The 57,671-nt window shown below is 43.4% G+C and carries 47 protein-coding genes (2 of these 47 running past the window's edge); 30 read left to right on the forward strand and 17 right to left on the reverse strand.

Features of this window, described 5'->3' with window-relative positions:
• On the reverse strand, positions 1-406 hold the 5' portion of the coding sequence (gene ampD / locus J8M00_RS14625; protein WP_211011243.1) for a 1,6-anhydro-N-acetylmuramyl-L-alanine amidase AmpD. It extends 158 nt beyond the left edge of the window; 406 of the gene's 564 nt are visible here — the first part of the coding sequence; its start codon is at positions 404-406; its stop codon lies off the left edge, out of view.
• A 165-nt stretch (positions 407-571) separates the two neighbouring features.
• Between ampD and nadC the strand changes: the two genes are divergently transcribed.
• The 7 genes from nadC (at position 572) to yacG (ending at position 7,081) form a co-directional block, all read left to right on the forward strand.
• Entirely contained in the window at positions 572-1,411 is an 840-nt protein-coding gene (gene nadC / locus J8M00_RS14630) for a carboxylating nicotinate-nucleotide diphosphorylase (RefSeq protein ID WP_211011245.1), read from the forward strand.
• 253 nt (positions 1,412-1,664) lie between these two features.
• Positions 1,665-2,120: a pilin gene (locus J8M00_RS14635; RefSeq protein WP_211011246.1), complete on the forward strand. Its 456-nt coding sequence runs from the start codon at positions 1,665-1,667 to the stop codon at positions 2,118-2,120.
• Between the two features lie 75 nt (positions 2,121-2,195).
• Positions 2,196-3,431: a type II secretion system F family protein gene (locus J8M00_RS14640; protein WP_211011248.1), complete on the forward strand. Its 1,236-nt coding sequence runs from the start codon at positions 2,196-2,198 to the stop codon at positions 3,429-3,431.
• A gap of 34 nt (positions 3,432-3,465) precedes the next feature.
• Positions 3,466-4,350 carry a prepilin peptidase gene (locus J8M00_RS14645; RefSeq protein ID WP_211011250.1) on the forward strand — a complete coding sequence of 295 codons (885 nt, stop codon included), beginning with the start codon at positions 3,466-3,468 and terminating at the stop codon, positions 4,348-4,350.
• A 1-nt stretch (position 4,351) separates the two neighbouring features.
• On the forward strand, positions 4,352-4,957 hold the full coding sequence (gene coaE / locus J8M00_RS14650) for a dephospho-CoA kinase (RefSeq protein ID WP_211011251.1): 606 nt from the start codon (positions 4,352-4,354) through the stop codon (positions 4,955-4,957).
• A 128-nt stretch (positions 4,958-5,085) separates the two neighbouring features.
• Positions 5,086-6,762, forward strand: coding sequence for a type IV-A pilus assembly ATPase PilB (gene pilB / locus J8M00_RS14655; RefSeq protein ID WP_211011252.1), 1,677 nt, complete (start codon positions 5,086-5,088; stop codon positions 6,760-6,762).
• A 79-nt stretch (positions 6,763-6,841) separates the two neighbouring features.
• Positions 6,842-7,081 (forward strand): DNA gyrase inhibitor YacG, encoded by a 240-nt coding sequence (yacG, locus tag J8M00_RS14660; RefSeq protein WP_023399712.1) that lies wholly within the window; start codon positions 6,842-6,844, stop codon positions 7,079-7,081.
• A 1-nt stretch (position 7,082) separates the two neighbouring features.
• Here yacG and J8M00_RS14665 read toward each other — a convergent pair whose 3' ends face one another.
• On the reverse strand, positions 7,083-7,973 hold the full coding sequence (locus tag J8M00_RS14665; RefSeq protein ID WP_211011253.1) for a LysR family transcriptional regulator: 891 nt from the start codon (positions 7,971-7,973) through the stop codon (positions 7,083-7,085).
• Positions 7,974-8,061: 88 nt separating this feature from the next.
• Here J8M00_RS14665 and J8M00_RS14670 point away from each other — a divergent pair, with 88 nt between their 5' ends.
• The 6 genes from J8M00_RS14670 to J8M00_RS14695 all read left to right on the forward strand — a co-directional run bounded on the left by J8M00_RS14670 (position 8,062) and on the right by J8M00_RS14695 (position 18,626).
• The gene (locus J8M00_RS14670; protein WP_211011254.1) at positions 8,062-9,114 is read left to right on the forward strand and encodes an alpha/beta hydrolase-fold protein; all 1,053 of its coding nucleotides are present in this window, start codon (positions 8,062-8,064) and stop codon (positions 9,112-9,114) included.
• Between the two features lie 140 nt (positions 9,115-9,254).
• Entirely contained in the window at positions 9,255-10,130 is an 876-nt protein-coding gene (locus tag J8M00_RS14675; protein ID WP_247687391.1) for an AraC family transcriptional regulator, read from the forward strand.
• Positions 10,131-10,430: 300 nt separating this feature from the next.
• Positions 10,431-14,957 (forward strand): alpha-2-macroglobulin family protein, encoded by a 4,527-nt coding sequence (locus tag J8M00_RS14680; protein WP_211011255.1) that lies wholly within the window; start codon positions 10,431-10,433, stop codon positions 14,955-14,957.
• Between the two features lie 45 nt (positions 14,958-15,002).
• Positions 15,003-17,177, forward strand: coding sequence for a penicillin-binding protein 1C (pbpC, locus tag J8M00_RS14685; RefSeq protein ID WP_247687392.1), 2,175 nt, complete (start codon positions 15,003-15,005; stop codon positions 17,175-17,177).
• Between the two features lie 159 nt (positions 17,178-17,336).
• On the forward strand, positions 17,337-17,966 hold the full coding sequence (locus J8M00_RS14690) for a hypothetical protein (RefSeq protein ID WP_211011256.1): 630 nt from the start codon (positions 17,337-17,339) through the stop codon (positions 17,964-17,966).
• A 303-nt stretch (positions 17,967-18,269) separates the two neighbouring features.
• On the forward strand, positions 18,270-18,626 hold the full coding sequence (locus tag J8M00_RS14695) for a RidA family protein (RefSeq protein ID WP_211011257.1): 357 nt from the start codon (positions 18,270-18,272) through the stop codon (positions 18,624-18,626).
• Between the two features lie 37 nt (positions 18,627-18,663).
• Here the strand turns inward: J8M00_RS14695 and J8M00_RS14700 are convergent, their stop codons facing one another.
• On the reverse strand, positions 18,664-20,049 hold the full coding sequence (locus J8M00_RS14700; protein WP_211011258.1) for a PLP-dependent aminotransferase family protein: 1,386 nt from the start codon (positions 20,047-20,049) through the stop codon (positions 18,664-18,666).
• A 105-nt stretch (positions 20,050-20,154) separates the two neighbouring features.
• Between J8M00_RS14700 and J8M00_RS14705 the strand changes: the two genes are divergently transcribed.
• Positions 20,155-20,760: a LysE family translocator gene (locus tag J8M00_RS14705; RefSeq protein ID WP_348772557.1), complete on the forward strand. Its 606-nt coding sequence runs from the start codon at positions 20,155-20,157 to the stop codon at positions 20,758-20,760.
• A 17-nt stretch (positions 20,761-20,777) separates the two neighbouring features.
• Positions 20,778-21,203 carry a GNAT family N-acetyltransferase gene (locus tag J8M00_RS14710; protein ID WP_211011261.1) on the forward strand — a complete coding sequence of 142 codons (426 nt, stop codon included), beginning with the start codon at positions 20,778-20,780 and terminating at the stop codon, positions 21,201-21,203.
• A gap of 80 nt (positions 21,204-21,283) precedes the next feature.
• Here J8M00_RS14710 and J8M00_RS14715 read toward each other — a convergent pair whose 3' ends face one another.
• Positions 21,284-21,430, reverse strand: a complete 147-nt coding sequence (locus J8M00_RS14715) for a hypothetical protein (protein WP_155735414.1) — start codon at positions 21,428-21,430, stop codon at positions 21,284-21,286.
• A gap of 397 nt (positions 21,431-21,827) precedes the next feature.
• On the opposite strand from J8M00_RS14715, the gene J8M00_RS14720 reads away from it, so the two are divergent.
• The gene (locus J8M00_RS14720; RefSeq protein WP_211011263.1) at positions 21,828-23,864 is read left to right on the forward strand and encodes a S9 family peptidase; all 2,037 of its coding nucleotides are present in this window, start codon (positions 21,828-21,830) and stop codon (positions 23,862-23,864) included.
• A 103-nt stretch (positions 23,865-23,967) separates the two neighbouring features.
• Here J8M00_RS14720 and J8M00_RS14725 read toward each other — a convergent pair whose 3' ends face one another.
• On the reverse strand, positions 23,968-25,089 hold the full coding sequence (locus tag J8M00_RS14725; RefSeq protein WP_211011265.1) for a LamG-like jellyroll fold domain-containing protein: 1,122 nt from the start codon (positions 25,087-25,089) through the stop codon (positions 23,968-23,970).
• 162 nt (positions 25,090-25,251) lie between these two features.
• On the opposite strand from J8M00_RS14725, the gene J8M00_RS14730 reads away from it, so the two are divergent.
• The gene (locus J8M00_RS14730) at positions 25,252-26,475 is read left to right on the forward strand and encodes a right-handed parallel beta-helix repeat-containing protein (RefSeq protein WP_211011267.1); all 1,224 of its coding nucleotides are present in this window, start codon (positions 25,252-25,254) and stop codon (positions 26,473-26,475) included.
• A 163-nt stretch (positions 26,476-26,638) separates the two neighbouring features.
• Here the strand turns inward: J8M00_RS14730 and J8M00_RS14735 are convergent, their stop codons facing one another.
• Positions 26,639-32,170, reverse strand: a complete 5,532-nt coding sequence (locus tag J8M00_RS14735; RefSeq protein ID WP_211011269.1) for a two-component regulator propeller domain-containing protein — start codon at positions 32,168-32,170, stop codon at positions 26,639-26,641.
• A 241-nt stretch (positions 32,171-32,411) separates the two neighbouring features.
• On the opposite strand from J8M00_RS14735, the gene J8M00_RS14740 reads away from it, so the two are divergent.
• Positions 32,412-33,938: an ATP-binding response regulator gene (locus J8M00_RS14740; protein ID WP_211011271.1), complete on the forward strand. Its 1,527-nt coding sequence runs from the start codon at positions 32,412-32,414 to the stop codon at positions 33,936-33,938.
• A gap of 3 nt (positions 33,939-33,941) precedes the next feature.
• Here J8M00_RS14740 and J8M00_RS14745 read toward each other — a convergent pair whose 3' ends face one another.
• Positions 33,942-35,654, reverse strand: coding sequence for a CocE/NonD family hydrolase (locus tag J8M00_RS14745; RefSeq protein WP_211011273.1), 1,713 nt, complete (start codon positions 35,652-35,654; stop codon positions 33,942-33,944).
• A gap of 217 nt (positions 35,655-35,871) precedes the next feature.
• Between J8M00_RS14745 and J8M00_RS14750 the strand changes: the two genes are divergently transcribed.
• The gene (locus J8M00_RS14750; RefSeq protein WP_211011275.1) at positions 35,872-37,971 is read left to right on the forward strand and encodes an alpha-amylase family glycosyl hydrolase; all 2,100 of its coding nucleotides are present in this window, start codon (positions 35,872-35,874) and stop codon (positions 37,969-37,971) included.
• A gap of 34 nt (positions 37,972-38,005) precedes the next feature.
• On the opposite strand, the gene J8M00_RS14755 is transcribed toward J8M00_RS14750, so the two are convergent.
• Positions 38,006-38,878 carry a LysR family transcriptional regulator gene (locus J8M00_RS14755; RefSeq protein WP_211011277.1) on the reverse strand — a complete coding sequence of 291 codons (873 nt, stop codon included), beginning with the start codon at positions 38,876-38,878 and terminating at the stop codon, positions 38,006-38,008.
• 101 nt (positions 38,879-38,979) lie between these two features.
• Between J8M00_RS14755 and J8M00_RS14760 the strand changes: the two genes are divergently transcribed.
• On the forward strand, positions 38,980-39,357 hold the full coding sequence (locus tag J8M00_RS14760) for a YybH family protein (RefSeq protein ID WP_211011279.1): 378 nt from the start codon (positions 38,980-38,982) through the stop codon (positions 39,355-39,357).
• A gap of 41 nt (positions 39,358-39,398) precedes the next feature.
• Here J8M00_RS14760 and J8M00_RS14765 read toward each other — a convergent pair whose 3' ends face one another.
• Positions 39,399-39,866 carry a CreA family protein gene (locus J8M00_RS14765; RefSeq protein ID WP_211011281.1) on the reverse strand — a complete coding sequence of 156 codons (468 nt, stop codon included), beginning with the start codon at positions 39,864-39,866 and terminating at the stop codon, positions 39,399-39,401.
• Between the two features lie 200 nt (positions 39,867-40,066).
• Here J8M00_RS14765 and J8M00_RS14770 point away from each other — a divergent pair, with 200 nt between their 5' ends.
• Positions 40,067-40,834: a hypothetical protein gene (locus tag J8M00_RS14770; RefSeq protein WP_211011282.1), complete on the forward strand. Its 768-nt coding sequence runs from the start codon at positions 40,067-40,069 to the stop codon at positions 40,832-40,834.
• Here the strand turns inward: J8M00_RS14770 and J8M00_RS14775 are convergent.
• Positions 40,831-42,624 carry an ABC transporter transmembrane domain-containing protein gene (locus J8M00_RS14775; protein WP_211011284.1) on the reverse strand — a complete coding sequence of 598 codons (1,794 nt, stop codon included), beginning with the start codon at positions 42,622-42,624 and terminating at the stop codon, positions 40,831-40,833. The two genes, J8M00_RS14770 and J8M00_RS14775, sit on opposite strands and share 4 nt — an antisense overlap.
• Before the next feature lie 276 nt (positions 42,625-42,900).
• On the opposite strand from J8M00_RS14775, the gene J8M00_RS14780 reads away from it, so the two are divergent.
• Entirely contained in the window at positions 42,901-43,947 is a 1,047-nt protein-coding gene (locus J8M00_RS14780; RefSeq protein WP_211011286.1) for a PLP-dependent cysteine synthase family protein, read from the forward strand.
• Between the two features lie 52 nt (positions 43,948-43,999).
• Here the strand turns inward: J8M00_RS14780 and J8M00_RS14785 are convergent, their stop codons facing one another.
• Entirely contained in the window at positions 44,000-45,406 is a 1,407-nt protein-coding gene (locus J8M00_RS14785) for an alanine/glycine:cation symporter family protein (RefSeq protein WP_211011289.1), read from the reverse strand.
• Between the two features lie 202 nt (positions 45,407-45,608).
• On the opposite strand from J8M00_RS14785, the gene J8M00_RS14790 reads away from it, so the two are divergent.
• Entirely contained in the window at positions 45,609-46,565 is a 957-nt protein-coding gene (locus tag J8M00_RS14790; RefSeq protein WP_211011291.1) for a bile acid:sodium symporter family protein, read from the forward strand.
• On the opposite strand, the gene J8M00_RS14795 is transcribed toward J8M00_RS14790, so the two are convergent.
• Positions 46,562-46,996, reverse strand: coding sequence for a hypothetical protein (locus J8M00_RS14795; RefSeq protein ID WP_211011293.1), 435 nt, complete (start codon positions 46,994-46,996; stop codon positions 46,562-46,564). The two genes, J8M00_RS14790 and J8M00_RS14795, sit on opposite strands and share 4 nt — an antisense overlap.
• A gap of 76 nt (positions 46,997-47,072) precedes the next feature.
• Positions 47,073-47,255 (reverse strand): alternative ribosome-rescue factor A, encoded by a 183-nt coding sequence (locus tag J8M00_RS14800; RefSeq protein ID WP_211011295.1) that lies wholly within the window; start codon positions 47,253-47,255, stop codon positions 47,073-47,075.
• A 198-nt stretch (positions 47,256-47,453) separates the two neighbouring features.
• Between J8M00_RS14800 and J8M00_RS14805 the strand changes: the two genes are divergently transcribed.
• The 6 genes from J8M00_RS14805 to J8M00_RS14830 all read left to right on the forward strand — a co-directional run bounded on the left by J8M00_RS14805 (position 47,454) and on the right by J8M00_RS14830 (position 53,074).
• Entirely contained in the window at positions 47,454-48,410 is a 957-nt protein-coding gene (locus J8M00_RS14805) for an alpha/beta fold hydrolase (protein ID WP_211011296.1), read from the forward strand.
• A gap of 248 nt (positions 48,411-48,658) precedes the next feature.
• Positions 48,659-49,570: a LysR family transcriptional regulator gene (locus J8M00_RS14810; protein WP_211011298.1), complete on the forward strand. Its 912-nt coding sequence runs from the start codon at positions 48,659-48,661 to the stop codon at positions 49,568-49,570.
• A 66-nt stretch (positions 49,571-49,636) separates the two neighbouring features.
• Complete coding sequence (locus J8M00_RS14815; protein ID WP_211011300.1) at positions 49,637-50,425, forward strand: lipoate--protein ligase family protein; 789 nt, start codon at positions 49,637-49,639, stop codon at positions 50,423-50,425.
• A gap of 77 nt (positions 50,426-50,502) precedes the next feature.
• On the forward strand, positions 50,503-51,207 hold the full coding sequence (locus tag J8M00_RS14820; RefSeq protein ID WP_211011302.1) for a hypothetical protein: 705 nt from the start codon (positions 50,503-50,505) through the stop codon (positions 51,205-51,207).
• Positions 51,208-51,426: 219 nt separating this feature from the next.
• The gene (locus J8M00_RS14825; RefSeq protein ID WP_211011304.1) at positions 51,427-52,056 is read left to right on the forward strand and encodes a protocatechuate 3,4-dioxygenase; all 630 of its coding nucleotides are present in this window, start codon (positions 51,427-51,429) and stop codon (positions 52,054-52,056) included.
• Between the two features lie 232 nt (positions 52,057-52,288).
• Entirely contained in the window at positions 52,289-53,074 is a 786-nt protein-coding gene (locus J8M00_RS14830) for an ABC transporter permease (RefSeq protein ID WP_211011306.1), read from the forward strand.
• A 40-nt stretch (positions 53,075-53,114) separates the two neighbouring features.
• Here the strand turns inward: J8M00_RS14830 and J8M00_RS14835 are convergent, their stop codons facing one another.
• Positions 53,115-55,172, reverse strand: a complete 2,058-nt coding sequence (locus tag J8M00_RS14835) for a S9 family peptidase (RefSeq protein WP_211011307.1) — start codon at positions 55,170-55,172, stop codon at positions 53,115-53,117.
• A 317-nt stretch (positions 55,173-55,489) separates the two neighbouring features.
• On the opposite strand from J8M00_RS14835, the gene J8M00_RS14840 reads away from it, so the two are divergent.
• Entirely contained in the window at positions 55,490-55,693 is a 204-nt protein-coding gene (locus tag J8M00_RS14840; RefSeq protein WP_211011309.1) for a hypothetical protein, read from the forward strand.
• Positions 55,694-55,825: 132 nt separating this feature from the next.
• Here the strand turns inward: J8M00_RS14840 and J8M00_RS14845 are convergent, their stop codons facing one another.
• The 3 genes from J8M00_RS14845 to J8M00_RS14855 form a co-directional block, all read right to left on the reverse strand.
• Complete coding sequence (locus tag J8M00_RS14845; RefSeq protein WP_211011311.1) at positions 55,826-56,827, reverse strand: tetratricopeptide repeat protein; 1,002 nt, start codon at positions 56,825-56,827, stop codon at positions 55,826-55,828.
• 92 nt (positions 56,828-56,919) lie between these two features.
• Positions 56,920-57,303 (reverse strand): DoxX-like family protein, encoded by a 384-nt coding sequence (locus J8M00_RS14850; protein WP_211011312.1) that lies wholly within the window; start codon positions 57,301-57,303, stop codon positions 56,920-56,922.
• A gap of 3 nt (positions 57,304-57,306) precedes the next feature.
• Positions 57,307-57,671 carry the 3' portion of a DUF2269 family protein gene (locus J8M00_RS14855; protein WP_247687393.1) on the reverse strand. It continues 112 nt past the right edge of the window, so only the last 365 of its 477 coding nucleotides appear in the window; its start codon lies off the right edge, out of view — the gene reads right to left on this strand; its stop codon occupies positions 57,307-57,309.

Here is a 57,671-nt window from a genome sequence, read left to right on the forward strand (position 1 = left end):
CAGCCACAAGTGCTTCATATTGCGCAGGTGTATATGCGTCATTATCCGTTCCCTCTAATTCAATGCCGATGCTGAAATCGTTACATTTTTCACGTCCACGATAGCTCGATACACCCGCATGCCATGCTCGCTTTGAAAAAGGCACATATTGGATCACTTCACCATCTCGACGAATAAAACAGTGAGCTGACACTCTTACCCCTTGCAAAGATGCAAAGCTTTCATGCGCATGACAATCAATGGTTCCCATAAAAAGGTCATCGACATAACTCGTGCCAAATTGGCCCGCAGGCAAAGAGATATTATGAATGACGAGCAACTCGATATCGCACTCATTAGGTCGTTCATCATGATGGGGTGAAGGTCTGTGTTTGGCAAACTTCAGCCATTGATCTTGATTTTCCATAAAAAATTAGCTTTCAATTGTTACCTCACTACCTTAACAAGAATTACTTCTCAGCACTATTGCAAATTTATTTTAAGAAAGCATACATCCTTTTATGAAAGAAAATTGTTTCATTGCACTAATCACAGTAGAATTTACAGTATAAAAAACAATGATGATTCACCTATGCAACCTGAACTTATTTCGCAACTTGTAAAACTTGCACTCGATGAAGACCTTAACCATCAATCCGCTGCACAAGGTGATATCACCGCAGCCCTGATCCCGGAGCAACAACAGGCGAACGCGTATGTTATTACACGTGAAGACTGTGTATTTTGTGGCAAAGATTTAATCTTAGAGGTCTTTAGACAAGTAGACCCTAGTGTTGAAGTGACAGTATTAGCCAACGATGGAGACAAGCTCAGCGCCAACGCACGTATTTTTACTGCTAAGGGTTCGGCACGAGCAATCCTAACCGCAGAAAGAACCGCTCTGAATTTTGTTCAAACACTTTCCGGTACAGCAACAACAACTGCACACTATGTTCAAGCACTGGATGGCAGTAACACGCAATTACTAGACACACGAAAAACCATTCCTGGCTTGAGAGCACTGCAAAAGTATGCGGTGACTTGTGGTGGTGGTAAAAACCACCGCATTGGCTTATTTGACGCCTTCCTGATTAAGGAAAACCACATTGCTGCGTGCGGCGGGATCGACAAAGCGGTTAAACAAGCAAAAAGTACTCACCCAGACAAGCCTGTCGAAGTGGAAGTTGAGAATTTAGATGAGCTAGAACAAGCGTTGCTTGCGGGCAGTGACATCATCATGCTGGACAATTTTACCGTTGAAGACATTCAAAACGCCGTTAGACTAACCTCAGGTAGAGCTAAGCTCGAAGTCTCGGGTAATATGACATTAGACATTCTGGCACAGTATGCACAAGCGGGCGTCGATTACATTTCAAGCGGTGCGTTAACTAAACACGTACGCAGCATAGATTTATCAATGCGATTTGAATAATGTAGTTTTCCGTGTAATAAAAATGTAACTAAATATTCATTTATTTCGTTGACATTTATTTACAAAGCATATTTAATAAAAAAGAATTAAATTAATGATTTAGATTAATTCTTTACGGTTAAACGTGTTACATACTGCAGTTGGCTATTAGTGTAAATTTAAACATTAATAGACAGCGCCATTACGATAATTTAATAAATCCTGGTGTAAGTATCAACTGCCACCGGGTCTAACATCCCTTAGGAGACACATCATGACGCAACAACGACAGGGTGGTTTTACCCTTATCGAATTAATGATTGTGATTGCAATCATCGGTATTTTGGCAGCAGTAGCACTTCCTGCTTACACTGACTATGTTAACCGCGCTAGAACATCTGAAATGTTCTCATTGGCAAGTATGCCTAAGGCGTGTATTGAAGAAAAAGCGCAGCTTGGTTCTAAAGCAACTGGCTGTATCACTGGCTTCGTAGCGACCGATTATGTGTCAGCAATGACAGCAAGTGATGAAGGCTTGATCACTGTAACAGGTGCTGGCGCCCTAAATGGCATGGTTATGACGTTGACTCCTCTGAATGATCAAGGTGCAGCTATTACTTTAGGTGCTTCAGCTGCTGGTGTTAATATCGTTAAGTGGAAATGTGAAATGACAGTTGGTACGGGACAAGACAACTGGATCCCAAGCACTTGTACTAAGAAAACAACTTAATAGATTAAGTTAATTAACACCGACTAACTTAAAAAGGAACTGGCAATGCCAGTTCCTTTTATGTGAAAAGACTCTATGGCTCTCTCTTCTAAAGACAGTTCAAATAAAGTAGACACTTTTGTGTGGGTTGGCGTCAGTGCACGAGGGAAAAAACTCGAAGGTGAAATGACTGGCACCAGTGTTGCGTTAGTAAAAGCTCAATTGCGAAAGCAAGGTATCACCCCTTCAAAAGTCAAGCGTAAACCAAAGCCTCTATTTGGTTTTAAAAGCGTCCAAAAAATCACCGCAAAAGACATTTCAATTGTCACCAGACAAATAGCAACCATGCTCACCGCTGGTGTGTCACTTGTCCAATCACTCGACATGATTGCCTCTGGTGCAAAAAATAAAAGTGTCAGCAAGCTCATAGGCGCCATTGCAGATGAAGTTAAAGCAGGGCAACCTTTAGCTAAAAGTCTACGCGCGCACCCTCGCTATTTCGATGACTTATATTGCGACCTAATTGAGTCCGGCGAACAGTCTGGCGCACTAGATAGAATTTTTGACCGAGTCGCTTTGTATAAAGAAAAAGCCGAAGCACTCAAATCGAAAATTAAAAAAGCCATGTTTTATCCCATTGCCGTCATTACAGTTGCACTCATTGTGACGTCAATATTACTTATTTTTGTCGTCCCGCAATTTGAAGATATCTTTGCAGGCTTTGGCGCTGAATTACCAGCATTTACCAAACTAGTGATCGCTATTTCTGAGTTTATGCAAGAGTTTTGGTGGATAATACTGCTCTCCATCGGAGGCGGATTGTACACATATAAAGAAATGCTGATCCGCAATCAAAATGTTAAACATGCAAATGATCGGCTTATTTTAAGACTGCCGGTAATTGGTGAAATACTCAGAAAAGCAGCCGTTGCCAGATATGCCCGAACACTTTCAACCACCTTTGCAGCAGGTGTACCGTTAGTGGATGCCCTTGATTCTGCAGCTGGTGCCGCGGGTAATGTAATTTACAAAAATGCGATATTAGATATCAAAGGCGAAGTAAGCTCAGGTAACCAAATGAACTGGGCCATGCGCAATTCAAAAATATTCCCTGATATGGTCGTCCAAATGGTCGCGATTGGTGAAGAATCTGGCGCTTTAGATAGTATGCTTGGCAAAGTCGCGAGTATCTACGAGCAAGAAGTTGACGATGCAGTAGATGGCCTATCGACCTTGTTAGAGCCTCTGATCATGGCTATTTTGGGCGTTTTGGTTGGCGGCTTAATCGTGGCTATGTATCTGCCTATATTCCAACTCGGTTCCGTGATTTAACGGACGATAAATTCAACAATAATAAGAGCACCCTATGCAAGATGTTTGGCATTTAATGCAGCAACAACCTTGGTTTTTTATGTTATCGGTTGGCTTAATCAGCGCCTGTATCGGCAGCTTTTTAAATGTCGTCATTTACCGTCTTCCTGTAATGATGGAAAACGAATGGAAATCAGAGTGTAAAGTTATTCTCGGCCAACAGAGCCCTGACACTGCCACAACTAACACAAGTAAATTCAACCTGATAACACCACGCTCCACATGCCCTAGCTGCAAAACACAAATCAAAGCACACCACAATATTCCAGTCTTGAGTTGGCTTATGCTCAAAGGGCGTTGTGCATACTGTGACAGCAAAATCTCTGTCAGATACCCTAGTATAGAAATGCTCACTGCAATGAGTTCTTTATGGGTGGCCTGGCATTTTGGCGCGACTTCAATCGCCTTGCTTTATATTTTAATAACTTGGGGGCTAGTTGCGCTCATTTTTATCGATATAGATAAAATGCTGCTTCCAGATCAAATCACCCAGCCCATGTTATGGTTGGCACTTTTATCCTCGGCAGCAGGATATACCATCCCCACCGTTGAAGCCTTGTGGGGTGCAGCCATCGGATACTTGATCCTATGGAGTATTTACTGGTTGTTTAAGTTACTGACTGGGAAAGAAGGTATGGGCTATGGCGATTTCAAGCTATTAGCGATTTTTGGCGCGCTACTTGGCTGGCAAGCGCTTATCACCATAATATTATTGTCGAGTGTCGTTGGCGCTGTGATCGGCAGTGCTCAGCTAAGCATACAAGGTAAAGACAAAGCGACACCTATTCCATTTGGTCCATATTTAGCCATCGCGGGTTGGTTATGTTTGTTTTATGGTGATGCGCTGAAAAATTGGTATTTGAATTTATTAGGGGTGTAACATGTCATCTTGGATACTGGGTCTGACTGGTGGCATCGGTGCGGGAAAATCAGCAGCAACAAACTACTTTCAAAGCCTCAACATAGATATTGTAGATGCCGATATCGTTGCCCGAGAAGTCGTAATGCCTGGCACACAAGGGCTAAACAGCATTGTCGCTCATTTTGGAGACGATATTTTATCAGCGGACGGGACGCTTGATAGAACGAAACTACGAAGTATTATTTTTGATAATAAAGAACACAAAGCTTGGCTCAATGCCCTATTGCATCCAATAATAAGAGCGCAAATCTTGACGCAGCTCGCGCAAGCAACAAGCCCCTACTGTATTCTCTGTGCCCCGCTTCTGTTCGAAAATGGTTTAGAGCGTTACTGTCAAAAAACTCTCTTGATAGACGTGCCACTAGACGTGCAAATTGCCCGCACATGCAATCGGGACAACGTACCTCAAGAGCAAGTTAAAAATATCATTGCCGCGCAGATGAGCCGAGAAGATAAGTGCCAAAAAGCAGACTATATTGTCGATAATAATCGGTCTTTAGTAGATGTACATGCAGAATTGGACCACTTGCACAAAAAATTTTTAGATGCGAGCAAGGCCATTTAAACGCTTTATTTCTTGAATTTTATATGATTCTTTAGAATGATTAGATATAGACTAGCTTAGCTAAGGCTGAGCAGGTTTACTGTTTATTTGCTACATTAATGTAAGCTGTTGAAGTATTAAAGGACATTATGGAACATCACTCTCCATTACTGAGAAAATTCATTACCTTAGGTAGGGTTACGCCAGATCAAATTAAGGCGAAGCAAACTGATGCGACCACTACTGCTGAGCTCATTTGCTTATGTAGCGGTATGTCTGGTCAAGAGTTAGCGGAACAATGTCTCGACTTATTTCGTGTACCTTATTTTGATCTCAATGGCTTTGATGTCGCCAATGTGCCCAAAGATCTGATCAAAGAAAAGTTAATTCGTCAGCATTATCTGCTGCCACTGGTGAAAAAAGATCGCAAGTTATTTATCGCAACATCTGATCCCACTGATTATGGCGCATTCGAAAATTTCGAGTTTAGCACCGGCCTTCAATGCGAAATCGTAGTCGTCGATCACAAACTGCTTGAACAGAAGATTGACCAGCTCTTTGACTCAAGTTCAGGACTCTCTCTCAGTGAGGATGAGTTTAAAGAGTTTGCGAGCTTAGACGTTGAAGATGAACCTCAAACTCAGCAGCAAGATGAGGAAAAAGATGATGCCCCTATCATCGTATACATCAATAAAATATTGATGGACGCGATAAAAAAAGGCGCCTCTGATTTACACTTTGAACCGTATGAAAAGAAATACCGAGTGCGTTTTCGTATTGATGGTATTTTGCATGAAATGGCCAGCCCACCTAACACATTGGCAAGCCGCCTCTCGGCACGTATCAAAGTTATGTCGCACCTCGATATTGCCGAGAAGCGAAAACCACAAGATGGTCGCATTAAGCTTAAAATCTCTGAACGTAAAAGTATCGATTTTCGTGTGAGCACCCTCCCAACTATGTGGGGAGAGAAGATAGTAATGCGTATACTCGATTCATCTGCCGCCAAATTGGGCATCGATGTATTGGGTTATGAACCGGAACAAAAAGATCTGTACTTAAATGCACTAGAGCAGCCACAAGGGATGATATTAGTCACGGGCCCAACAGGCTCTGGTAAAACCGTGTCGCTTTATACTGGTCTTAATATTTTAAATAAGCCAGAGAGAAACATCAGTACAGCAGAAGATCCGGTAGAAATTAACCTTGAAGGGATCAACCAAGTACAGATAAACACGAAAGCCGATATGACTTTTGCCAATGCACTAAAAGCATTTTTAAGACAAGATCCGGATGTTGTCATGGTTGGTGAGATCCGTGATTTAGAAACCGCAGAAATTTCAATAAAAGCGGCACAAACAGGCCACTTGGTAATGAGTACATTGCATACCAATTCAGCCCCTGAAACACTTACCCGACTACTCAATATGGGCGTGCCTGCATACAATGTTGCCAGCTCAGTTAGCTTGATCATTGCACAGCGGTTAGCGAGAAGGTTGTGCCCTAAGTGCAAAGAGCCAGAACAACTACCAGAGGAAGAGCTGCGTCGACAAGGTTTCAACGACACACAGATAAAAGAGCTTACTTTATTTTCTCCAAAAGGCTGCGACCACTGCACTGACGGCTACAAAGGTCGAGTTGGGGTTTATGAAGTCGTCAAAATAACCCCTGAAATGTCACATAAGATAATGGCTGGTGCCAACTCTCTAGAAATTGCCGAATTAGCTGATCAGCTTGGATTTGATAATTTACGAAAGTCAGGCCTCAAAAAAGCCGCATCCGGTGTCACCTCTTTAGCTGAAATCAATCGCGTCACAAACTACTAATCGAGTTTCTTTGCGATGCTGGTATAGTTTACTTCAAAGCAGTAAACTATACCGCTCCACTACAATATGAGTAATTACTATGCCAACAGCTGTCCAATGCCCAACCTGTCAAAAAGAGGTGATCTGGTCGGCGCAAAGCCCACACCGTCCATTTTGTTCAAAGCGTTGTCAGCTTATAGATTTAGGTGAGTGGTCAGAAGAAAACAATAAAATCTCGAGCCCAGTGCAAAGCACAGATCTCGCTCAACCAGACCCGCAAGCACTCATTGAAGACATTGAAGCCATGCTGGCTAAAAATGACGATGATTTCTTCAAATAACTTATGGTTCGCTCAGTAATTGATATAAGTTTTTAATTTGATCATGCGCTTGCCAATCTTGGCAATACAAATAGTAATCTACACTTGGCAGGTGCTCCTTAATAGCAATAAAATCTACCTGTGATTGGTATTTGTTCATCATTGATTGCGGTACAATCGCAAAGCCTAGACCAGCTGCAACTAAAGATAGTGTGGTCGATTTGGTTTTAACTTCTTGTACTACATTCATTGTTGCATTAGCTTGATGAAAAACCTCCTCTATTGCTTCATACAGTTTAGGTTGCAATGCCTTTGGATAGTGAATAAACGGCTTGCCAGACAATGCCTTTATTGATGAGCTCGAACGCTCCAAATGCCACTGTTTCGGACAAGCAAAAACATATCGTTCACTGCACAGGTAATGAATATTTTCTGCGGGTAAATCGGGAGCAAAGAGACGAATAATTGCGCCGTGCAATTGCCCTGACTGGCACCGCGTCACCAATTCTGCACTGCTCCCTTCCTCCAAAACTAAATCAAGTTTTGGCGAACACTCAGACAAAACCGCCATCTTCTTCGCCATTAATGCTTCAAATGCCAATCCAATACAACCCAACTTGATAGGCTGTTGGACGCCATTTTGAAAACTTTTTACGCACTCCCCCAAATCATTATGCGCAGCTAGAACCCGCTGGGCTTTACTCACAAATAATGCACCAAAAGCCGTTAAACTGACTGAGCGTGTGGAGCGTTCAAATAGTGGCGTACCTAAATACTGCTCTATTTGGCGGATTTGCTGACTCAATGGCGGCTGAGACATATGGAGTTTCTGTGCCGCTCTGCTAAAGCTCAGTTCCTGCGCAACTGTCACTACATAATTTAGCTTTTTAATATCCATCCAATTTATATTCATTACATATAAATCAATCTATTTTTATATTTGTTATTAATTTAGGCACATTGTAAGTTAACTGCAAGCTTTATCAGCAGGAGTCATCATCATGAAAAATATAATCTTTTTATTGCTTGTTTTAGCAAGTAGTCAACTGCACGCACAAATCGTCAAACAGCCTTTTCACTCGAAAGCACTTGAAAACAGTTTGATTGGTACTCAAAGTACTCGAGATATCCATATCTACCTACCTGAAGGTTATCAGCAAAGCAACAAAAGGTACCCGGTATTGTATTTGTTGGGCGCTTATAGCTGGCCAATAAAATACAGCCAACACATTGAAACCATGCTCGATAACCATAAAAAAAATGGTCGAAATATGGAAATGATCATTGTTATGTTGGAAGGTAATACACCACTAAGAGGCAGCTTTTATGTCAACTCTGCGGTTCATGGTAATTTTAGCGACTACGTGATCAAGGAGGTACTGCCTTGGATAGACAGCAAGTATCGTACGAAAGCTTCGGCAAAACACCGGGGGATTGCGGGCTTTTCGATGGGTGGAACTGGCGCTTTAAGGTTTGCAGCTAAAAACCCACAACTATTTGGCCATGTTTATGCGCTAAGCCCAGGCATGTTCGATGAGAAAGGCATGGCGAAATCATATTTAACCTCTAAAGACGCCATTAAACGCTATCAAGCGTTTAAGAAAGAATTGGCAACAGCTAAAGACCCTCAAGCGGTTATGAAAGCAGAGTTTGCTTCATTTCAAGGTCGTGAAATTTGGAACAATGGCCAAGCAAATAGTTATAGCGCCTACCTCATGGCCTATGCAGGTGCTTTTGCAGGCAATGCAGAACAACCTTTTGGCGTGCACTATAGTATCGATCCTGCACAGAAACCTCTATGGTACAGAGGGTTTGGCGAGCTTATTGACCTGTACTCGACGCCATCAGTGGTAGCGCAACTTAGTTCGGTGCGTATAGATGTCGGCGACAAAGATGACTATATTTGGATTTCAGAGGGCGTACTTGCTCTTAAGCAAAAAGCACAAGCCAATAAAGTTCCCATTACATTTGATGTATTCTCTGGCGGCCACAGCGACCAAGCACTAGCACGCTTAGAACATCATATGCTACCGTTTTTTAATGAACGTCTGTAGTTTCAATAAAGGGCCACATCACAGGCCCCTTTTCTCCAATTCAAAATTCGCAAACATTATCAATCCACCTTGCGCTACTTTAGCCTTGTCGTCACAATCAACTAGGCGTACTACTAGACAAACCCGAATTGAGTAGCGAAATGATGAAACATAAGCTGAGCACACAAAATTACTATGAAGGCCGACTGCTGCGCGTCATTGATCACCTATACGAGCATGCACAGTCCGAATTAGACGTGAACACCTTGGCTGATATTGCCTGTATGTCAGCGTACCATTTTCATCGTATTTATCGTGAATATGCCGGGGAGACAATTAATGTCACAGTAAGAAGAATGCGCATGTTGAAAGCGGCGACTTATTTGATCCGCAGTGACTTAAGCCAGCAGCAAATAGCTAAAAAGGTCTGCTATGGCAGCGTTGAAGCATTTAACCGAGCTTTCACGAAACATTATGGAGAAACACCGAATCAGTATCGCCAACAACGTGCTGAATCAGCCTCTTCTGTCACTGCGCTTTATCCTAAGTCAACCAAGGAGTACCACACCATGTATCCAGTAGAGCAACAATCGATTTCCACCATCGAATTAATTGGCCTCAACCACCACGGCGACTATATGCAAATTGGTCAGGCATTTGAAAAATTATCATTGATGGCTGGTAAATCTGCGCTGATTGATGACACCACACGTTTTTTTGGAATTTACTTCGATGATCCAGAATCTGTGCCTCAAGATAAACTCAAGTCTATGGCCTGCATTACCATTGATAAAAGTAAATTGCCGCCGCAGCACGACTTTGAGTTGTTAACTATCCCAGCAGGGGACACCGTAAGCATTTTATTTAAAGGCGATTATGCTGAACTTGAAAAGCCATACAACTGGCTGTACGGTCAGTGGCTACCACAAAGTCAATTCGAGCTTGCTGACTTTCCTCCCTTTGAAGAGTATCTAAATGATCTTAAGAATACAGCGCCTAAAGACTTACTAACTCGTATCAACTTTTTAGTTAAATAGTTAGTACACACACACTTAATTAGCCACTATATATGGTGGCTAATTAAAAACCATTACTTAATTTTATAGGCACGGACACCAGTATTTTTGCGCCGCAATCTGCTCAAGTTAAACACTAAAATCTAGCGTCACGTAGTGACAAAAGGCACATGCCTGTGCCAAGACTATTCAGTCCTCGTTCTCCAACTTGTCAAATTGATATTAAGCCTTTGCGCTGATAGGCAAGAAGTAAGATAATCACACTATATTCATGATAAGTGACTTAAACTTATTTAAAATCAGTATTATTAGGGGAAAATAATGAACACATGGAGCGTGAGAACGTACTGTGCATTTTTATCGATATTGTTGCTCTCAGTTGGCTGGCACAATTTTGCAAATGCAAACAATACAAAACAGCAAACACCCCAAGTGGCCATTGTCGGTTCCGGACCACTCGTACCCAAAGGGGTAGACCAAGCTATTCCAATTAGCTATAAAAATACCACCGAAGTGGACATTGAAATCCTACGATTGACCAGTCCTCATGACTTTTTGCAGCGCCATTATTTAAACGGTTCAATCTATCCAAGCTCACTTGACAGGTTAAGTTATAGCTACGAAAGCGTTTTTGCAGACAGGTATACACTGCCAAACAAAGTCTCAGATGCCGTTCATTCAGCAAAACTACCTATTCCGGCTCACCTTGCATCTGGTTGGTACATAGTCACACTTAAAGCGGCTGGGCAATTTGATGAGCTGCAAGTCAAGCACATGCTGCTGACTGAGTTAGGGATCCAAGCAAGAATACAAAAAAATGCTGCAACCTTTACCATTAGCCGATTGCAAAACGGGGCTAGTGTAGCCAATGCGAAAGTCAGTATCTATCGCAATCATGAACTAGTACGTCAAGGACATACAAACACACAAGGTAACATTGATTTTTTTGTGGCATTAGAACAAAGCGACATCGTTATTGCTGAACTAGAGCAAGCAGGCCATCCCCCGCAAATAGCATTGCTTCCAATTAGGGAAACGCCGCTCGACCTCTCAGCATATCAATTAGGAGGTCGTTTATATCAAGATATTGAAGCGTTTATCTACAGTAATAGAGACTTAGTCAGGCCAGGCGATACCCTCCCTCTTAATATATTACTGCGTGATTTTGATGGACATACTATAGATACCGATGCTCTCACCCTGTCGGTAAAAAATCCGCGCCAGGAAGAGGTTGTCAAAGAGACATTACACTCATATGCAGGCGGCTATTTTAGTAAATCACTCAAAACCGCCAAAGATTGGCCTACTGGGCGCTATACCGTGGGTGTAAAGCTAGACCCTAGTGCGGAGCAAACAATCGCAGAATTTAATTTTCAACTCGAGGAATTTGTACCTGAGCGCATGGACTTGAAGGCCGAACCTGCGGCTAACTTTGTCATTTCGGGTGAAGAAAATAGCGTCGACCTCTCAGGTAAATACTTATTTGGCAGTCCTGCTGCTGGCAATACTTTCACCACACATATCCTCCACCAGCCAGTAAGACACTTCTTAGGCCCCTATAAAGACTTCATTGTCGGCCAAGATTTTTACTTGTACAACAATTTTAAATACCTGAAGGACAAACAACTATCTGAGCAAGGTGATGCACAAGTAAAAGTTGCAACACCAAATGCAAGCAAGATAAAAAGCCCCGTTAAAACACAAGTGTATTTTGCACTACAAGAGTCAGGTGGCGCCGCCGTGCAGCGCTCAGTCTATTTCACAAGTTGGAAGAACAATACGATCCCCGGCTTAAAGCCACTCACTAAAACGATTGAATACAACTCCGATGCTGCTTTCGAAGTGGCTCTTTTGTCTGCTGACGGACAAACGCTGTCCAGTGGCAGTGTAAAACTTGAGCTCTATTATGATCAGGGTCGATACTACTGGATGTATGAAGACGGCATAGGCTGGCAACAAAAAAAACAAGATCGATGGCGTAAAGATCATCAAAGTGTCATTGATTTAACCGCCGATACAATGCGTATAGAGTTGCCCGTAAGCTGGGGGAATTATCGTCTAGAAGCCACAGATCTAAGTAGTGGAGCAAAAACACACTATGAATTTTATGCAGGCTGGTACCGTGGCTATGGCCAACCAGCGGTTAAACCTGAACATTTACAGCTTTCTCTAGATAAACACGCCTACAGAGCAGGAGAGCAGGCGCAGGTAACTTTGACCTCCCCCATAAATGGTCAGCTGTTGGTTACTCTTGAATCCGATCGTGTCCTTTGGTCCAAAAAAGTACCAGTAAAAAAAGGACAATCGCATATCAACATTCCTATCGAGAAAAATCTCGCTCGCCACGATTTATATATCACAGCCAGTGTATTTGGACAGCAACAAGGTGCACCGAAACGCTATTTAGGTGTCATGCCAATTTCACTGGATAGAAGCAAGAGAAAAATCCAATTATCAGCCACTCTACCTGAGCAAATTGAACCACTACAAACGATTCAAATTCCTATAAAAGCAACAGGGGTGATGGCTGATCAAGAAACCTGGGTGACTGTATCTATGGTCGACAAAGGGATAGTGAACCTTAGTCGCTTTAAACCCAAAAGCCCATTTGACTACTTTTTCGCTCAACGACGTTACAGTGGAGATATTGTAGACCTGTATTCTCGTCAATATGATCCGCGTCCAAACCCATTTGCACAATCACGATTTGGTAGTGACAGTGTCGACAATAATACTAACCGCAATGATGACTTAGTAGAAAGCAAAACCATCCAATTGATGTCTCAACCTGTTCAGCTACATGCCGGTAAAGCATCGGTAGAACTTACATTACCGGACTACAATGGTGAAGCACAGATCATTGTCACCGCATTCAACGAACATCAAGTTGGTCAACTGATACAAGATCAGATTATCCGTATGCCCCTTGTTGCAGAACTCAGTGTACCGCGCTTTTTGATCCCTGGAGATACCTCTTCCGTCACACTAGATATTCATAATTTAAGTGGTCAAAGCCAAGCGTTAACAGTCAAATTGAGTGCCGATAACACTGTTGAACTGACAGATCAGGCTGAACACACAGTTGCACTCAATGATGGTCAACATTGGAGTGTGAGTACGTCAGTGAATACATTAGATAACAACACGTCTGGCATTACGACGTTTACGCTTAAAGTCACGGGCGAAAACCTCGACCTTGAACGCAGCTGGCGAGTACCCATCAACTACATTGAACCTTGGGCAACCAATACAGTAAACAGCCAGCTCGACCCTAAGCAATCCATAACAGTTGATAATACACAATGGCGTGGGCTTAAAGTTATCGCAGGGAAAGAAGGTAAGCTTCTGATCAGCCATTCTCCAATCCTAAACATTGCCCAATTTGCGTCGGGGCTGCACGCATACCCCTATGGTTGCGCCGAGCAGACCACAAGTAAAGCTTGGCCATTTACACTACAACACCCACAGTTGGACAAGTTCCAACACTCAGCTTTACGCCAAGATGCTCAACTCGAGACCAATAAAGAATACCTAAGCATGGCGGTGGGCCGATTAAAGACTATGCAAAAAACCACTGGGGGATTTGCCACTTGGGGAAGTTACGGCAAAGAGTCTCCTTGGCTCACCGTCTATGTAACTGACTTTCTTACCCAAGTACATCAACAATACCCTGAACTGGTACCATCAGATATGTTGCAAGAAGCCCAGTATCGCGTGCTGCGCTATGCCAGAGGTGACTTTGTCGACGTACTCACATTTAGCCCAGAAGCCGCTATCGCCGCTACGACCTATGCAGCTTATTTTTCAAGTCGTTTAGGTAAGCTCAGCTACAGTGATCTAGAGGCCTTAGACATCACCACTTATCCGACCCAGTTAAGCTTGATCCAATTTGTTGCTGCACTGGCTAATACCGGAGCCATTGCACAAGCATCAAAACTGCTCAACCAGTTTGATAGTCAAACTAGGGTCGAAGACTACATCTACGATTATGGCAGTAATATCCGCGATATAGCGCTGGTTGTTAACACCTTAAACGATATAAAAAAACTACGAGGCCTAAATTCTAAGGCACAAAAAATTGCCAATAGGCTCGTCGAGCAGCTACCAGAACTGGCGGCAAATAAAACCTGGTTGAGCACACAAGAACGTGCCGCCTTATTGCGAAGCGCTGTATCCGCAAGTAGCCAAAATCAAGCGCCTCTAAACGTGACTATCAATGGTCAATCAATCACTCACCACGGCGTATTGGAACACCCACTCACGCCAGACTTGCATTTGAAAAACAACACTGATTCACCACTTTATATTCAACAGCTACATACTGGCTATGTCGAATTTGATAGCTCCGTCGCAAACAAAATCAATCCATTTAACACAGTTAAAATGAAACATTTTGTGAGGCGCTGGTTTAATTTAAATGGTGAACCTCTAAATTATAAAGCACCTATCAAGGTCGGTGAACGCATACTGGTCATCCTAGATGTCGAGACCAAAGAGCGGATCCATGACGCCATGATTGTCGATCAAATCCCAGCGGGGTTCGTACTCGAAAATCCAGCTCTTTTACAAGATTTAGACATTCAAAACCTGCTTCCTAAAGGCGTTATTTTAAGCGATGTAGAGCACCAAGAATACCGCAGCGATAGATATGTTGCAGTGACAGATCTTAAGCCCAGATCATATTCTCGCTTTAATGATGCAACCCCAAGACAGCAATTTGCTTATTTATTGCGTGCGGAGGTACCGGGAGTCTATGCAAATCCAGCAAGCTTTATGGAGTCTATGTATCGACCTCAAAAACATGTGTTGTACACACAGTTTCCTTCTACAATCACAATCGAACGGTAACTAAAAAGCTCCTGATGGGGCTTTACGCCTGCCAATTAGAATTAGATGATTTTGAAAAAAGCTTTGTTCACAGTCGCAGCCACAATCCTTGCCATTATCATGGCAGCGATTGTCTGGCATACCCATAACCCACTGCCAGCTATTTACCCCCATGGGCCCTCGACACTTGTCACCGCTAGTAACGAACGGACTTTGCGCTCTTTTGGTGATCAGCTGGGTGTACATCGCTACCAAGTCGCGCCAAAGGACGTAGATCAATTCTATTTAAGTGCGCTTCTTCACTACGAAGACCAATGGTTTTATTATCACTATGGCGTTAATCCTTTTTCATTGCTGCGCGCCGCAGGACAGTGGTTACGTTATGGACGAGTCATATCAGGTGGCTCTACACTCACTATGCAAGTCGCACGTTTAATTGATCCCCACTCTAGAACCATTGGCGGAAAGCTTCATCAAATTGCAAGAGCAATCCAATTGGAGTGGCACTATAGTAAAAAAGAGATCCTCACTTTTTATCTCAATTTGGCGCCGTTTGGCGGCAACATTGAAGGTGTCGCCGCAGCATCTATTAAATACTTTGATAAATTACCAGTATTACTCAATAAAAATGAAGCCGCATTGTTGGTTGTGTTGCCACAAAAACCCTCTCTATATCGACCAGACAGATATCTAGAACGCGCAAAAACCATGCGCAATAAAGTGCTCGCACGTTTGCAGCAAGGACGGCTGTTAAGTACTGAGCAGTACCAACTATTACGGGAAGAACCCATTAAGCTGCACAACAACCCGCAGCCCACATTGGCACCATTACTAAGTCGCTATTTAAAACAACGTTACTTCAATGCACACAAACTCAATACCACGATAGATTATTCACTGCAAAAACGTTTGGCTGCGCTGCTGCGTAACACTAGCAACCATTTGCCACACAAAGCTTCCGCAGCAGTCGTTGTCTTACATAATCCCAGTGCAGAGATCCGCGCCTACCAAGGCTCTATCGACTTCCAAAATGCCAGTCGATTTGCACACGTTGATATGGTGCGAGCCACACGCTCACCAGGCTCGACACTAAAACCATTTATTTACGGCCAAGCGCTTGATATGGGCCTTATTCATAGTAAAAGCCTATTGAGTGATATTCCCGCAAACTTCAACGGTTACAAGCCGCAAAATTTAAATGGCCATTTTAACGGCCCGATCAGTGCCGAGCGCGCTTTGCAAAAATCATTGAATGTACCTGCAATTCAGCTATTAAACCGTATTACACCGGCTCGATTTGAGCAAAACCTTTCCCGTGCAGGTATTGAATTCAGTCATAAAAAAGCCAATCTGTCTGTGGGCCTAGGAGGGACAGGTACCCAACTACTTACTTTGGCAAAACTATATCGAGCACTGGCCAGCAACGGTTATGTCGCCCCGCTCAAGATACTCAGCCATGATTTCAATCTCAAACCGCCAACACCTATCCTCTCTGCGCAAAGTAGCTGGATCACCTTCCAAATGCTCAGCGCCCAAAGTGCCCCAGACCGGGTGGTCCCATCTGTACGCAGAAAAATTGCATGGAAAACAGGCACAAGTTATGGATATCGCGATTTCTGGTCGGTGGGCGTCAGCCCTGATTACACTGTTGCAGTCTGGGTCGGCCGTCCTGATGCAAGCCCTATGCTTGGCTACCTCGGAGCAACACAAGCTGCACCTTTGATGTTTGATGCCTTTGATTTGTTGCCACCTGATAGCCGTAAACTCATTCGACCTAAGCAAGTGACCAATACCATCATATGTTGGCCAAGTGGTTTAGCGCGAGTTCAAGTGCCGAAAGAAAGCTGTGATTCACAACACCAAGCTTGGACAATAAACCAAACTACGCCACCAAGTATGGATATTGATGGTGACTTTACGACAGTCTCATCTTGGCCAGAAAAACTCTCTCATTGGCTTAACACCAAACAACGCCCTAGCCAATCTAGCCCAAGCGCTGCCAACGCGTCTGTAGATACCGGCATCGCAATCACCTCATTGCGCAGTGGACAACATTACTATCGCTCTCAATTGGACGTTTTGCCGTTAAGATCTTCACGGCAAGTTGATGTCAACTGGTTTATCAATCATGCTCCGCAAAAAAAGCCGGAGCTGAAGCTAGATCAATACTTGGGCAAAACCATTATATCAGCATGCTTTCGTTCGCAATGCGATAAACACGTCATCTATATACATCCTTAAACCGTCTCCCCTTTTAAACTTACCCAAAGTAACAACAAAACCATCGCCTATGGTTTAGAAAAGTAGAGGGAGTCTGCTACACTCAACCACATGACTGTAGTCTTTATGTCATTAAACGTGACAGATTAAACTGACAGAGTAAGAAAGGTGAGCTAAACCGTGTCAAAAGATCCTTGGAATGTACTAGAACTAACTCCAACTTCAGATAAGCAACAAATTGAAGCGGCGTATCAACAAAAGCTAGAAAACTTAAAAACGTCCCCAGAAGAAACCCGAGCCGAACAAGAAACGCAGCTCAATGCTGCCTATCAGTCGGTGATCAGCGGACTGACCGAGCCATTCACGCCTTCACAGCAGAGCTTATCTAACCCGTTATTTAGCGAGTTTAATGAAGAGTTAATGGAGTTACTGGGCAATGCACATAGGCATACTCAAGTCTCTGCATGGCAGTTACTTATAGATCACCCAGCATGCCAGGAGGTAGAGCTCAGGCAAGACTTAGCCGCCCTGATATTTGATCGGGTGCTAGCACACCAAAAATCCTGCCAAAATGATAAAGAAATGGTCACCAGCGAAGTGCTGATCTTTCTCACCACACAATTGGAGTGGACCACACGTGAAGATCTAAAAGCACGCTATGGTGATAACTTTTATTATCGCATGACGCAACAAGAGGTCCCACAACCTGAAATCATCCCAGAGCCAATTGCTGATACTGGTAACTTAGCCAACATATTCATCGGCCTAACCATTATTTGCGCCATAGGCTTAATCATGATCTCTGTGTAAATAGGATTGGACAGAAGAGGCCAGTGCAACAATGGCCTTTTCTCATCATATCAGCAACCCTCTTCACGCTAACTTCAAGCGTTTTGCGTTTTATCTAAACCCCCTCACTTGTTAAACAGTTATTTAGTAATAATACAGGTACAACATCTTACAATCGTGCTTAATTAAGCGCTTCAATTGCAATATACTACTGGACAAATACGACACGCCCACACATGGACATTTACCCTGAACATGTATGACAAGCGAACATCAACCTAACTATCCAAGCCTGAAATATAGGCCTGCTACCGAGGAATAAATATGACCATTACGCGCAAACATACAAACCAACGAATGAGCCGTATCGTCGTACATAACGATACCATCTACTTATGTGGACAAGTTTGTAAAGATGCGACACAAGGTATTAAAGAGCAAACGCAAACCATGCTCGACAAAGTAGACGCCCTACTTGAAGAAGCAGGCAGTGACCGAAAACACATTTTAAGTGCAACCGTTTATATCAGTGACATGCAGTATTTCGCGCAAATGAATGAAGTATGGGATGCTTGGGTACCTGAAGGCCACGCGCCTGCCAGAGCTTGCGTTGAAGCGGCGATGGCCAGACCTGAACTGCTCGTTGAAGTCTCTGTGGTTGCTGCTGTGAAAAAAGACTGATCAATCGCATTTGCCGACCAAGGTCGGCAAATGTCCTTTAAATGACCACATCAGATTGCATTAATAGCTCTTGTAACACCGTTTCAACCCGTGACATCGCAAAATTAAACGCCTCTCTGGTTGCAGGCCCACCCAAAGTAAACCGTATTCCATTGTCCTCACATGTCTCTGATGGAGATGAGAATACATCTAAAGCTCGAACTTCAACTTGGTGGGATTTAAACTGAGCAGCTACATAGTGCATGTTCAAATTCACAGGTAATTGCCAGCAAACATTCAAGCCCTGAAATTCAGCTGAAAACGAAAACTGAGCTAGCACATTTTTCAACGCAGCTTGACGGTAACGAATTTCGTCCTCCAGCTTTGTTTGTACATATTGGTATTCTTTACTTTGTAGCGCACGCATCAACAGCTCAAAGTTCGTCATCGAAACCGACCAGCATTGCGCATGAACCGCATTGATCACCTGTTGTTGCCACAATATAGGTGCAAGCAAGTAACCTGCGCGCAAGCCGCCACTAAAATACTTGGAGAAACTGGCTAGATAAAACACCCGATCAGGCGCTTGCTGCCAAAGTGGTAATCGCCAGTTTTCAGGTAAGCAATAATTCACATCATCTTCTAGGATGAAAAAATGGTATTTTCGGCTCAAAGCCAACAACGCTTGCAACCTCGCTTCGCTATAGCGCACATTGGTTGGGTTTTGACAGTTTGGTGTAATGTAAATCGCCTTTACCGATTGAGTTTGACAAACTGATTCAAGCACCGCTAAATCAATGCCTTCGCTGTTAACAGGAATACCTTTGGTATGTACCTTTAAACTCTTACATGCTTTGAAAAATCCGGGATACGTTAAAGCTTCATGTAAAACAACATCACCAGGTTCACAAAGCGTTGATAAACAACTATAAATCCCTTGCTGTGCGCCTTGAGTAAAAATCACTTCATGTTTTTCGCATGCAAATCCGCGCTGTATTAACCATTCACGGAAAAAACTTTGATGGCGAGGTAAACCATTCAGCTTGTAAGTTAACAGCTCCGATAGATCAGTATGGCTGTGCGCTAGCGACTGCATGGCTCGTGCAATAATGCTTTCTTGTCCCATCAGTGGCTGCACACTTGATGCTAGGTCACTTATTTGCATTTGATGATGTAGGCTATTGTTTTTAGTTACATAAGTACCAGCACCTAGTTTTGCCTGAACATAACCTCGTTGCTCCAGTAGCTCATAGGCACGCGTCACTGTGCCATGTGTTATCTGCAACGTATCTGCCAATGCCCTTTGTGCAGGTAAACGCTGCTCAAAAGCCAGCTGCTTATTATCTATTGCTTGCTCTATAAGCTCAGCAAGTGCCATATATTTAGGTTGAGTACTTGCTAATTGTGAAAACTGTTCACAATTAGCCCGCCAAATTGTATCCATAACAATAAATAAATTGATGCCTATTTGTACTTATGACAATAATTAAAAACAGAACAAATAGCAACAATTGTATTGATACAATATAAGGAGTTCACTTTGCAATCAGTGGAAATTTTTACCTTACTGCCAGCTTTGATGCTATTCAGCTTTGCGGCATCGATTACACCAGGGCCTAACAACATCTTATTGACTTACTCAGGGTCTCAATTTGGTATTAAAAAAACCATGCCGCATCTCATTGGTATTCGCGCCGGAATGACCGTTATTCATATCATCATGTTAATGGGGCTGGGTCATCTGGTGTTAGCAAACCCACAATTACATTTAACCTTTAAATTTTTGGCAAGTGGGTACATTATCTACCTAGCATATAAGATTGCATTTAAACACGCGAAAAACAGCCTCCAACCTCAGCAGGCAAAGCCACTATCATTTATGCAAGCTGCGTTATTTCAGCTTATTAATCCAAAAACCATGGCTACCCTGCTATCACTAACCACTGCACTTACTTTGCCCGGAGACTTTTATTGGCACTCAGCAATACTTGGCGTGCTGGTATTCAACATTGTTGCGCTGGGCAGTGGGCTAAGCTGGACCTACTTTGGCAAGGTGATCAGCACAAAACTGCAAAACCAAGCTCACATGCAAAAATTCAATTATCTGATGGCCAGCCTATTGCTCGCTTGCCTTCCGCTAATACACCTCAATTAGATACAGGAGTTCACCCCATGCACATAGTGAATCAGCTTACTCAATCTCAGTTCAATGAGGTACACACATTTTTGTCGCAGCGCAGCTACTGGAGTAAAGGGATCTCAAAAGAGAAGTTACAGACTGCCATTGAGAATTCATTGTGCTTTGCTTTAGTGCAAAATAATCAACTTATTGCCTTTGCACGAGTTGTCACGGATCAGTCGACATTTGCCAATCTGTTAGATGTGTTTGTATTAGAGCCATTTCGCGGTGTTGGTCATGCTAAACAACTCCTAGATGCCGTGGTCACACATCCAAAGTTGCAGGGACTTAGACGATTTTCGCTGGCCACACATGATGCCCATACCTTGTACCAACAATTTGGCTTTGACAGTGTTAAAGCGCCTCAATACTTAATGGAACGTCTTGCTCAATCTTCTTTTACCCGCCAGCACTCATAGCCACAAGGAGACTCTGTTTTTCATAATGAGTAGGTGCCATTCATCGCCTTCCGACCCGATATGGCACCGTTTCTTATGGGCTATTTACCCGTATGAGTTTGCGGTTTACATGGAAAATAACACCCAGTGATCACTGCTCCGCCCGCTACTTTGTCGGTTAGGTGCTGAGTAACCACTTTGTTCGAGAGGTTAGCCAATTTCTTTGTTTTAAGATTTAGTTTCATCATTATCTCCTTATTTAATATAACTTATGTACCAGCTCTGTCTGGCATGCATAAAGTATCCTTTTCTAACCCAATATCAAGGAATTATTTACCCCGAACCCCCCTTCTAAATAGAATATATGATTAGTAATGAAACAGAAAAATGCCCAATCCTAAATAATGATAAAAATTAAAATTGGCTCAACGCTTGAACATACTTGCGGTACGGAGCACACTAGGTCTACCCTCCCAATTATTACTACTTTAGTCTTAGCAACAATCCTGATTTTATATTACTTGATTTAAATCAAAACCATACACACCCATTCGACCAAGCACTGCGTGAGCCCATCTCATAACGCTTGTTTATCCAACGAATCACTTTTAATGTAAAGCAAATTAAAAACGGTAGACTCTCTTTATGAAACCAATAACAACGCTCGCCTTAACTGGTGCCTTATTTGGCTTTGCAGCCACTGAAAGTGTCGCCAGCTCAACCCTTAAGTCCGATGACATCTTTGCGCTTGAGTATGCAGCAAGCACACAGATAAGCCCTGATGGCAAGAAAATAGTTTACGAAAGAAGCAGTTACGACATTATGCGTGACAAACCCAAACGTACATTATGGTTATATGACATTGCTGAAAAAGCACATTACCCACTATTTGCTGATCAGTTTAATTACAGTCAACCACGCTGGTCTCCCGACAGTAAAAAAATCGCATTTACCAGTAACAGTAGTGGCTCTCGCCAATTACATGTTTATTGGTTAGCGCAAGATAAACAAGCCGTTTTAACACAACTCCCCAAAGCTATCGGTGATATTACATGGTCACCAGATGGTCAACAGATTGCATTCACGATGAATGTAGCACAAGGCAAATCCAAGTTCGCAAAATCAGTCAAACTACCGAGCAAGCCCAAAGGCGCTGAGTGGTCTGAGCCAGTTAAAATCTTCGAAAAAGCACGCTATCAAGCCGATGGCCGAGGCTATTTAGAACCTGCATTTAGGCATGTTTTTGTATTACCTGCTAATGGTGGTACGCCAAGACAGCTAACTAAAGGGGATTTTCAACACCGGGGCCCTCTCGCTTGGAGCCCTAATAATCAAAGTATCGTATTCTCATCAGATCAACACCCTGATTGGGAATACCGCACAACTGAATCGGATCTATTCAAAGTCAGTGTCACAGATCAGTCGCTGACACAGCTAACAGATTTACCCGGTTCAGAGTACAACCCGACATTTTCCAAAAAAGGCGACAAGCTAGCCTTTATTAGTCGTGGCAATGCCCCGGTACCCTATATCAATAACCAGCTAACGTTGTTGTCAATAAAGAACAAAAAGCTGACGTCACTGACAGATGATCTAGACCGCTCAGTAGCTGACTACCAATGGGCAGGCAAAGGCGACTTTGTGATCCAATATGATGACACTGGCAAGCGAGTACTGGCAAAGGTGTCTACCCGTGGCAAAGTATCCCCATTAATTGACGATGTCTCAGGCACAACCCTAGGCCGTCCTTATGTCAGCGGTAACTTTACGATGGCCAATAATGGCACCATTGCTTATACGCAAGGCAACAGCCAGTCTCCGGCTGATGTGGGTTATTGGCGCAAGGGGAAAACGGCAACACTGACGCAGCTAAACGCAGATTTGTTGGCCCACAGAACTCTAGGAGAAGTTCACGAACTCAATTACAAGTCAGAGTTTGACGGTGAACAGATCCAAGGTTGGTACATTACACCACCGAATTTCGACAAATCAAAAAAGTACCCGCTTTTGGTCGAGATCCACGGTGGTCCACATCTCGCTTATGGCCCGCATTTTAGTGCTGAATTGCAGCGTTATGCAGCACAAGGTTACGTTGTTGTTTACGTTAACTACCGCGGCTCAACCAGCTATGGCGAGCGATTTGCATTGTTACTCGATGGCAAATATAGCTCAAAAGAAGATTTTGCCGACCACAACTCTGCAGTGGACGCATTGATCGCCAAAGGATTTATCGATGAGAAAAACCTTTTCATTGCTGGTGGATCAGCAGGCGGTATTGCAACGGCTTATGCGATTGGTTTGACAGACAGATTTAACGCAGCGGCTATCACCAAACCTGTGATTAACTGGATCAGTAAAGTGCTCACAGCAGATAGTTACCTTGGCCAAATTCGCAATCAGTTCCCAGGCCTTCCTTGGGAAAACTTGGCTCATTACTGGCAGCGCTCGCCACTCTCATTGGTTGGGAATGTCACCACGCCTTCTTTAATCATGACGGGTGAGCTGGATAGACGTACGCCAATGTCGGAGTCAGAGCAGTTTTATCAAGCATTAAAATTACGTAAAGTTGATACAGTGCTAGTACGTGTACCTGGTGCACCGCACGGTATTGCTGGCCGACCTTCTCGTATGATCTCTAAAATTGAACATACCATTGCATGGTTTGAGATGTACAAAAAGTAGCGTATTAACCTAACGATATGTTGCTGGGAATATACTCAGCAACATATTTTGATCCCCTCTGAAACGCTCTTTTACTCAATAGTAGTTCGAGCGTAAGCTCGTTTCATATCCCACCTTTGCTGCCAGATCCGCTGCAACTTCGGTAGTTACCTTGCTTGTATTGCTCTCGTATTTGTGATGGTGTCATCACATTGTGGTGTATTTGAATTTCACCTATTGCGCCCTTAAATAAGCCAGTTTTAAACGAGGAACGGCTGCCAATGCGCAGTGGCTTTTCATTGCTCAACGAACCTTGACGGCCTGTCGGGTCGAACGCACTGTTAAACTGGCCATCGAGATAAAATCGAATGCCTTTACTACGATCTCTATCAATGCTGACTGCAACATGATGCCATTGCCCATCTGCAACAAACGCCTGCGAATCGTAAAAAGTACAAGACGAGTCTTGCTCTTGGCAATACCAACTGCCATCTCCGTCAGCGAGCTGAAGTGCCAAATACCCATCGTCAATATAAAACACATAGCCCTGCACATCAGAGACTTGGTCTTCATATCGCTTATCGACAATAATATGCTGACCTGTTGATGAAGTTTGTATCCAAGTAGAGATTGAAAAGTCGCCGGTACTCACATCCAATTCGGAATCAACAACCTCAACATAGTCGTCGAAACCATCTAAGCAGAAAGCCACATCGGGCTTCTTGTTGGCTAGTTTGATAATCTCCCCCTTCAAAACAGACAATTGATATTGTTCGCTTTTTAAAACTTTAGAGGTTGAAGTATATATCCAACTCAGCCAAACCAAGATAACGATTATAGCGACGCTTCCGGCCATCACATATGGCCACCCCTTAAATGTGTGATCGACATAATCCAATTTGACAGGTTGTGCTAACAAGTACCCTTTGCCGCGGATATTTTTTATTTGTTCTTGTTCATCCAGTGCTTGAAAGGCTTTTCTGAGAATACTTATCCGCTGCTTTACATTCTCATTACCTGTGATCACACCCTGCCAGACGATATTTTGTAATTGCTCTGCTGGCAATGGATTATTTTGATGCTCAATCAAGGTCAAAAGAAGCGAGAAGGACAGTTCCGATAAAGGTTGTTTTAGTTCATTTTTGCTCAAAGTTTTAGTGTTCAAATCGGCATAAACACTACCAACCCAGAACCCTTTACATTTTTCTAAACTTAATTTTTCTTCATCCATAAAAAACTTATCCATAAATATCAACAACTAACACTTACCCATATCCGGTAAAAGTAATTTTACTCTTTATTTACCCTATTTTTCTAGTGTTTTCTGAACATGCTCATCAAGATAAACGCAATTTCTTATTCACTTTGAATCAACAATATATTCAAACATTTGATAATGGAGTGTCCAATGACGAATGCAACTAAATCCTCAAAAATCGCTTTAGTAGTATGTAATATACTCTTCGCATCCCCTAGTTTTGCAAATCTTGACTTGCAAAATAATAGCCACGAACAGATAACAAATCTAAAGTGTGATCATTACATAAGTCGTAATCAGCACTTAATAGACGGCCAAAGCATGGGAGTTAATGCCGGCCAAACTTTATGTCTCGAAGGCGGCACAAGAGGACCACTAAGAGTACGCAATGTGCAAGGAAGTGCATCAGCGCCAATCATCATTCGCAACCAAGATAGCGTAGTGACATTTTCTCCTTATGAATACAGTATTGCGGTAGAAAATAGTCAGTGGCTGCGGATCACCTCAAAACCTGTAGAAGATGTGTCCGAGTATGGACTTCAATTGGGTGGCACACTGGGTGTTGGCACTTTGAGTGAACAAATAGAAATTGATCATATTGAAATTTATCGCGCCAGATTTGCTGGTATGTTGATAAAAACAGATCCCACATGCGACGCAGCCACCTGGGCTGAAAACTTTACTATGACAGGGATCCGCATTCACAATAACTACATCCACGATACTGAAAGTGGAGAAGGTATGTATATCGGATATACAGGAAGATCACGTACCTTATTGTGTGATAACACATTGACGACTGTCTATCCGCACAAACTACAAGATGTACATATTTTTGACAATAAGTTAGAAAACATCGGAGCGGATGGTATTCAAGTTAACTCCATCCAAGGCAACACATTTGTCAACAACAACACCATTTACCGCACAGGTGTCAGCCCTTTCGATCTCCATTGGCAAAATACCGGGATTCAAATTGGTGGTAATGACGTTGAAGTCAGAGACAACCTCATCTATCGCAGCGGTGGCAATGGCATGATGATCGAGGGAGATGCGGTTAGAGTGCTCAATAACCACATTATCTATGCAGGAGAAAATGGCATTTTTGCACGAAACATGGCACAGCAGGACGCTAGTATTCAAAATGGCTTACCGCACGACTACAAAGGAAACTTGATTATTCACCCTGGGAGTTATGCATTGAAGTTGTATGCCATCAATACCGTATCTGCACACCGAATTATTGAGAATAGCATAGAAAACGACGGCTCAGTAGATGCAGCTGGCCGCCCAAAAACCTTTTCATACTTAAACGATTCGGTATTGCGACACGAGCTGAATAACCATCATTACGTGACGCAATCTGCGTACTAACAGATTACCTCTAACAAGATAGGCGAGTTTAATTAGCCAACTTTTTTGCTGGGCGTGCCTAAATGTCAATCCTTGCCAACATACCTTGACCGGCACGCTCAGCATTTTTTTTAAGCGTCGAGTGACCCCGATACACCAGCCATGTGGTGTTAACACATCTACTTCAAACTTGCTCTGACACGCGTAGTTCAGGTTTGATTTGACTTAACAATTCATTTGCTGCATCAAAATCATAGTCATCAATCAATGTCACCAATTGCGTAAAGACATCAAAAAACCGCGTCCCTTGATACATTGGCAGTAGCTCACTAACCAGATCAATTGCGTCTGTGTCATAATCTTCCAGCAAGGTTGTAAGCTGGCTCAATTTTTCGGCAATTTGCTGCTCTGTCAGCAGGACAGAGTTACTAGGGGTGATCTGTTCTTCTTTGTCCGTGCTATTGAGAACTTGCTGTATCGCAAATATTAACGGCTCAAGCTGTTCATGCACTTGATTCAGCGCCACCGCGTGTGCTTTTTGATCTGCACAAATTTGTTCTAACTCTCCCGCAACAGACTGTACCTGCGTTGCCCCAATATTACCTGCGGTCCCCTTTAGCGTATGTGCGCAACGCATAGGCCCATCAGGATCTGTGTGGGCCTGCTCTAATGCTTCCTCAAAGTGTGCGTGAAAATGCTGTTGTCTATCTACAAACCGTTGCAGTAAACGCATATAAAGTGCCACATCCCCTTGAGATATAGACTTGGCAATGCCTGCGTCAACGCCAGGGATTTTCGGGTATTGAACCTCATCGCTCGCTGGTACTACTTGCTCAGCAAAGTGCTGGCTGTGCTCTGATACCTTAATCCATTTTTGCAATGTCGCGAACATTTTATCCACGTTGAGCGGCTTACTGATTATATCATTCATGCCGCAAGCCAATGCTGCCTCTTGATTATCCATCATCACACTGGCTGTCATTGCAATAATAGGCAAGGATTCAAATTGACTTTGCGCCCTGATCTCACGTGTAGCTGTATACCCATCCATTACGGGCATTTGACAATCCATAAGGACACCATCATATTGCGCTTGCGCCAACATATCCAAGGCCTGCTGCCCATGTTCTGCGACATCGACTACAATGCCCTTTCCGGTCAAAAGGGCAATTGCTAACTCTTGATTTAAGTCATTGTCCTCAACCAATAACAAACGCGCTCCCGCCAGTGAATGAACACTCTCTTGCTGAATAACAGCGCCTGAGCCACCCTCATGACTTAACCCAAAAACTCGCTGTAAAGCGCTGTAGATATCAATCGCCAAATAAGGTTTAGCGACAAAACTCAGTTTTTGCTGGTTTTGAAGATAAGGTTCTACTATTTGCGCATCGTACAGTGGCATTAAAATTATCGGGATTTGAGACCCAGCACGATTGAGCTGTTGTACCAATCCACATTGCGACTCTATTCTCATATCAATAAAAATAATGTCATTATCTGCAACTAAAGTCGCCACATCCTTGACCTCAACTGAAGTTAGACTGTGCGCTTGAATATCAAAGCTAGATAAATAAGAAACGAGATTACGACTGGCACTGTAGTTATCATCTATGATCACAGCTTGAGTTGCAGGTATATCGTCCCGCGCTTCATGTTCATACAGAGCATCATCCAAAACTAACGTAAAGCTAAAAGTACTGCCGACACCCAATGCACTTTGACAATGGATTTCTCCGTGCATAAGTTCCACCAGCTTTTTGCAAATCGCGAGCCCTAGTCCCGTGCCGCCATATTTTCGTGTTGTTGATGTGTCTGCTTGGGAGAATGAGCTAAACAACTTGGCCTGCTGCTCTTCAGACATACCTATTCCTGAGTCTACCACAGCAAACTGTAATGTGATCTCTCCGCCAAGCTGCTGCTCAACGCGCACGTCAATTAACACCTCACCACCTTGCTCTGTAAACTTCACCGCATTGCTACCTAAATTAAGCAGAATTTGCGACAATCTCAGCGGGTCGCCAATTAACTTGCTCGGTACAACAGGATCTATATGCGCGCACAATTCCAAGCCTTTTTCTTTGGCTTTGACTGCTATTAAATCTAAACAACTACGTAGCGTTTCCTCCACACAAAATTCAACTTGCTCAATATCTAGCTTGCCAGCCTCTATTTTAGAGAAATCTAAAATATCATTGATAATGCCAAGCAAAGATTCAGCACTACGATGGATCTTTTGAACATAATTACGTTGCTTAAAGTTAAGCTCCGTCTCTAATGCCAAGTAGCTCATACCTATAATGGCATTCATCGGAGTACGGATCTCATGAGACATATTTGACAAAAAGTCTGACTTGGCTTGCGTTGCACTTTCTGCACGTTCTTTGGCCTGTTTCAGCGCAGCTTCTAAGTCTTTGGAATCTGAAATATCCATGTGAATTCCAAACATTTCCTTGCGTCGGCTATCTTGGTTCACAAAGACACTTTGGCCCATACTTAATATCCACTTCCACTCTCCTGTGGCTGTTTTCATCCGCAACTCACAGCGGTAAGTTTTTGTTTGTTTTGATAAGTGAGCTTGAAGTGCATTTTCGACAAGGGGAAGATCATCTGGGTGAATAAGCTCTCGCCAGCGCTTTATGGTATTTCCATAGTTCAGTTCCAACTCACATTCTTGATAACCCAACATTGTTGACCAAATCGCGTTTGTGACCAATAAATCGCTCTGGCAATCCCATTCCCAGGTGCCTGCATTTGCCCCTTGCATCGCCAAGTCCAAACGCTGTTCAGCCTCTTTTAATTCGCTATAAGACAAAGAATTCGCCAACGCAACGGCAATGTGGTTGGCCACGGACCGTAACACATTTAAATGTACTTCTTTATAAGCGCGAGGCTTGTTGGACTGCACGGTAAATACCCCGATAACTTTACCGTCTACCACCAAGGGCGCGCAAAATACCGACTTAGTTTGTTCACCATAGAGATTATTACATGCTTTTAAATCGACGCTTTGCCACTCTTCTTCGCAGGCAGCATAAAACTCTTGACCATTTGACACACAGTATACGTCGGCACTACTAATCACTTTAGTATGGCTTTCCAATGCCTCATATAGCTCTCCTTGCTGGTTCGCATAGATATAATCGACATAGTGCTTTTCCGGATAAAAGACCCCGACCGCAAAAAACTCGCAGTGCAATATATCACTCAAGTGTGTGTATATGGTCTCGCTTATCACATGCATATCATAGGTTGCGGCGACCTCCTTACCAACTTCCCCCAACACCACAATATCTCGCGTTCTGCGGGCAATTTTGCGTTCAAGTTCAATGCTGTTTTCTCGCAACTGTCTTACTCTGAGCCAAAATGCACCTAACAGAATTAACACCCCAAGCAATGGCATTAAAATACGGAACCAAAGAGTTTGATACCATGCGGGTACACTAATAATTTTCAGCTCAATCCCAACTTGATTCCACACACCGTGATTGTTACTGCCTTGAACGCGAAAGCGATAGGTGCCTGGCGGCAGCTCTCGATAATTAACGATATGCTCAGGTGTAATCGCACTCCACTTATCGTGATACCCATCCAACCAAGTACGATAACGATTGTCGTCAGTGGCTTGATAATCTAGTGCTGCGAAATGAATGGACAAGTTTTTGTCGCGATAACTCAGACGGATTTCACCGTTGTCTATTGCCGTAGGGCGACCATCAATAAAAGCTTGAGTGAACGCAACTGGCGGCGCACTAGTATTTACTTTGACATCTTTGGGGTTGAAACCTGTGATCCCATCAATACTGCCAAACAATATTTGCTCATCCATCACAATAAATGAACGGGCTAAAAAATGATGGTTGATCAGCCCATCATTTGTCGTAAATTGATGAAAAATACCGTAGGTCGGATCAAATTTAAACACGCCACTGGCGCTGGCAAACCACAAAAAGCCTTCTTTATCTTGCGCAATGGACTTCACCGCAAAGTTCACTTGTGATGCGGTATTGTCATACTGTTTAAAACGCCTGCTGGACATATCAAAACGCGTTATCCCTAGGTTGGTAGCCAACCAAATGTATTCGCCTTGCTGCATTGCATGGGTCACATAGTTGCCATTGGGCCCCACTTGCTCGCCATGCGCTGTATATTGCACAAACTCTGAGGTCTGTTGATTAATTCGAAATACGCCCTCCCCATCAGTGCCAGCCCACACCAAGCCTTCGCTGTCATGGAAAGTAAACTCCAAGTCTTGCCCCGCTAAAAAATGTGTTACCGCATTGTTTGTCGTATTTAATCGCGTCAACCCGCTGCGCCCTGCCAGCACAAGCCACATTTGCCCTTGCTTATCAAAGCTGACGTGTTCTACAGAGCGACGAGAATCATCCAACCAAGATAGAGGCACTAAGCTTAGCGATTTTTCATTTTCATCAACTTGATATAATCCAAAGCTGGTTGCCGCAAATAGCTGACCCTGTGCATTTCGGGCCATGCTGTGAATACGCAATCGATAATTTCCCTGTAAAGTCTCAGCATCAGCAAAAGGGGTAAACTGCGATTTACCATCAAAGTGCACTAATCCACGACCCGTCCCCAGCCAAACTCCACCCATTTGGGCACGCTCAATAGCCAGTACTTGATTAAACAGCCCAGAGAGCAATTGCTCGTTTAAAAAGTTCTGCCAAGACACGAAAGCAGGAGGATTTGGAAACACCTTTTGCACACCAGAGTAACGTGTCGCCGCCCACAGTAACCCGCTGTCATCTATCAAGATTTGCCTCACGTCGCGGTTTTGAAGTAGCGTCAACTCACCATTATCTATCACAGGTACAAACTGATTTATGCGAGGTGAAAAGCGATACACACCAGCAAATGTGGCCAATAGAATATCGTCATTAAAATGATGTAGCCGAGTGACACTCGGTAAGGTACCTGTGGGTAAGTTAAAAGTGCGGTATTCAGAAGTGTCAGGGTTAAACAAACCAAAGCTTGTCCGCGTTGCGACCCAGATCCGGCCCATATCATCCACTGACACTTGACGTACTTCAGCGTGATCTAAAGAGTGAGGTGCTACACCAAATGCACGAAATTGCCCGGTATCTCTATCAAGTCGATACAACCCATTCGACGTCCCAACCCAAATACCCCCCTGCTCCCCCTCGCTGATACTCCACACTCGGTTGTTGCCTAGACTATGTGGGTTATTATTCTGCTGTACAAACCGTTCAAAACCTTGCAGATCTCCCTTCAATCGATTTAACCCTCCCCCATTGGTGCCAACCCACAGTGTACCGTCACGACTTTCAAATAGCGTTTGTACTTTATTGGCACCGAGGGAGTTGGGATCACTGGCATCATGTTTAAAGTGCACAAAATGCTGTTTTTCACGAATAAACAGGTTGAGACCGCCACCCCATGTACCAGCCCATAATCGACCTTGATTATCAAAAAGTAATGCCCCAACACTGTTTGCAGACAACGAATAAGGATCGTTTGGGTCATGATTAAAACTGACGAATTGATATCCATCATAGCGTTTAACGCCGTCGGCACTACCAAACCACATGAACCCTTGAGGATCCTTTGACACCGCGTAAATTTGTGGGTTTGCTAAACCATTGTATGCTGAAATGGCTTCCACCTTCACTTGTGAGGCGTCGGCACTTGCGACATACATACACAAACTTATTAAAAACAAAAACAGCCGCCAAAGGCGCATATCTGACTCCTTGAGATATCTGGATTGCAAACATTTACACTCAATAGCACCACAGCAGGAAATATGCGCTGCCAGTTCAAACATTATGAGTGTATGCATAATTATTAGACACTTTTCGATAACATGTGCAAAATAAGAAGAGTTAATTTTTGTCTATCAATCACTCAGTTATGCAGTCGCGTGCCAAGGACAGCCAATTAGCCTTTAACTTCCATTAAGCAAACTTGACGCGGAGAGCGCTATGACCTGGAGTGACAACCCCCAGCCAATCACCATTCTTCTTGTGGAACCGCATGAATCCATTCGTTCCATGATTGCCAGTACAGCCAAAAAACTCGCCGCAAATGTCACTGTCGTACAGAGTTCGAATGGCGTAGATGCTCGAGAAAAACTTACTTATAACGATGTGCAACTCATCATTTCAGAATGGCAATTACCCAAATTAGATGGGATTTCTCTCCTACAGTATGTCCGCAGTACACCCCGTACAGCTCAGATCCCTTTTGTTATGACGTCGGCCACGATAGATCAAGGTAATGTGATGCAAGCCATTCAAAGTGGTGTATCTGAATACATTGTCAAACCATTCTCTAGCCAAATTTTGTTATCTCGATTACAGCGCGCACTGAGTAAGCCAGTAAGGCCAATGAAAGCCAATGCAACAGAACAGGCGGCACAAAGTGAGCACGTTACTCAGGTTCTAGTGGTCGATGATGTTGCAGATAACATCAAGGTTATAAGCGATATTTTGCGCAAAGATTACAAAGTAAAGGCAGCCTTAAATGGAAAAAAAGCGTTGCAAATATGCGCGATGGACCCCCAGCCCGACTTGGTACTGTTAGATATTATGATGCCAGACATGGATGGCATTGAAGTATGTAAACGACTTAAAGCAGACCCTAATACTCAGCATATTACCGTGATATTTTTATCAGCCCTAGAGCAAACAGAGCATATCGTTAAAGGGTTAGAGCTAGGAGCTGTAGACTATATAACCAAGCCGGCAAACCCCTCAATTGTGCGCTCGAGAGTCAAAGCGCACTGCCGTGCAATTGATTCAAATCGGTTAATGCGCTCCCAAATTGACACCATGATGGAAAATGCCAAACTCAGAGATCAGTTTGATACTGTAAACCAACAGGAAGTGATCAATCCAATCAAAGAAATTCAAACTGCTAGCCACCAATTGTCTGATAACTTAAATAACCCGTCAAAAGCACAGCAATATTTAGATTTTATCCAACAAAACTGCCAACAATTACAACTTCATTTGGACAATATGCAAACATTGCAAAAAATTGAACGTGATGAGTATGTGTTTGAGCCCTCCCCCCATGCGCTGCATGAGCTGCTCGAGAAGGTTCTAATGGGGCTGAGTCACATTATCTCAGAGCATCAGATCAATATTGCCAACACAGTGCCAAACAATTTGCATGTAAAGGGAGAGCAACAGCTTTTATTTGCCTTGTTTACCCATTTAATTCAAAACGCCTTAGAAGCAACATCTCGAGACAAAAAAGTCTCCATCAGTATACAAAGTGAAAATAACGCCCAATTCCACACTATCACAATCCAAAACCCAGACCCCATAGCTAAACAGATACGCAACCAGTTTTTTGATAAGTTTGTTTCATACGGTAAAGGTACGCGCTCAGGTCTGGGCACCTATACAGCCAAAGTACTTGCAGAACAGCAAAAGGGTTACATTGAGTATCGTAGTGATGAACAAATAGGCACTTCTGTCTTTGTTAACTTACCTACCGCCTAGGTGCTATAGACTCAAAGGCAAGACAACAGGTTTGCCTACATCGCCCGGCTTTAACCAAGGTATTGTAATATAACTCGGATATTGCGGCTGATGTAATATTTGTATGTCAGCAACGTGCGCTTGTTTCATTGTCTGAAATGCAACGGGTAAGGCGCTGTTAAAATGCTTTTGTCGATGCCACTGTGATGAGCGTATAACAAATTGCAATTTACACCCTTTTTCTATGTTGCGTGCCACCCAATCAAAGTCTTTAAACTTAATCAAAAAAGGCACGTTACTGGGCGTTGAAACGGGATTAGTTAAACTGTCACGATATTTTGCCCGTTTACGCGCCTTACTTAATAACCGAGGGCGACTGTTTGTACACACCTCAAATGCATCAAGATAAAAATCACTATCTGCCACGTTCATTGTTAACCAAACCTCAGCTTCCAAACGACCGAAAAGTACCTTGTCACGGTCCAAAGGTTTGGTTTCAAATATCACATACCCCTCGTACTCACTGGGCAAGTTAACTGAGCCTGTCATATCTAACGACATTGGTAATGCTATTGGCTTAGTCGGGTCATAGCGATACCTGCTCACAGTTTGCACTTCCCCTTGAATCTGTAACGATTGCAAAGGTAAGTGTTCGACATCAGATCCCGACTTCAAGTGTGTCTGTCCAACCCACAGCCCAGAAGCTTGGATATAGTGCATCACAAGCGAGTCCAAATAGGCGGGCTTAGCCTCGCCTTTTAGCGTCCAATTAAACCAGTCTAAGTGAATTTTAAACATGTCGAGCATACTGGGAGGGAGAAAATACGCTTCATGCACATGGCTTTTTGGTTTGCGAGTGCCACTGTGATCCCACGGCCCGACTATCAAATAATGCTCAGAGCGGGCTAACTGATTGCCCCACTGTTGGTGATTTTTAAAATACCGCAACGTGCCTCGTTGATCGCCATCATAGTGACCCGTTATAGACAATATAGGTGTAGTTATAGCAGCATAATCTTGTTGCTTAGGCACCATTGTCTGCCAATACTCATCATAGCTTGGGTGCGCAAGCCAAGTCTGATATACATCAGATAAATGCGTCGCATTTTTATCGAAATCCTTGAATCTTGTACCGCTATTTTTTTGTCGTAAATAAGTTTGTTGCCACCTATCTCCATTGCCATAACGTTTGTTTTGGCCATTGGACAAAACAAAATCTAACCATGAAATTGTGTAGTCAGAAAAAATATTATTACCCATTGGGAAGTCATATCCAGGGTAAACTGAGGCAATGGCAATCATTGACTGTAATGAGGGTGGTCGATATTTTTGTATCGCCCATTGCGCAAAGCCACGATATGAGCCACCCAATGTGCCCACTAGTCCATTACTCATTGGAAGTTTTGCGAGGTACTCAATTACATCGTAACCATCACGGCCTTCGTCAATAAAAGGGGTAAATACGCCGTTTGATTCACCTAAACCCCGACTATCCACAGCGACAAAGATATAGCCATGCTTACTAAAGTAGCGCCCTCTTTGCTGCGCTTCACTTTTGCCATAGGGTGTAAACTGTACAATAACTGGAAACTTTTTATCGCGATTGGGTGAAGAAGTAGGCGTGTAAATCGTTGCAGCCAACTCAGTTTTATCACGAACTGGGATCCTCAAATCCTTTACCTCTAATGCCATTAACTGAAAACTAGAAAGCACAATCAACAATGCGACGAAATACATAATTAGTCCCTTTATCAACACCACTAATAGATATGGTATAACATAACCAAAATAACATAACAAACCTCTCTCGATTAGCTACATACGTGCTACCCCCTTTATTCATTGGTAAAAACACACTCATGCATACGTATTCACAACAAAAATTTTACAAAGGTGCTACTTTAGTTATTTTCATTGCTGATAAAACTCAACCATTGTTTTGCAAGGAACTGTCATGCTCGAAATTACCAATAAGTCACTCAGACTGCACACCCGCTTCAAGACCCGACATATAATAACTAGTACTCTGTTATCCCTCGTCTCCCACTTATGCATCGCCACTGACGATGTGATGCTACAAGGGTTTTATTGGGATGTGCCAGTAGATGAAAAAAACAAAAATGGTATTTGGTGGGATCACCTTGCTGAACAGGCTCCTATACTAGAAAAAGCTGGATTTTCCAGCATTTGGATCCCACCTCCATCAAAAGGGAATTGGGGGATCATTGACATGGGTTATGGTGTTTACGACCACTATGACTTAGGCCGCTACTTGCAAAAGGGCAGCATCGAAACCCGCTTTGGCAGCCAAGCTGAACTCACCAATATGATAGGTAAACTGCAACAGCACAACATTCACGTATATGCAGATGTAGTGTTGAACCATATTTATAGCAACGAACAAGATAGTGAAATAAACCCGGCGGTAAAAGCCTACGCACTTGGTAAGGCCCATCAGCACCAATATGTGGCCTACCCGAGTAATGAAATCAGCTGGCAGCTCAAAGATGTACAAGGGAGGGTGTTCATTAAAATTCAAGGCTATGGCTCAACAATGCCATGGCAGCACAACCTCACCAGCAGAGGGTATACCCTATCTATTACAGATGCCAAGCACTCCGTCACCTCAAATGCGATCCATCGCGAACAAGAGCCCAATGATGGTCACTTCTCCGCAATTAGGCCCGGAAGCAATGCATTTTCTGGATTGAATACAACCATAAGAGGTCAAATTTTTGATCAAACAGATATCGACGAATACTGGCTAGACGTACCTGAAAAACAGAGTTTATATCTTAGCCTCAGTGCCAAACAAGGCGATCCTAGCAGCCAACTAGGTTGGACTGATGCACCGCAAACTAACGGCTTTTTACCCATTGAGGTCTGGCAACAAAGTACACCCAATAGCCCAGCTATAAATATCACTCACAGCAATTTATTTGCTTATACCAATACACGTATAGCCCCTCCTCAGCGCGAGGCTGACGGTAACTACCCAAACAGTGATGACGGCTGGCGGTATCATGATTTTCACCCTGTTGATGGCGATGATTGGCTTGGTGAAATGGGTAATGACGAAGTGATCACCAATACCAAGTTTTTTGGCAATGATACCAACACCTTTTCACCTCGAGTGCAGCAAAAGCTGATCGACTGGGGAAAATGGCTTAAAACCGAGCACAATTTTGATGGTTTTCGCCTAGATTTCGTACGCGGCTTTCAACCAGAGTTTGCCGCAAAATGGATGAATAACCTACCTAAGCACAATGGCAAACAGCCATTTGTTGTCGCTGAATACTGGGGCGGTGACAGTAGCATAAAATCTTGGGTAGATGCAGTGCAAATTGCTGGCGCCGATGTCGATGCATTTGACTTCCCCTTAAAGTCCGTGCTTACACAAATGACCAATCAAAACCAAAATTTTGACATGCGTGCACTCAATCATGCAGGGCTGGTAAGAAATGACCGAGGACACCAATTGCCGGGCACGTCAGTGGTCACCTTTGTCGAAAACCATGATACAGGAAAAGAGCATGATAAATGGGTGAGCAAAGACCACAAACTTGCCTATGCCTACATCCTCAGCCATGAAGGCAAACCAACGGTGTTTTACTCTCATTATTATGGTGTAAAGCAATACGATTATCATGATCCAAACAAAACCATCACAGCGCCCGCAGGCTTAAAGCAAGACATCAACAAACTCATGTTTGCTCGCAATACCTATATGGATGGTGGGTTAGCAGTTTTATCACAAATTGGTGCTCCTTATGGTGATGCCCAACATGTATATGTTGCAAGGCGGTTCGGAAAACGACAAAAACAAGGGGCCATTGTGGTGTTAAACAACCATGATACTCAGCGCAAAGGGCTTTGGGTTACTACACACGCCACTGGGTTTAGTAATTTAGCCGGGCAAACCTTAGTCAATGCCTTTGACTCCGATGATATTGTCACTATCTATGAAGATGGCAGGGGCTATTTTAGCGCACCAAGTCGTGATTACACCATTTATGTACCACAAGGTGACTTACAGACTTATCCAGAAAATTAAATATGAATGGCCACACGACTTACAGTGCGGCCATCTATTTACCCATCCCGTGTGCAAGCTGACTTTCTATTGCTTCTAAGCACACTTTTACACTCAGTGGTACTTGTTTGTCGAACGTATGCAAAGCAAACACAGGGTTGAGCGGCAATTTATAGTGAGGAAAAACTTCAGCTAAGTGCGCAGCATACTCAGAATACTTAAACGCTGGGATCAAACCAATGCCCGCGCCTTGGCAAATCAGAGTCATACATGTATCAAATGAATTGGCAACACAGCTTGGTGTGGCTGAAAACCTTTTTTCACTCCCCTCAGAAGAGGTGAACACATGTTCAATGTCCGTTCCCTGCCAAACATTGGCGATATATCTCAGTTGCTGCGGTGGGTAGGCCGAAAGTAATTGTGGTGCGCCACATAAGACATCTCTAAACTCACCGATTTTTCGTTGTTTAGCATCGCTATTTTGAGATCGTCCAACGCGGATCGCCAAATCAATATTTTGCGCCTGCAGATCCAACTGTTGATCATCGGCAATCAACTCTAACTGCAATTCAGGATAGTGAACACATATTTGAGCCAGTGCAGGTGCTACCAACGTAGTCATCAATACATTTGGCGCTGTGATCCTTAGCTTCCCTTTTACTTCTTGATTAAACTGTGCCGCTTCAAGCCATGCCACTTGGGCGGTTTGATTGATTAATTTACACTGCGCATAAAAACACTCCCCCGCAGCGGTCAAGCTTTGTTTTCGGGTCGTACGCTTGAGCAAAGTCACGCCCAACTCCTGCTCAAGTACTTTTAAGTGCTGACTTAACACCGATTTAGACAGCCCCAAATCAGTGGCTGCGGCAGTGATGGAGCCACATTCGACGATATGGGCAAATAGTGACATATGGCGCAATTTATTCATTGATTGTTCTTCTCAGCTAAACAATTTGTTCTATTTACGTTGTTTTTCTAATTTAATTAAACCTCTAAGCTTAAACAAGTTTAAATTAGCGGAGCATCATCATGAACACGGACCCAACACCATTAGCCCAATGTAAAGCTGGCATCGCAGCTTGGCAACAAGCGTTTAACCGCCAAGATGCACAAGCCTGTGCAATGCAATACACCCGAGACGCTATTATGGAAGCAAAACCATTTGGCGTATTTCATGGCAGAGAACAAATTGCCCAGTTCTGGCAAGACATCATAGATCAAGGCTTTCACAGTGTTGACTACAGTGATGTTGATTGGCAGCCATCCCCTGAAGGTGGTTTTATCTTAACCTCTAAATGGACCATGAATAAAGCGTATGGTGTCGTTCATAGAGAACACTGGATTGTAGAGCAGGATGGACTTGCACGTCTGGTATATGACGAATTTGAAGTGTTAGGTGAAAAATAACGACACTATATTTAGGCCGAGATAAACCCGGCCTAAAAAGGTTATTTGGACGACAACGACGGCGTCACATAGGCTTGCGTCCCCCACAGTGGCACTGTCGACAAACTGTGTTTAAAGCTCCCTGAGGTTTCTTTAGTACTATAAGATAAGTACATGATTGTTTGGCTTTTGGCATCATAAATACGACGTACTTTCATCGCTTTTAAAAATATACTTTTGGATTTTTTAAACACCACTTCGCCTGATTTTGACTTGTCAATTTTAGCTATCATGGCCGGGGTAATTTCACCTGTTTGTCGGCAAGAAATAGAACTGTCACTGGGATCAGACAAACTCAAATCCGCCTCGATGCTGGCAACATGACAAGTTACGCCCGTCACCACAGGATCAACCATAGAATCTAGCTTAATATCCTTGAGTGTAAACAACCCCAAAGAAACATCGCCAACCTCACTGTCAGAGCAACCAGCAAGTAAAAGTGCCGCAGCAAACGCAATGTGTTTTTTCATTTTTTATCCTTTCATCAAATGTCAGTAAACATATGGCTTCAGCAACACCTTACCATACGTCCCACAATCCCATAGTAAAGAGTGGGAAGTTTCATGAAGTAATTAATTTTTCCTCAATATTGTTGCTATTACAGGAAAAATAGATACCATCCCGCTTTATTAATAGTAATCATTACCTAATATAAAATGGGACTAAAAATATGAAAAAGTGCGCAGCTGCTTTTGCTTCTACACTGGTACTGACAGGCTGTTTCACAACACCACCGGAGTCAGATATAGGTTCGGTACGTTTCGATAACCCAGAAGTTCACGGCCAACCTCTGAATGTAAAGATGGCAATTGGCTTAGATGAGGGACAACCCATTACCATTAGTGATACCTCACGGGAGTCCGATGATATCGACGGCTACGCCAGTTTAGAGGTGTCATTAGGCGGCGGCTTTGCAGCCAAAGTACAAACGGGTAAAGCGCTCAAAACCACTTTGATATACCAGTTTTCCGGACAGCACGCTGAATCAGCACAGAAAGGCAATATCTCTCATGCTATCACATTAGCCTATCTCTCTGACAAAGAGTCTGGTACCTATTTCAAAAATGCCGAGATTTCTTACCAAGATGATAGAAGCGATTGGAAATTGGACCATGACCTGATTGATATCGCTTGGGTCTCTGGCTACCGCTTTTCTCCAGATGCATTACTGTACGGCAGTATATTTTATCAAACCGGTGAAATTGACGGCGCATACTACAGCTCAATATTCACTCGCTGCGATGGTAGACACGCTCCAGAATGCGAGGTCGGCACATTTGAAGATGATGGCTCTGCCTATGGCCTCAGTGTCAGCTTTGAGTATGCGTTTACCAATCACTTTTTAGGCTCAGTCGAGTTGGTGCATAATCGCTCAAATTGGTTTAATAGAAACAAAAATGACACCTTAACCAATTTCAATTTGATTTATCAATTCTAAGCGGTTGACGCATTCACAGTCTGCGCTTTATCAAACTGTAATTCACATAGACGTTGATAAAGCTCAGACTGTGCCAGCAAGTCCTGATGCGTCCCTGAGTCAACAATTTGCCCTTTGTCCATCACCACAATTAGATCTGCATGGGTCACGGTCGCCAAACGGTGTGCGATGATCAAAGTCGTTCTGTGTAGCATCAACTCATTGAGCGCTGCTTGAACATGAAATTCACTTTGGGCATCCAATGCACTGGTTGCTTCATCCAATAATAATACTTCTGGATCTTTTAAAATCGCACGGGCAATAGCAATACGCTGCTTTTGACCACCAGATAGCCTCACACCTTGTTCACCCAAAAAACTATCATACCCTTCTGGTAGCTGCTCAATAAAATCATGAGCATGGGCGCGCTTTGCCGCCTCAATTACCTGTTCATCCGATGCATCAGGGTTGCCATAGCGAATGTTGTGCCAGACATTAGAGCTAAATAACACCGGGTGTTGGGGTACCATCCCCATACAATGACGTAGGTCAGTCAGTGCCAACTGCGTTAACGCTTCATTGTTGAACATTATGTCGCCTTTTTGCGGATCATAAAAACGCTGTAACAACTCAAATAAAGTGGTTTTCCCGGCACCTGAAGGACCAACCAAAGCGACGATTTTACCTTTTGGAATTGACAGGTTAATTCCCTTTAGCGCAGCGGAATCAGGTCTTGACGGGTAATAAAAGTCTACTTGGTTAAAAGCAATACTGATCTCATTGCCATGCTGCATCGGTTTTGGGTTGGCGGCATTTTTTATTTCACTGTCAATTTGTAACAACTCTAGCAATCGACTTGCGGCCCCCGCTGCACGCTGCAGCTCACCATACACCTCAGCGATGGTTGCCACAGACATGGCGACCATAATGGCATAAAATATAAATGCGCCTAACTCACCACCAGTCATGCGTCCTTCTAGTACATCCATACCGCCGACCCACAACATAATGCTAATTGCGCCAAAGGTAAGAAAAATCACCGCCGCAATTAAAAATGAGCGCTGTTTGATACTTTGTCTGGCTACATTAAAGGCTTTTTCAACTTCGCCACCAAATGCCTGCTTTTCTTTTTCTTCGTGGGTATAGCTTTGGACTACTTTAATATGCTGAATAATTTCACCGGCATACGTACTAATATCCGCAATGGCACTTTGGTTATTTTCAGAGAGTTTTCGCACCCGTTTGCCAAATATCATGATCGGCACCAAAGTAAGAGGTACACAGGTGATCACCAACAAGGTCAGTTTTAAATTGGTGATCAATAACATGATCAGCCCACCAATTAGTACCAGAGAGCTGCGCAGTGCCATGGAAAACGAAGAACCAACAATAGACTGCAATAAAGTCGTATCTGTTGTTAGCCTAGACATCATCTCACCGCTGCGGTTTTCTTCAAAGTAACTGGGATGAAGATGAACGATTTGTTTGAATACCGCTTTACGAATATCACCACTTACCCGCTCGCCTAGCCAACTCATTAAGTAAAAGCGACAAAAAGTGCCTACTGCAACCAAAGATATCAGCACCACCAAGCCTGTGATTGCCTGCGTTAACTGCGCTTTGGACCCTGCGATAAAACCACTATCAATAACAAACTTAACGCCTTGCCCGATAGAAAGGTTGAGCCCTGCGGTAATTAACAGCACCAATAGGGCCAGCATCGCAACCCATTTATAGGGTTTAACAAAGGAAACAATCGGCAATAAACTCGCAATTGCCTTTTGTGGTTTTTGATTGTTTGAATTACTCAAATTAGTTCCTATATGGCTGTTCCACACAGCCTATGGCTAAATAAAATGCGCTGTTTATAGAGTAAGTGTGCCATATTCAAGCAATCAATAAAAAGTACACAGCTCGGGTTTTAAGTCATTAGAGTGCTACAAAACGTAACAAGACAGATGCGCTTGTTATCTCAGCTCGAAAAATAAAGCTTAAAATATCTCCAATTTACATATAGAATAAGTTATAACAAAAAAGAATATAAACTCAATGGTGGAACTCGCATCATACAAGAGGAGCGATAGAAAATGAAAAGCTGGGTAAAACAAAGCATTGCAAAAATAGAAGCGGATCAAAACCGTTCGGCTGATACACATTTGTTTAAATTTCAGCTCCCTCAATTTAATGATATTTATCTCTACTTGAAAGATGAAAGCACCCACCCCACAGGCAGCCTAAAACATCGTTTAGCACGTTCATTGTTTTTATATGCTTTATGTAATGGCAAAATCAAAGAGAATACCCCAGTTATAGAAGCATCTTCTGGCAGTACCGCTGTCTCGGAAGCCTATTTTGCGCAAATGATAGGTGTCCCCTTTGTCGCAGTAATGCCTGCATCCACGGCACAAAGTAAAATAGATCAAATTCAATTTTATGGTGGCCAGTGCCATTTTGTCGATTGCGCTACAAATATGCACGACACTGCCGTTGAGCTTGCCCAGCAGCTTGATGGCTACTTTATGGATCAATTCATGTATGCGGAACGTGCCACAGATTGGCGGGGCAACAACAACATTGCTGAAAGCATCTTTAATCAAATGAAGTTCGAGCCCCACCCCGTCCCTAACCTCGTCGTGATGGGAGCAGGGACTGGCGGTACTTCTGCAACTCTTGGCCGCTATATTCTTTATAAAGGGTACGAAACTGAATTAATGGTAGTCGACCCAGAGTTTTCTGCTTTTTACGAAGGGTATACTCAAAATAGCGACACTATATGCACAGGCCGCTCTAGCCGCATCGAAGGCATTGGCCGCCCAAAAGTGGAAAAATCTTTTCAGCCCGATGTCATCGACCATATGATGCAAGTCCCTGACGCCGCGAGTATTGCCGCCATGCTATGGCTTGAAGAATTTACAGGTCGCAAAGCCGGACCCTCTACTGGCACTAACTTATGGGGTGCCCTCAGTGCTGCTGAAAAAATGAATAGCCAAGGTAAGGGCGGTGCCATCGTCACTTTGATTTGTGATAGTGGCGAGCGCTATTTAGATACCTACTACAATCCCGAGTGGGTCAAGAATCACATTGGGGATATTACTCCCTATCAAACACAACTAAAGACTTGGTTTAATTCATGATAAACAATTAAAAGTGGCTAACTTGGCCACTTTTTCATTGTTTGGCGGTCTTTTACTCCCAAACTCCCTCTGCTGTTTTGCCTTGGATCGCTACGTCAGCGTGTCGAAACTCCAAACTGTTCCCGGCTTGCTTTTTATTGCGATAGTCTTGCGTTAGATTTTTTATCGTAGGCGTGAGCAAAACAATGGCATATACGTTAACAAGCGTCATCAGCCCAAGAGACATATCAGCCAAGTTCCAAACCTGTTGTAAACTTGCATTTGCCCCCCACACCACCATCGCCAAATAGATGCCTGTATAGCTGAGCCTACCCAGCCGATTGTCCAGCTTAAAGAAGTGCAGGTTACTCTCTGCATAGGCATAGTTTGCAACCACAGAAGTAAAGGCAAATAACGTAATTGCCAACGCGATAAAGTCGTCACCATACTCGCCAAAATGAATCGCCATTGCCTGCTGAGTCACACTGATCCCCGCCATTTCGCCACTGGCACCAATCCCAGACAATAGCACAATAACAGCCGTACAGCTGCACAACACGATAGTATCAACAAAGACCCCCAACATTTGAATATACCCCTGAACAACTGGGTGATTAGGATTTGGGGCTGCACCAGCTGCTGCATGGGGCACGCTTCCCGCACCAGCCTCATTGGAATACATACCGCGTTGAATACCACTTTTAATCGCCGCACCCAGTGCTCCTGCTGATGCTTCTGTTAAACCGAATGCTGAAAGTACGATGTCTGCAATTAACCCTGGTAATTGAGCCATGTTTACAACACTGATGATTATCGCAGTTATCACAAACGCCGCGCCCATCCAAGGCACAACCACCTCAGCAAAACGCGCGATACGTTTGAGTCCACCAAGCACAATGACACCTGCGACTATCGCAATCATCAAACCACTGAGATAAGTCGGAACTGCAAAGGTGTTATTGAGTGCTTCAGCCATGGTATTGGCTTGCATAGCGCTAAAACTTGCACCGTAGCCAAGAAATAAACAGATTGAAAATAATACAGCCAGCCATTTCTTGTTTAGGCCCGCACGAATGTAGTACGCAGGCCCACCTCGAAACTCCTTTTGACTATCTTTCACTTTGTATAGCTGGCCCAGCACACTTTCAGCAAACCCTGTCGCCATACCTAGCAGCGCTATCACCCACATCCAGAAAACCGCACCACTTCCACCTAAAGAAATGGCCATCGCCACACCAGCTAAATTACCAGTACCCACTCTTGCACTGAGCCCGGTACACAGAGCTTGAAAAGAGCTGATCCCGTTTGGATCCGAACTCGCGCTATGCCTCACTAACCCAAACATATGTTTGAAGTCAACCAGTTGGATAGCGCGTAACTGATAGGTAAACCATCCACCAGCAAATAACAGAACATAAATAAGAAGCTGGCCTTCTCCCCACAGAACTTGATTGATATATGCGACACCCTGCTCAACCATAAATTTACCCTGTAAATGCATTGCAGCTAAAAAGTCACTTCAGGACAGGGCTTTAAGCTGCACAATATTGACTATGTGTTACTGCTTGTTAACATAACAACAGAATGAAAAACATACAAATGTGTGTACAGTTGCACTGCAACATATTCGTTCCACAATTTAGCGGTTCAATACCAAAACTATCAATCATTCTGAGAGCATCATGTTAAACCGAACGATACAACTCTTCCCGCTGTGGGCACTGCTTCTTAGCACCATCGCATACCTCACGCCAGAGCACTTTACACCGTTTAAATCTGCCATTATCCCTTTACTCACTGTGATCATGCTCAGTATGGGGCTGACATTGACTTGGTCTGATTTTAATAAAGTTATGCAGGCCCCCAAGGCTATTTTGCTTGGTGTACTGCTACAATATTTGGTTATGCCCTTAGTAGCGCTGGTTATTGTATTTATGCTTCAACTAGATGATTCACTCAGCCTTGGCATAATCCTCGTAGGGTGCGTCGCAGGTGGTACGGCAAGTAATGTGATGTGCTTTTTAGCCAAAGGAGATGTGGCTTTGTCCATTACCATGACAGCTATTAGTACTTTACTAGGAGTGCTTATCACGCCATTTTTAATCTCACTGTACGCCCAACAGTTGGTCGATATTCCGACTCAAGCGATGATTATCAACCTATTAAAAATCGTCCTCGCACCTGTTGTTTTGGGATTATTGATCAACACTTTTTTGCAAAATCAAGTTGCCAAAGTGCATCGTATTCTACCCTTGGTATCTATGTTCGCGATCGTCTCAATCATTGCCATTATTGTGGCCCTAAATAAGTCACATATCACCGCGATAGGTCCCATTATTCTTATCGCGGTTATCATGCACAATGGGATCGGGCTGTTAAGCGGATACTGGGTAGCAAAGTGGTGTGGGTTTGGTGAAGAGATCTGCAGAACCATCGCCTTTGAGGTCGGATTGCAAAACTCGGGTTTGGCTGTTGCTTTAGCCATGAAATTTTTCTCGCCAGCAGCTGCCATTGCAGGCACACTGTTTTCAATTTGGCACAACATCAGCGGATCAATGCTCGCGAGTTATTGGAGTAAGCGCAGAATAAAAGAGGATAACCAACCTACTTCCACAGAGTATGCCCGACTCCCTGATTAGGGCTCAGTCATTTCTAGCTTTAAAGCCACATGTGTTGAGACCGCAAACCCGAGTGTATGACGGTCTTTTTTCAACTCACAGTACAAGCGATAGTGATGCCCAGAACTAAAGTTGAAAATACCCTCTACGCTACCTGAATGCTGTTTGTTGGCACAATTGGCTTGAATACGATACACCCCAGCAGAGAGTGTCAGGTGATTATACTTGGCACTGACATAGGGTAATCGCCCACTAAGCTCTCGCCCTTGCTCATTCCAGATATATTCTATTTCTACCCGATAATCGCTGGCATACTTACGCGCTCCTTGGTCAACCCAAATGCGCGACAATTGAAGTTGGCCCAATCCTTCGGGGTTGTAAGTAAATGGGGCAGATTGACAACCTATCAACCCAAAAGCGAGTAAAAAAGTAAGTAAACACTTCCGTTTCATATCAATTGCTCCATGTGTATTATTAAGTGCTTCTCACCTAAAAACCCTATTTTATGACTCGCCACAACGTCTTCAGTTATGCTGCCATAAAATAAGGCTCTTGGCCTTGGTGTTTTGCTTTTCTGCGAAAGCTGCCTTTACCCTTCTTTGCTTTTTCAACTTTACTTTTAAACACAGGGCTTGTAACCAATGCTTTGAGCGCATTTTCTTTAATTTCCCCACGATGATGTTCACAGGTTAGCTGTGTTTTTTTACTCATAGTTTGACCTTTTGTGTCTGACATAATTAGGTGAGCACTTATTATTCATTGTCATACTCAGCTCTGCAAGTAAAAACCCGAACCAAATAAGTACCACAGTGCCAACAACCAGCCTGTAACCATAAAATGTTCGATTTCATACGCATTTATTATTTTTATGCCTAAACTGCATAAAGAGCAAACGCGACGCAAATTTGTATGAAATCAATCTCTGTTAGCGGCAATATTTCCATTAGTTATCAAGACGTGGGAAACAAAAATAACCCGGCTATTATCTTAATCATGGGGCTTGGTGCACAAATGACCTTATGGCCCGACGCGCTTTTTTATGGCTTAGTTGATCAGGGCTTTAGAGTTGTACGCTTTGACAATCGAGATGCCGGATTATCCACCCATTTAGAGCAATACGGGAGACCCAGCCTGTTCAAATCTTGGTTAAGCGCCCGTTTGCCACTTCGCAGCCAAGCCCCCTATACATTAGAAGAGATGGCAGAAGACACATTAGCATTAATGAAAGCGCTCAAAATAAAAAAAGCACACTTGGTGGGTGCTTCCATGGGCGGCATGATTGCACAGCTGATAGCAGCAAAGCAGAAAAAAAAGGTCTTGAGCTTAACCTCCATCATGTCTTCCTCGTCCTCACTTAAATTGACTCACGCCAACTTAAAAGTATTTTTACAGCTCGCAAAACTGCGCCCCGATAAACCCAATCGTGATGCTGCGGTCCGCTACAATATTCGGCTTAATCAATTAATTGGCAGCCCAGCTTACCCTCAAGACGAGCAAACCTTAAAAGCTCAGGCAGTTGAAACCGTTGAACGCGCCTATAACCCGCATGCTTTTCAAAGACAATTCGCCGCAATGGCCGCCAGCGGCAGCCGCCAAGAATTAATGACTAAGGTAAAAGCGCCTACGTTAGTGATCCACGGAGAGTCAGATCCCATTATCCCCAGTCAAGAAGGTATCAAAACAGCTCAACAGATCCGAAAATCCAAACTCAAAATAGTCCCAGGTATGGGTCATAACCTACCACCCGAACTTGCCCCTAAAATGATTAAGTGGATAGCAAAACATGTTCGTAAAAGTGAACTCAAACGTGCTAAAAAGCTTGCTCAAAAAGGGCAAAAACGAGATTGGGGATCCGCGCCTATTTAGTACAGTACAAAGGGCATTAAAAAAGCCCATTCAGAAATGAATGAGCCTCACTGCTTGGGAATAAGTACTTTAACGAAGGAAATATTGACTGTACCTGAATAATATAAATTTAGATCGTAACCTTTTGCGCATTCACTCGCCCATATTTTGCTCCATAGCTTTGCTTCAACAGTATGCTAGTCTCTTAGCATTTCGTGTATCATGCTGATATCTCTATCGTCAAAGTAACTAAAGTACACAGGTGTAATATGCTCAAAGTCACTCTCGAGCAATGGCGTATGTTTAAAGCCGTCGTTGAGCATGGCGGCTTTAATCAGGCGTCTGCCCAGATCCACAAAAGCCAATCTAGTATCCACAATGCGGTCAATAAAATTGAAACTGCGCTCGGCGTCAAACTATTTCGTGTTGAAGGCCGAAAAACAATATTGACTGCTGCTGGTGAGCTTATGTTACGCCGTGTCGAATATTTACTTGAGGAAGCCGCAAAGGTAGAGACCATAGGTGCCAACCTTGCAGAAGGTATTGAAACCAAATTGCGAATTGCCATTGACGAGATATTCCCCGCACATTTGCTTTATCGGGTGCTCGATAAAGTCTCCCATGAGTTTCCTTTTTTACGCATTGAACTGGTTGAGTCCGTCCTCAATGGTGCCAATGAGCAGCTGCAAAATGCCAACGTCGACATCGCTGTTTCCGCATTTACCCTTGAAGGCTTATTTAGCGAGGAGCTCTGCCAAATAGAGTTTCTCGCCGTTGCGAGTCCACAACATGCCCTTCATCAAAGTGGCAGGGCACTGACTTTAGAAGATTTAAAATCACACCGACAAATCGTAGTACGAGATTCTGCCGTATCAAAAAGCCATGATTCAGGATGGCTACAGGCAAGCCAACGCTGGACAGTCAGCCATATGCGTACCTCTATAGATATGATTAAAAGTGGTTTTGGCTTTGCTTGGTTGCCAGTGCCATTAATAGAAAAAGAGCTTCAAAATGGCGAATTAGTTGCGCTCAATTTACAATCAGGGCGAACACGCCAAGCCCAGCTGCACCTGACTTTTGTCGACGGAGATAGCCTAGGGCCTGCTGCCAGGACTTTTTTAGGTGAACTCAGATACCAGAGTATGATCATGCCAACGACACAAAACTCAGAGGTCGATTAACAGTAAATCGCTACGCAGCTTTGGCGTCTATACTTGTATGGTGCAGCAATTTTATTAGGGACAACCATGAATGAAAAACAGCTTGCAGAGCAATTCTACAGTGCACACCAATGGTCTGTGCTCAATGATCCCATCGAAACTTGTACACAACGTGCTCTAGCGCTGGATTCGACGCTTCTAAAGCAGGTCGCCAAAGGTGAACAGCCGGCAACAATACGTTTGTGGGAATGCCCTCAATCATTGATTGTCAGTCGCAAAGAAGCCAGGTTAGCGGATTTTGACAGCGCCTGTGACACCTTAGCTCAACTGGGGTGGCCTGTTTCGGTCAGAGAAAGTGGCGGCACTGCGGTTCCTCACGGTCCTGGTATTTTAAATTTTTCACTCATCTTTGCACAGACCAAAGACCAGCCTTTAGATTTAGATGCTATCTATATCTCCTTGTGTGAGCCTATTCGCAACGCACTGCGCAACCTTGGCTTGCAGAGTGAGTATGGAGAAACTCCCGGTGCATATTGCGACGGTCGATTTAATCTCAATATTGATGCTCTCAAAGTGACAGGTACAGCTCAGCGAGTAGCACTTTCACCAGCCAATGACTTGGGGCTTTACCGCGCCGTATTAGCACAAGCCATGATCATGATTGAAGCCGATCCACATGATACGACAGGCATCGTCAATCAGTTTTACCAGCTAGCAGGTGGCGACAATTGCTACGATCCCCACGCATCAACTAGCGTTGATAGACATTTAGCAGGCCACTACCCAAACGGCAAATTGACCCAAGTTATCAGGCAAGAAATTTTACTCGCCTTACGTGACTTTAATACGGATATTGACCCTCAATTAGAATTTTAAAATATATAAGCTCCTTTGGTTTTCACATTGGCTTCACATCATCGCCTGCAAAGTAGTGTAAAAAAGGAGGCCGCTTTATGTTTAGTCACATTCGTACCGTTGTTGTTACTTCGTTTACTCTGCTTTCGATACCCACTTTGGCTGCATCGATTGCTCACCAAAACATGGTCAACCAAGCTGTTGAACGTTTTACGCAAACCAATAAACAACATTGGTCCTATCAAGTACACAGTGTAGAAGTTGAAGAAGGGGAAAAAACCGAGTTGCAAGCACAACACACACCTCACGTAGACGCAGGTAAGCGCTGGCAGCTGTTGCAACTCAATGGTAAAAAGCCATCGAATAAACAAGCTGATGAATTTGCTAGAAAACGACAAAATGAAGGGTTTTCTGTCAGCATAAAAGAATTGATAAAAACAGATGCATTAACTCTTGATAGAGAAACCCCTGAGTACATCTCCTTCACATATCCCGTTGAACTCTCCGATCTGGGCGACGATGCCCTCGGCAAGTTAGTGGGTCGCATACAGATAGACAAACACAATTTGAATATTGACCACATATCTGTTCACAATACCGAGGAATTCAGCCCAGTTGCGTTGGCTGACATTGATCACTTTAAGCTACACATGCAGTTTATGACCATAGACAATACCGTACTACCCAAATATAACACGATGGAAATGAGCGGTACCTTCTCCTTCTTTATTGAAATCGAAGAAACATCTAAAACCACATTTAGCAATTATCAAAAACACCTTATAGTCACAGATGAAAGATAATTATAAGCCTATAAATCATACAATTAGGCATCTATTAAAACTCTATTGAGCAATTAATAGATATTCATTAAGACAGAGAGGGGCGTGATATTAAAGACTCATATCACGTCACCACATAAGCTGACTCAGGCGTTCGAGCACCCTGCCTATTCGTAATTATAGGCCGTGTACGATATGATCTTGTGTGGTGCGATTTAACATTTTGCATGAGGAATCACAATGAAATTACATCGCCGTCACTTTATTAAAAACATTACACTCGGCTCTCTTGTGGGCTTAATAGGCACGCACGTGCACGCACGTACTCTCACCCCCAGCGAAATGGAAGGCCCCTATTACCCGATCACACCGCAAAAAGATCAAGATGCAGATCTCACTCAAGTTGTTGGTAAAAAAGGTAAAGCAAAGGGCATCGCGATAGAAATATACGGACAAGTATTCGACAACCAGGGAGTACCGTTAGAAGATACAACTATAGATTTATGGCAAGCTAACAGCTACGGAAAATATCATCATCCACACGATAATAGCAATGCCCCCATTGACGAAAACTTTCAGGCATGGGCGATAATACAAACAAAAGCTGGAGGACACTTTCGCTTTAAAACCGTCTTTCCTGGCGCCTACCCGTTGAATGCTTCACAACAACGTACACCGCACATTCACTTGAAAGTTTCGAAAAGAGGCTATCATTCGCTACTGACTCAAATGTACTTTCCAGACCACCCTTTGAATCAAAAAGATGGACTATTTAGAAGCAAAACACGCCAAGAGCAAGCCTTGATGACCGCTAAAACAACATCAAAAGCCAATCAGTATCGATATGATATTGTCCTTGCTAAAGTTTAGTGTCGACTTGCAAAACGTATTGTCCATTCAGTGTTAATTTGCTTTAACTGCCCTCGCTGAATGGGCGCTACATTTAGATGACTTCAATAACGCGGCCATATATTTTCACCAATTGATCTTCCCCTAGCGCATTTTATGGCTATCAATAAAAGTGTCATATCACCGTGATAGCGTGAGCATAATCGTAAACAACAATCCTAGTTTTACGCACTCAATTACAGTAGTTTGAAGTATGCAAAGCGTCATAGATATTCAATGGTGGCAGCTGGCGGTATTTAGCCTAACGCTAATCGTTCCTTATTACATCAATATGCATTACCAGTTAGGCTTGTTGAAAGAAACTGTCGTAAGCTTGGTTAGAATGACCTTACAGTTGATTTTGATCGGCATTTATCTAGAGCTGTTGTTTGATCTCAATAGTATTTGGGTCAACTTAGCCTGGATGTTAGCTATGGTCTTAGTTGGCAGTAGTGCAATCATCAACAAACTTCATTTCCCAAGACACATTGTATTGATACCCGTTGCGCTCAGCTTAGTTGCCGGACTGTTGCCGTTAATGACGATCCTCTCTTTGGGCATTATTCAACCAGAACCTTTTTATCACGCGCGCTATGTTATCCCTTTAGCTGGCATGCTGCTTGGCAATAGCATTTCTGGGAATATTATTTGCTTACAAAGCTACCATAGCGCGTTGCAAGAACGCTGGCCTGAATATCAAGGGGCGCTGGCATTAGGCGCTTCTCCCAGTGCTGCAACTCGACCGTTTGTACAAGAGGCATTACAAAAAGCCATGTCCCCTATACTCGCTACAATGGCAACAACGGGACTTGTCACCATTCCTGGTATGATGACAGGGCAAATACTAGGCGGTGCATCCCCCATGGTGGCAATTAAATATCAGCTTATGATCATGCTCGCTATTTTTGTCATGATGAGTATTACCATTACCGTCAGCTTATGGCTGGTGGCAAAGCGCAGTATTTCAGTGGAAGGGAAACCTCAAGTTAGCCTCTGTTAAAAAAAGAATAGGCAGCTCTAAAGCTGCCTACTCTTTGATTTTACTTTTCGGTATCTCGATATTTCTCGAACCAAGCCACGATATGACCCACCTTTTGGATCAAGTTACTGGGCCTTGCGGCAATACCGTGCCCCGCTTTGGGAATGCGCACCATAGCAGTATCTATACCGCGTAGCTGTAGTGCTTGATAATATTGCTCAGTTTCACTCATTGGTGTGCGGTAATCATTTTCACCCGTTAGCAACATAGTTGGTGTTTTAACATTGCCTACCAGCGACAGTGGAGAGTGCTTCCATAGATGCTCGGTTGCTTCCCATGGCATGCCCGGCATCCAGTACTTTGCATAGTAATTATACGCATCTGCTGTCAGTGCAAAACTAATCCAATTAATCACAGGCTTTGCCACAACTGCGGCTTTAAAGCGATCAGTGTTGCCAATGATCCAAGCTGTTAATACACCACCACCTGAACCGCCAGTAACAAACAAGTTATCTTCATCAACAAACTTTTTCGCCACCATACCATCGACGACATCAATAAGGTCGTTGTAATCCTTTGATGGATAATCATGGTGGATGAGATTTGCAAATTCCTGCCCATAAGACGTACTACCCCTTGGATTAGCCCAGACCACCACATACCCTTTTGACGCCATCAATTGCACTTCTGTACTGTAATTCGGGCCATATGCGGTGTGTGGACCACCGTGGATCTCCAAAATCATGGGATATTTCTTAGAGCCGTCAAAGTTAGGCGGTAAGGCATACCAAGCTTGAATGTCCCTGCCATCGACTGAAGACTTAACGGTGATAGCTTTTACCTCAGCGGTCTTTTTGTGCCCTAACAAATCTTCATTTAAGTCTGTAAGTTGAACCGACTTTCTTCTTTTATCCACCAATGCGAGGTCTGCAGGTCGCTGTGTATCAGCAGTAGTGACCACTAAGCGGCCACTGCCAGCTACAGCAAAATGGCCCGAAGTATACGGACGTCCAAGTGACAAGCCTCCCAGCTCAGCAACTTTCTCTGTCACTTTGCCTTTTAAAGTGACATGGCCCACATACTGCTGGCCATGATCTACATAGCTAAAGTAAAGTCCACGTCCTTTTTTATCCCATTGATGGGCACTAATTGGGCGATCCAATGACTCGGTGAGATTGATCTGGTTTTTGCCATCTGGGTCCATCATGTAAATATCAAAGTTTTGGCTCGATAAGCGCTTATCTTCATAGTGGAGATAGGCAATTTTATCTCTTTGCTGATTCAGTTTAGGGCGATATTCAGGACCATTGTTATCGGTGATTTGAGTAACTTGACTATCAGCGACATTGATACGATAAATATCTGATTGGCGAGGCCTATTTTGCCAGTCATCATGACGATCTGCATTGAAATAAAGCGCTTTACCATCTTTACTCCAAGTTAATGACGAGCGGTGATGAAAATCCCCTTGCGTCAACTGTCGAGGTGTTCCTCCTTCCGCCGGCACCACATAAATATGATGATAGCCATGTTTGATAAAACCACCGCCATCACGCTTGTACAGCATGTCATCTATATATGTGGCGTTACCCGCCCACTGAGCCCCCTTTGGCTTCTTTGGCATATCTTTAAAAAGACCACTTTTACTCTTTGGCTTAAACATGGTGAACGCAATCCACTTACCATCTGGCGACCAACTTATATTGCCCACACTTTGATGCACATTGGTTACTCTTGCCGTTTGCCCAGAGTCTAACCAGCGTACATACAGCTGGTTATCACCCTCTGCGTTGGCTAAATATGCCAATCGCTTACCATCTGGTGAATACTTAGCACCGCGAAATTGATTTTTACCAGACAATAATGGTTGATGGGTATTGGTTTTTAAACCCACCTCCCACAGGTTAATGCGGGTGCTATCAGACATGATGTCCATTGCTCTGCGCTCGTAAACAACCTTATAACCGTCAGGGTGAACCTGCGGGGATGCCGCGTACTCAATATTGAACACATCCTCATACTGCCACGTATTATTGGGATGAGTATCTTTAGCCATCACTGGTAGCGCTATCATATGAGCTGCCAACAGCGTTAAACCTAGCTTGTTTTTATTTTTCATATTCAGACTCTTAGTATTGAACTCATCGCCTTAACATCACGGTTTGTACCGACATAAATGTCAATGAGTCTTGTTACAATATATCAATTATCAGTTCAGTGCTAAGATGCCTTAAACAAATGGACTATTCAAAACAACTGCGACTAATTACCGTAGTAAGAGATGACCGACTTCACACTGAAAACCCGCCGTTGAATCCTGCAAAGCCCATACCATTAAGGCACACAATCACAGTATAAAAAAAATGCAATTGACTAACGCGAGGTTAATTGTGACTCTGAGTATGCAGTACAAAAAACAAACAAAAAGGATATAACATGAAATTAAAGCTAAATAAAAAAGGCATTAAACAGCTAAGCCAAAAACGACTTAACTCAGATGTCACTAAACAAGTTGGCGGTGGTGCTATTGCCTCGAAAGACTATTGGTGTCAATCTGGTCAAATGCCATGTTGGACCAATGGACCCTGTATCACAACCCCGTATAAAGGTTGTAATACCAGAGGTTGGTGTCAAGGCTAATAATCTGTACTAGGTTCCCCATATTAATGCCGATCTAGGTAGTACGGCATTGATAAGTAGCAATTCACTCATTGTTATAATTCGCTTTTAGTCATTGATAAGCCCACAAGAAACAGTAGCCCGTTTAAACGATTACCAGTCACATCGTTTCACTTTTTCAAACCATGGGCGATTAAAGCGCTTTGTTACCGGCTTTTTAAACCCTGGCAGTATCATATCCATGCCTGTTGACAAGTGTTCACTTACCAATTTGCGGATCCTGTCATCATCTAACTGCGTGTAGGCGTCGAGCAACCGCTTCTTCTCTTTTACCGTTAAAGGCTCTCCATGCATATGCTTAAATCGTGTATTGAGCCACAGTAGCAAAGCTTGCTTGCCCTCATTAGGAAATGCCAACGTCAAGGTTTCAGTTGGACTATATAATCTTTGAAAATTGACCCATTGTTGCTGCAAAGCAAAGACAAAAAGTAAATTTACGCCCGCAGAGATCTGGCCCGAGCGTTTGTCAATATTTTGATACCCTGCCAGTGCCGCCCTAAAGTGTTGCTCAGCCCGTTCAATACGCCCTTCTTCAAGTGCAATCAAACCCTGGTTATTCTCAATGATTGCCAGCAGGTTTTTTCTATCGGCGAGTTTTGCTAATTTCTGTGCTTTGCTATAAAGCGCTTTCGCTTTTTCCAACTCATCAAGTTGCCGAGCAAGCAGTGCCAAACTATTTGTAATGGTCAGTCTTTGCCTATCATTGATCGCATACTTCACCGAGCACTCTAAGCTGATTTGCGCATCAATGATGTAATCGTGTTTACGCAGCCAAATACCTGTACCACTCGTAACTGTTACGAGCTTATCAATAAAGTAAGGGTGTGTTTGATGATGAAAAATCGCTTCTATAGAATCAATGATTTGCTTCAGTTCACCAGTAAATACGGACGCCCGCATTGCAGCAATATGCCACCTAATTTGCTGGACATCTGTCAAGGCGTGAGGCGTAGGAATATTATTGAGAATTTTCAGTGTTCGAGAAGGGTCAACACGAAGATAATCCTCCGCTTCTTTGAGCTTATCGTCCAGTGGAGCGGCCACAACCGTACCTGTAATAAGACTAAGTAAGGCAATTACCTCAGCAGCTCGCACATCACCTCTCCACCGAATAAGTTAACTAAAATATAGATAGGCAGCGCGTATTATTCAAAATAACCGAGCGCTTGATACATAAAACACCGACTCTATGGTTGATGTGAGTCAGTGTGATAGACCCATAAGATAAGCACAATAATTGGCAAGTTTTTAGTAACGGGCCCAAACGGGTGCAACCAAAAACTGCCATCAATCCACGATAATAGCCCACTATATACAACAATTGTAAGTACCTGCACCATACAGCACAATTTGACTTTTTTCTGAGCTAACAACCAAAGCCCCAATCCGATATCCAATGCGCCACCACCATAGACAGCGAGCTTGGCTAAGGTGCCATAAATTTGTGCTTCTGCAAGAATATCAAAACCAATATGGGGCGCAAAAAACACCGAAGTTAAGCCGGTAAATATCCAGACAAACGCGAGGCTAAAGCAGGCGCAGTGATACAATCTCTTGTGCTGTAAACGCATTCTTTATACCACTGATAGAGGCTTAAAGACCATTAGCACCAATAACGCTAAAATAGCGATAAAAGCCGGGATCCCCAACAGGGTCCAACGCCGCATTAAGGCTTTAAATTCGCCAGTCACATGCCCTTTATCGATAGATTCTTTGGCTAGTCGACGTAGTCTATATTGTATTTTCAATACTGGAAGCCAACAGAGACCGATTAATCCAAAAAGCCCTGCAACCATTAAAAACCAAGGAGATTGAAAAGAGTAGCCTAGTAGATGCATTAGATAGAGGCCACTTACGATTTGTGTCACAACGGCCGGTGTAGTAAACAGCCAGTCTCCTAATACAACATGTTGCGTAGTCACATAAATTGCTTGAGGGT

This window comes from Pseudoalteromonas luteoviolacea (assembly GCF_018100925.1).
In the GTDB taxonomy this organism is placed as follows: Bacteria; Pseudomonadota; Gammaproteobacteria; order Enterobacterales; family Alteromonadaceae; genus Pseudoalteromonas; species Pseudoalteromonas obscura.

What these genes read in the sequence shown, in the direction of transcription:
- J8M00_RS14745 (WP_211011273.1), bottom strand. Translation starts at nt 35,654, where the DNA reads ATGTATTTCGTCGCATTGTTGATTGTGCTTTCTAGTTTTCAGTTAATG.
- J8M00_RS14755 (WP_211011277.1), bottom strand. Translation starts at nt 38,878, where the DNA reads ATGAATAAATTGCGCCATATGTCACTATTTGCCCATATCGTCGAATGT.
- J8M00_RS14695 (WP_211011257.1), top strand. Translation starts at nt 18,270, where the DNA reads ATGACCATTACGCGCAAACATACAAACCAACGAATGAGCCGTATCGTC.
- J8M00_RS14770 (WP_211011282.1), top strand. Translation starts at nt 40,067, where the DNA reads ATGAAAAAGTGCGCAGCTGCTTTTGCTTCTACACTGGTACTGACAGGC.
- J8M00_RS14815 (WP_211011300.1), top strand. Translation starts at nt 49,637, where the DNA reads ATGAATGAAAAACAGCTTGCAGAGCAATTCTACAGTGCACACCAATGG.
- J8M00_RS14800 (WP_211011295.1), bottom strand. Translation starts at nt 47,255, where the DNA reads ATGAGTAAAAAAACACAGCTAACCTGTGAACATCATCGTGGGGAAATT.
- J8M00_RS14765 (WP_211011281.1), bottom strand. Translation starts at nt 39,866, where the DNA reads ATGAAAAAACACATTGCGTTTGCTGCGGCACTTTTACTTGCTGGTTGC.
- J8M00_RS14820 (WP_211011302.1), top strand. Translation starts at nt 50,503, where the DNA reads ATGTTTAGTCACATTCGTACCGTTGTTGTTACTTCGTTTACTCTGCTT.
- J8M00_RS14760 (WP_211011279.1), top strand. Translation starts at nt 38,980, where the DNA reads ATGAACACGGACCCAACACCATTAGCCCAATGTAAAGCTGGCATCGCA.
- J8M00_RS14675 (WP_247687391.1), top strand. Translation starts at nt 9,255, where the DNA reads ATGATGAAACATAAGCTGAGCACACAAAATTACTATGAAGGCCGACTG.
- J8M00_RS14780 (WP_211011286.1), top strand. Translation starts at nt 42,901, where the DNA reads ATGAAAAGCTGGGTAAAACAAAGCATTGCAAAAATAGAAGCGGATCAA.
- J8M00_RS14640 (WP_211011248.1), top strand. Translation starts at nt 2,196, where the DNA reads ATGGCTCTCTCTTCTAAAGACAGTTCAAATAAAGTAGACACTTTTGTG.
- J8M00_RS14790 (WP_211011291.1), top strand. Translation starts at nt 45,609, where the DNA reads ATGTTAAACCGAACGATACAACTCTTCCCGCTGTGGGCACTGCTTCTT.
- J8M00_RS14710 (WP_211011261.1), top strand. Translation starts at nt 20,778, where the DNA reads ATGCACATAGTGAATCAGCTTACTCAATCTCAGTTCAATGAGGTACAC.
- J8M00_RS14720 (WP_211011263.1), top strand. Translation starts at nt 21,828, where the DNA reads ATGAAACCAATAACAACGCTCGCCTTAACTGGTGCCTTATTTGGCTTT.
- coaE (WP_211011251.1), top strand. Translation starts at nt 4,352, where the DNA reads ATGTCATCTTGGATACTGGGTCTGACTGGTGGCATCGGTGCGGGAAAA.
- yacG (WP_023399712.1), top strand. Translation starts at nt 6,842, where the DNA reads ATGCCAACAGCTGTCCAATGCCCAACCTGTCAAAAAGAGGTGATCTGG.
- J8M00_RS14785 (WP_211011289.1), bottom strand. Translation starts at nt 45,406, where the DNA reads ATGGTTGAGCAGGGTGTCGCATATATCAATCAAGTTCTGTGGGGAGAA.
- J8M00_RS14835 (WP_211011307.1), bottom strand. Translation starts at nt 55,172, where the DNA reads ATGAAAAATAAAAACAAGCTAGGTTTAACGCTGTTGGCAGCTCATATG.
- J8M00_RS14700 (WP_211011258.1), bottom strand. Translation starts at nt 20,049, where the DNA reads ATGGATACAATTTGGCGGGCTAATTGTGAACAGTTTTCACAATTAGCA.
- pilB (WP_211011252.1), top strand. Translation starts at nt 5,086, where the DNA reads ATGGAACATCACTCTCCATTACTGAGAAAATTCATTACCTTAGGTAGG.
- J8M00_RS14805 (WP_211011296.1), top strand. Translation starts at nt 47,454, where the DNA reads ATGAAATCAATCTCTGTTAGCGGCAATATTTCCATTAGTTATCAAGAC.
- J8M00_RS14830 (WP_211011306.1), top strand. Translation starts at nt 52,289, where the DNA reads ATGCAAAGCGTCATAGATATTCAATGGTGGCAGCTGGCGGTATTTAGC.
- J8M00_RS14730 (WP_211011267.1), top strand. Translation starts at nt 25,252, where the DNA reads ATGACGAATGCAACTAAATCCTCAAAAATCGCTTTAGTAGTATGTAAT.
- J8M00_RS14670 (WP_211011254.1), top strand. Translation starts at nt 8,062, where the DNA reads ATGAAAAATATAATCTTTTTATTGCTTGTTTTAGCAAGTAGTCAACTG.
- J8M00_RS14825 (WP_211011304.1), top strand. Translation starts at nt 51,427, where the DNA reads ATGAAATTACATCGCCGTCACTTTATTAAAAACATTACACTCGGCTCT.
- J8M00_RS14665 (WP_211011253.1), bottom strand. Translation starts at nt 7,973, where the DNA reads ATGAATATAAATTGGATGGATATTAAAAAGCTAAATTATGTAGTGACA.
- J8M00_RS14795 (WP_211011293.1), bottom strand. Translation starts at nt 46,996, where the DNA reads ATGAAACGGAAGTGTTTACTTACTTTTTTACTCGCTTTTGGGTTGATA.
- J8M00_RS14735 (WP_211011269.1), bottom strand. Translation starts at nt 32,170, where the DNA reads ATGCGCCTTTGGCGGCTGTTTTTGTTTTTAATAAGTTTGTGTATGTAT.
- J8M00_RS14750 (WP_211011275.1), top strand. Translation starts at nt 35,872, where the DNA reads ATGCTCGAAATTACCAATAAGTCACTCAGACTGCACACCCGCTTCAAG.
- J8M00_RS14810 (WP_211011298.1), top strand. Translation starts at nt 48,659, where the DNA reads ATGCTCAAAGTCACTCTCGAGCAATGGCGTATGTTTAAAGCCGTCGTT.
- J8M00_RS14645 (WP_211011250.1), top strand. Translation starts at nt 3,466, where the DNA reads ATGCAAGATGTTTGGCATTTAATGCAGCAACAACCTTGGTTTTTTATG.
- J8M00_RS14740 (WP_211011271.1), top strand. Translation starts at nt 32,412, where the DNA reads ATGACCTGGAGTGACAACCCCCAGCCAATCACCATTCTTCTTGTGGAA.
- J8M00_RS14715 (WP_155735414.1), bottom strand. Translation starts at nt 21,430, where the DNA reads ATGATGAAACTAAATCTTAAAACAAAGAAATTGGCTAACCTCTCGAAC.
- J8M00_RS14840 (WP_211011309.1), top strand. Translation starts at nt 55,490, where the DNA reads ATGAAATTAAAGCTAAATAAAAAAGGCATTAAACAGCTAAGCCAAAAA.
- pbpC (WP_247687392.1), top strand. Translation starts at nt 15,003, where the DNA reads ATGATTTTGAAAAAAGCTTTGTTCACAGTCGCAGCCACAATCCTTGCC.
- J8M00_RS14725 (WP_211011265.1), bottom strand. Translation starts at nt 25,089, where the DNA reads ATGGATAAGTTTTTTATGGATGAAGAAAAATTAAGTTTAGAAAAATGT.
- J8M00_RS14680 (WP_211011255.1), top strand. Translation starts at nt 10,431, where the DNA reads ATGAACACATGGAGCGTGAGAACGTACTGTGCATTTTTATCGATATTG.
- J8M00_RS14850 (WP_211011312.1), bottom strand. Translation starts at nt 57,303, where the DNA reads ATGCGTTTACAGCACAAGAGATTGTATCACTGCGCCTGCTTTAGCCTC.
- nadC (WP_211011245.1), top strand. Translation starts at nt 572, where the DNA reads ATGCAACCTGAACTTATTTCGCAACTTGTAAAACTTGCACTCGATGAA.
- J8M00_RS14635 (WP_211011246.1), top strand. Translation starts at nt 1,665, where the DNA reads ATGACGCAACAACGACAGGGTGGTTTTACCCTTATCGAATTAATGATT.